Annotated in this window: 53 protein-coding genes (2 of these 53 running past the window's edge); 26 read left to right on the forward strand and 27 right to left on the reverse strand. The window is 58.2% G+C overall.

What is annotated here, in order from left to right; all coding sequences use genetic code 11:
- Positions 1–296, forward strand: the final stretch of a protein-coding gene (locus ACLH1U_RS18235) for an MFS transporter (protein WP_004205006.1). 985 nt of this gene lie to the left of the window's left edge; only the last 296 of its 1,281 coding nucleotides appear in the window; its start codon lies beyond the left edge, outside the window; its stop codon occupies positions 294–296.
- Positions 297–320: 24 nt separating this feature from the next.
- Entirely contained in the window at positions 321–1,292 is a 972-nt protein-coding gene (ghrB, locus tag ACLH1U_RS18240) for a glyoxylate/hydroxypyruvate reductase GhrB (RefSeq protein WP_023291320.1), read from the forward strand.
- A 108-nt stretch (positions 1,293–1,400) separates the two neighbouring features.
- Here the strand turns inward: ghrB and ACLH1U_RS18245 are convergent, their stop codons facing one another.
- Positions 1,401–2,111, reverse strand: a complete 711-nt coding sequence (locus tag ACLH1U_RS18245) for a DUF3053 domain-containing protein (RefSeq protein WP_002921929.1) — start codon at positions 2,109–2,111, stop codon at positions 1,401–1,403.
- 160 nt (positions 2,112–2,271) lie between these two features.
- Between ACLH1U_RS18245 and ACLH1U_RS18250 the strand changes: the two genes are divergently transcribed.
- From ACLH1U_RS18250 to cspA, 4 genes are all read left to right on the forward strand, one after another.
- A complete protein-coding gene (locus ACLH1U_RS18250; protein ID WP_064158052.1) occupies positions 2,272–2,559 on the forward strand; it encodes a hypothetical protein in 288 nt (95 codons plus the stop codon).
- Positions 2,552–3,907, forward strand: coding sequence for an MFS transporter (locus ACLH1U_RS18255; RefSeq protein WP_065805284.1), 1,356 nt, complete (start codon positions 2,552–2,554; stop codon positions 3,905–3,907). The genes ACLH1U_RS18250 and ACLH1U_RS18255 overlap by 8 nt, the downstream gene beginning before the upstream one ends.
- 244 nt (positions 3,908–4,151) lie before the next feature.
- Positions 4,152–4,442, forward strand: coding sequence for an HTH-type transcriptional regulator (locus ACLH1U_RS18260; RefSeq protein ID WP_004205010.1), 291 nt, complete (start codon positions 4,152–4,154; stop codon positions 4,440–4,442).
- 252 nt (positions 4,443–4,694) lie between these two features.
- A complete protein-coding gene (gene cspA / locus ACLH1U_RS18265) occupies positions 4,695–4,907 on the forward strand; it encodes an RNA chaperone/antiterminator CspA (protein WP_000014594.1) in 213 nt (70 codons plus the stop codon).
- A 98-nt stretch (positions 4,908–5,005) separates the two neighbouring features.
- On the opposite strand, the gene ACLH1U_RS18270 is transcribed toward cspA, so the two are convergent.
- The 5 genes from ACLH1U_RS18270 to ACLH1U_RS18290 form a co-directional block, all read right to left on the reverse strand.
- On the reverse strand, positions 5,006–6,625 hold the full coding sequence (locus ACLH1U_RS18270; protein ID WP_411299387.1) for an ATP-binding cassette domain-containing protein: 1,620 nt from the start codon (positions 6,623–6,625) through the stop codon (positions 5,006–5,008).
- A 301-nt stretch (positions 6,626–6,926) separates the two neighbouring features.
- Positions 6,927–7,079: a type I toxin-antitoxin system toxin HokA gene (gene hokA / locus ACLH1U_RS18275; protein ID WP_032454338.1), complete on the reverse strand. Its 153-nt coding sequence runs from the start codon at positions 7,077–7,079 to the stop codon at positions 6,927–6,929.
- Positions 7,080–7,404: 325 nt separating this feature from the next.
- Positions 7,405–9,474, reverse strand: coding sequence for a glycine--tRNA ligase subunit beta (gene glyS / locus ACLH1U_RS18280; RefSeq protein WP_023291325.1), 2,070 nt, complete (start codon positions 9,472–9,474; stop codon positions 7,405–7,407).
- Positions 9,475–9,483: 9 nt separating this feature from the next.
- Positions 9,484–10,395: a glycine--tRNA ligase subunit alpha gene (glyQ, locus tag ACLH1U_RS18285; RefSeq protein WP_023291326.1), complete on the reverse strand. Its 912-nt coding sequence runs from the start codon at positions 10,393–10,395 to the stop codon at positions 9,484–9,486.
- A 127-nt stretch (positions 10,396–10,522) separates the two neighbouring features.
- Complete coding sequence (locus ACLH1U_RS18290) at positions 10,523–10,822, reverse strand: YsaB family lipoprotein (RefSeq protein WP_072096573.1); 300 nt, start codon at positions 10,820–10,822, stop codon at positions 10,523–10,525.
- Positions 10,823–11,001: 179 nt separating this feature from the next.
- On the opposite strand from ACLH1U_RS18290, the gene ACLH1U_RS18295 reads away from it, so the two are divergent.
- Positions 11,002–11,997 (forward strand): acyltransferase, encoded by a 996-nt coding sequence (locus ACLH1U_RS18295; protein WP_048335541.1) that lies wholly within the window; start codon positions 11,002–11,004, stop codon positions 11,995–11,997.
- Positions 11,998–12,024: 27 nt separating this feature from the next.
- Here ACLH1U_RS18295 and yiaA read toward each other — a convergent pair whose 3' ends face one another.
- The 4 genes from yiaA to xylA form a co-directional block, all read right to left on the reverse strand.
- Positions 12,025–12,468 carry an inner membrane protein YiaA gene (gene yiaA, locus ACLH1U_RS18300; RefSeq protein ID WP_411299388.1) on the reverse strand — a complete coding sequence of 148 codons (444 nt, stop codon included), beginning with the start codon at positions 12,466–12,468 and terminating at the stop codon, positions 12,025–12,027.
- A gap of 33 nt (positions 12,469–12,501) precedes the next feature.
- Positions 12,502–12,873: an inner membrane protein YiaB gene (gene yiaB / locus ACLH1U_RS18305; protein ID WP_032454341.1), complete on the reverse strand. Its 372-nt coding sequence runs from the start codon at positions 12,871–12,873 to the stop codon at positions 12,502–12,504.
- A gap of 168 nt (positions 12,874–13,041) precedes the next feature.
- The gene (gene xylB, locus ACLH1U_RS18310) at positions 13,042–14,496 is read right to left on the reverse strand and encodes a xylulokinase (RefSeq protein WP_065805290.1); all 1,455 of its coding nucleotides are present in this window, start codon (positions 14,494–14,496) and stop codon (positions 13,042–13,044) included.
- Positions 14,497–14,588: 92 nt separating this feature from the next.
- Complete coding sequence (xylA, locus tag ACLH1U_RS18315; RefSeq protein ID WP_032454343.1) at positions 14,589–15,911, reverse strand: xylose isomerase; 1,323 nt, start codon at positions 15,909–15,911, stop codon at positions 14,589–14,591.
- Positions 15,912–16,406: 495 nt separating this feature from the next.
- Between xylA and xylF the strand changes: the two genes are divergently transcribed.
- The 4 genes from xylF (at position 16,407) to xylR (ending at position 21,579) form a co-directional block, all read left to right on the forward strand.
- Positions 16,407–17,402: a D-xylose ABC transporter substrate-binding protein gene (gene xylF / locus ACLH1U_RS18320; protein WP_023291333.1), complete on the forward strand. Its 996-nt coding sequence runs from the start codon at positions 16,407–16,409 to the stop codon at positions 17,400–17,402.
- Positions 17,403–17,466: 64 nt separating this feature from the next.
- Complete coding sequence (locus tag ACLH1U_RS18325) at positions 17,467–19,008, forward strand: xylose ABC transporter ATP-binding protein (protein WP_044525029.1); 1,542 nt, start codon at positions 17,467–17,469, stop codon at positions 19,006–19,008.
- Positions 18,986–20,167 (forward strand): xylose ABC transporter permease XylH, encoded by a 1,182-nt coding sequence (xylH, locus tag ACLH1U_RS18330; protein ID WP_017900029.1) that lies wholly within the window; start codon positions 18,986–18,988, stop codon positions 20,165–20,167. Before ACLH1U_RS18325 ends, xylH begins: the two co-directional genes overlap by 23 nt.
- Before the next feature lie 233 nt (positions 20,168–20,400).
- On the forward strand, positions 20,401–21,579 hold the full coding sequence (gene xylR / locus ACLH1U_RS18335) for a D-xylose utilization transcriptional activator XylR (protein ID WP_023291336.1): 1,179 nt from the start codon (positions 20,401–20,403) through the stop codon (positions 21,577–21,579).
- A gap of 61 nt (positions 21,580–21,640) precedes the next feature.
- Here xylR and ACLH1U_RS18340 read toward each other — a convergent pair whose 3' ends face one another.
- Complete coding sequence (locus tag ACLH1U_RS18340; protein ID WP_060589859.1) at positions 21,641–22,459, reverse strand: protein bax; 819 nt, start codon at positions 22,457–22,459, stop codon at positions 21,641–21,643.
- A gap of 313 nt (positions 22,460–22,772) precedes the next feature.
- Here ACLH1U_RS18340 and ACLH1U_RS18345 point away from each other — a divergent pair, with 313 nt between their 5' ends.
- On the forward strand, positions 22,773–24,806 hold the full coding sequence (locus tag ACLH1U_RS18345) for an alpha-amylase (RefSeq protein WP_044525030.1): 2,034 nt from the start codon (positions 22,773–22,775) through the stop codon (positions 24,804–24,806).
- A gap of 167 nt (positions 24,807–24,973) precedes the next feature.
- Positions 24,974–26,230: a valine--pyruvate transaminase gene (gene avtA / locus ACLH1U_RS18350; protein ID WP_072421055.1), complete on the forward strand. Its 1,257-nt coding sequence runs from the start codon at positions 24,974–24,976 to the stop codon at positions 26,228–26,230.
- 42 nt (positions 26,231–26,272) lie between these two features.
- Here avtA and ACLH1U_RS18355 read toward each other — a convergent pair whose 3' ends face one another.
- Positions 26,273–26,758, reverse strand: coding sequence for a 4Fe-4S dicluster domain-containing protein (locus ACLH1U_RS18355; protein WP_032454347.1), 486 nt, complete (start codon positions 26,756–26,758; stop codon positions 26,273–26,275).
- Positions 26,759–26,868: 110 nt separating this feature from the next.
- Entirely contained in the window at positions 26,869–27,684 is an 816-nt protein-coding gene (locus ACLH1U_RS18360) for a helix-turn-helix domain-containing protein (RefSeq protein ID WP_255894591.1), read from the reverse strand.
- Between the two features lie 251 nt (positions 27,685–27,935).
- Here ACLH1U_RS18360 and ACLH1U_RS18365 point away from each other — a divergent pair, with 251 nt between their 5' ends.
- Together ACLH1U_RS18365 and ACLH1U_RS18370 are read left to right on the forward strand one after the other, a co-directional pair.
- Positions 27,936–29,336: an MFS transporter gene (locus ACLH1U_RS18365; protein WP_064158060.1), complete on the forward strand. Its 1,401-nt coding sequence runs from the start codon at positions 27,936–27,938 to the stop codon at positions 29,334–29,336.
- 9 nt (positions 29,337–29,345) lie between these two features.
- Positions 29,346–31,295: a glycoside hydrolase family 127 protein gene (locus ACLH1U_RS18370; protein WP_368764076.1), complete on the forward strand. Its 1,950-nt coding sequence runs from the start codon at positions 29,346–29,348 to the stop codon at positions 31,293–31,295.
- 74 nt (positions 31,296–31,369) lie between these two features.
- On the opposite strand, the gene selB is transcribed toward ACLH1U_RS18370, so the two are convergent.
- The 5 genes from selB to ACLH1U_RS18395 form a co-directional block, all read right to left on the reverse strand.
- Positions 31,370–33,211 carry a selenocysteine-specific translation elongation factor gene (selB, locus tag ACLH1U_RS18375; protein ID WP_411299389.1) on the reverse strand — a complete coding sequence of 614 codons (1,842 nt, stop codon included), beginning with the start codon at positions 33,209–33,211 and terminating at the stop codon, positions 31,370–31,372.
- Entirely contained in the window at positions 33,208–34,596 is a 1,389-nt protein-coding gene (gene selA, locus ACLH1U_RS18380; protein WP_411299390.1) for an L-seryl-tRNA(Sec) selenium transferase, read from the reverse strand. Before selA ends, selB begins: the two co-directional genes overlap by 4 nt.
- A gap of 105 nt (positions 34,597–34,701) precedes the next feature.
- Positions 34,702–35,310, reverse strand: coding sequence for a glutathione S-transferase (locus ACLH1U_RS18385; protein ID WP_411299391.1), 609 nt, complete (start codon positions 35,308–35,310; stop codon positions 34,702–34,704).
- A 92-nt stretch (positions 35,311–35,402) separates the two neighbouring features.
- Positions 35,403–36,539, reverse strand: a complete 1,137-nt coding sequence (locus ACLH1U_RS18390) for an HlyD family secretion protein (RefSeq protein WP_023291343.1) — start codon at positions 36,537–36,539, stop codon at positions 35,403–35,405.
- 3 nt (positions 36,540–36,542) lie between these two features.
- The gene (locus tag ACLH1U_RS18395) at positions 36,543–36,911 is read right to left on the reverse strand and encodes a DUF3302 domain-containing protein (RefSeq protein ID WP_032454354.1); all 369 of its coding nucleotides are present in this window, start codon (positions 36,909–36,911) and stop codon (positions 36,543–36,545) included.
- 538 nt (positions 36,912–37,449) lie between these two features.
- On the opposite strand from ACLH1U_RS18395, the gene mtlA reads away from it, so the two are divergent.
- The 3 genes from mtlA (at position 37,450) to mtlR (ending at position 41,202) form a co-directional block, all read left to right on the forward strand.
- Positions 37,450–39,357: a PTS mannitol transporter subunit IICBA gene (gene mtlA / locus ACLH1U_RS18400; RefSeq protein ID WP_023291345.1), complete on the forward strand. Its 1,908-nt coding sequence runs from the start codon at positions 37,450–37,452 to the stop codon at positions 39,355–39,357.
- A gap of 100 nt (positions 39,358–39,457) precedes the next feature.
- Entirely contained in the window at positions 39,458–40,606 is a 1,149-nt protein-coding gene (gene mtlD, locus ACLH1U_RS18405; protein ID WP_085551491.1) for a mannitol-1-phosphate 5-dehydrogenase, read from the forward strand.
- The gene (gene mtlR, locus ACLH1U_RS18410) at positions 40,606–41,202 is read left to right on the forward strand and encodes a mannitol operon repressor MtlR (RefSeq protein ID WP_002922401.1); all 597 of its coding nucleotides are present in this window, start codon (positions 40,606–40,608) and stop codon (positions 41,200–41,202) included. The genes mtlD and mtlR overlap by 1 nt, the downstream gene beginning before the upstream one ends.
- Here mtlR and ACLH1U_RS18415 read toward each other — a convergent pair.
- Positions 41,191–41,415: a hypothetical protein gene (locus ACLH1U_RS18415; protein ID WP_002922402.1), complete on the reverse strand. Its 225-nt coding sequence runs from the start codon at positions 41,413–41,415 to the stop codon at positions 41,191–41,193. The two genes, mtlR and ACLH1U_RS18415, sit on opposite strands and share 12 nt — an antisense overlap.
- A 272-nt stretch (positions 41,416–41,687) precedes the next feature.
- On the opposite strand from ACLH1U_RS18415, the gene ACLH1U_RS18420 reads away from it, so the two are divergent.
- From ACLH1U_RS18420 to trmL, 5 genes are all read left to right on the forward strand, one after another.
- Entirely contained in the window at positions 41,688–42,050 is a 363-nt protein-coding gene (locus ACLH1U_RS18420; protein ID WP_002922410.1) for a YibL family ribosome-associated protein, read from the forward strand.
- 281 nt (positions 42,051–42,331) lie between these two features.
- Positions 42,332–43,987: an L-lactate permease gene (lldP, locus tag ACLH1U_RS18425; protein ID WP_023291347.1), complete on the forward strand. Its 1,656-nt coding sequence runs from the start codon at positions 42,332–42,334 to the stop codon at positions 43,985–43,987.
- A complete protein-coding gene (gene lldR / locus ACLH1U_RS18430; RefSeq protein ID WP_072421061.1) occupies positions 43,984–44,757 on the forward strand; it encodes a transcriptional regulator LldR in 774 nt (257 codons plus the stop codon). The genes lldP and lldR overlap by 4 nt, the downstream gene beginning before the upstream one ends.
- A complete protein-coding gene (lldD, locus tag ACLH1U_RS18435) occupies positions 44,757–45,941 on the forward strand; it encodes an FMN-dependent L-lactate dehydrogenase LldD (RefSeq protein ID WP_032454357.1) in 1,185 nt (394 codons plus the stop codon). The genes lldR and lldD overlap by 1 nt, the downstream gene beginning before the upstream one ends.
- Positions 45,942–46,044: 103 nt before the next feature.
- Positions 46,045–46,518 carry a tRNA (uridine(34)/cytosine(34)/5-carboxymethylaminomethyluridine(34)-2'-O)-methyltransferase TrmL gene (gene trmL, locus ACLH1U_RS18440; RefSeq protein WP_023291348.1) on the forward strand — a complete coding sequence of 158 codons (474 nt, stop codon included), beginning with the start codon at positions 46,045–46,047 and terminating at the stop codon, positions 46,516–46,518.
- 100 nt (positions 46,519–46,618) lie between these two features.
- Here trmL and cysE read toward each other — a convergent pair whose 3' ends face one another.
- The 5 genes from cysE to ACLH1U_RS18465 form a co-directional block, all read right to left on the reverse strand.
- A complete protein-coding gene (gene cysE / locus ACLH1U_RS18445; protein ID WP_002922426.1) occupies positions 46,619–47,440 on the reverse strand; it encodes a serine O-acetyltransferase in 822 nt (273 codons plus the stop codon).
- 73 nt (positions 47,441–47,513) lie between these two features.
- Entirely contained in the window at positions 47,514–48,533 is a 1,020-nt protein-coding gene (gene gpsA, locus ACLH1U_RS18450; RefSeq protein ID WP_004205045.1) for an NAD(P)H-dependent glycerol-3-phosphate dehydrogenase, read from the reverse strand.
- A complete protein-coding gene (secB, locus tag ACLH1U_RS18455) occupies positions 48,533–49,000 on the reverse strand; it encodes a protein-export chaperone SecB (RefSeq protein ID WP_002922428.1) in 468 nt (155 codons plus the stop codon). Before secB ends, gpsA begins: the two co-directional genes overlap by 1 nt.
- Before the next feature lie 60 nt (positions 49,001–49,060).
- The gene (gene grxC / locus ACLH1U_RS18460; protein ID WP_002922429.1) at positions 49,061–49,312 is read right to left on the reverse strand and encodes a glutaredoxin 3; all 252 of its coding nucleotides are present in this window, start codon (positions 49,310–49,312) and stop codon (positions 49,061–49,063) included.
- Positions 49,313–49,416: 104 nt separating this feature from the next.
- Entirely contained in the window at positions 49,417–49,848 is a 432-nt protein-coding gene (locus ACLH1U_RS18465) for a rhodanese-like domain-containing protein (RefSeq protein WP_023291350.1), read from the reverse strand.
- A 245-nt stretch (positions 49,849–50,093) separates the two neighbouring features.
- Here ACLH1U_RS18465 and gpmM point away from each other — a divergent pair, with 245 nt between their 5' ends.
- From gpmM to ACLH1U_RS18480, 3 genes are read left to right on the forward strand one after another with little or no spacing between them, the layout of a single operon-like run.
- Positions 50,094–51,638 carry a 2,3-bisphosphoglycerate-independent phosphoglycerate mutase gene (gene gpmM, locus ACLH1U_RS18470; RefSeq protein ID WP_411299392.1) on the forward strand — a complete coding sequence of 515 codons (1,545 nt, stop codon included), beginning with the start codon at positions 50,094–50,096 and terminating at the stop codon, positions 51,636–51,638.
- A gap of 9 nt (positions 51,639–51,647) precedes the next feature.
- Positions 51,648–52,919 (forward strand): murein hydrolase activator EnvC, encoded by a 1,272-nt coding sequence (gene envC / locus ACLH1U_RS18475; RefSeq protein WP_023291352.1) that lies wholly within the window; start codon positions 51,648–51,650, stop codon positions 52,917–52,919.
- A 3-nt stretch (positions 52,920–52,922) separates the two neighbouring features.
- Positions 52,923–53,879, forward strand: coding sequence for a divergent polysaccharide deacetylase family protein (locus ACLH1U_RS18480; protein ID WP_023291353.1), 957 nt, complete (start codon positions 52,923–52,925; stop codon positions 53,877–53,879).
- 5 nt (positions 53,880–53,884) lie between these two features.
- On the opposite strand, the gene ACLH1U_RS18485 is transcribed toward ACLH1U_RS18480, so the two are convergent.
- The 3 genes from ACLH1U_RS18485 to kbl form a co-directional block, all read right to left on the reverse strand.
- A complete protein-coding gene (locus ACLH1U_RS18485; RefSeq protein ID WP_023291354.1) occupies positions 53,885–54,673 on the reverse strand; it encodes a glycosyltransferase family 2 protein in 789 nt (262 codons plus the stop codon).
- 169 nt (positions 54,674–54,842) lie between these two features.
- A complete protein-coding gene (tdh, locus tag ACLH1U_RS18490; RefSeq protein WP_004205051.1) occupies positions 54,843–55,868 on the reverse strand; it encodes an L-threonine 3-dehydrogenase in 1,026 nt (341 codons plus the stop codon).
- Between the two features lie 12 nt (positions 55,869–55,880).
- A protein-coding gene (gene kbl / locus ACLH1U_RS18495; protein WP_017900044.1) for a glycine C-acetyltransferase crosses the window boundary here: on the reverse strand, positions 55,881–56,915 show its 3' portion. 159 nt of this gene lie beyond the right edge of the window; the window shows 1,035 of its 1,194 coding nt (coding positions 160–1,194); the start codon falls outside the window, past its right edge — the gene reads right to left on this strand; the stop codon is at positions 55,881–55,883.

Consider the following 56,915-nt stretch of genomic DNA (forward strand, 5'->3'; position numbering starts at 1 on the left):
CCCTGCTGGTGGTGGCTGGTGCGGCAATGTATGCGCCTTACGGCCCCTTCTTCGCCATTATTCCGGAAATGCTGCCACGCAACGTCGCCGGCGGCGCGATGGCGCTGATCAACAGCATGGGCGCCCTGGGCTCCTTCTGCGGCTCGTGGTTTGTCGGCTACCTGAACGGCGCCACCGGCAGCCCCGCAGCTTCCTATATTTTTATGGGGGTGGCGCTTTTCGCCTCAGTATGGCTGACTTTGATTGTTAAGCCTGCTAATAATCAAAACCTTCCACTTGGCGCTCATCACGCCTGAACGACTCACACTACGGAGATTCGCATGAAGCCGTCTGTCATTCTCTATAAAACGCTTCCCGACGACCTGCTACAGCGTCTGGAGGAGCACTTTTCCGTCACTCAGGTGAAAAACCTGCGGCCGGAGACCGTTTCGCAGCACGCTGAGGCCTTCGCCCAGGCTGAGGGCCTGCTGGGCTCCAGCGAAAAGGTTGACGCCGCGCTGCTGGAGAAGATGCCGAAGCTGCGTGCGACCTCCACCGTGTCCGTTGGCTATGACAACTTCGACGTCGAGGCGCTGAACGCCCGCCGGGTGCTGCTGATGCATACCCCGACCGTGCTGACCGAGACCGTCGCCGACACGATCATGGCGCTGGTGCTGAGCACCGCCCGCCGGGTGGTGGAAGTGGCGGAGCGCGTCAAAGCGGGCGAGTGGACGAAGAGCATTGGGCCAGACTGGTTCGGCACCGACGTACACCATAAAACCTTAGGTATCGTCGGCATGGGCCGCATCGGCATGGCGCTGGCGCAGCGCGCCCACTTCGGGTTCGGCATGCCGATCCTGTACAACGCGCGCCGCCAGCATCCACAGGCAGAAGAGCGCTTCAACGCCCGCTATTGCGATCTCGATACCCTGCTGCAGGAAGCCGATTTTGTCTGCCTGATCCTGCCCCTGAGCGAAGAGACCCACCATCTGTTCGGTCAGGCGCAGTTCGCCAAAATGAAGTCTTCCGCCATCTTTATTAACGCCGGGCGCGGCCCGGTGGTCGATGAGCAGGCGCTAATCGCCGCCCTGCAGGCGGGGGAGATTCACGCTGCCGGCCTTGATGTCTTCGAGCACGAGCCGCTGGCTAAAGATTCGCCGCTGCTGAGCCTGCCGAACGTCGTCGCGCTGCCGCATATCGGCTCCGCCACCCATGAGACGCGCTACAACATGGCGGCCTGCGCGGTGGATAACCTGATCGATGCCCTGAACGGCAAGGTCGAGAAAAACTGCGTCAATCCGCAGGTAAAATAAGCCATAAAAAAACCCGGGTAGCGGCGGCCATCGCCCTCCCCGGGTTCTTTTTGCATTCTGTCCGTCATCCAGCCCGTTCGCCGCAGCTCACGTCAGCCAGACGGGGCATTAGCGGGTGGCGTTCACCGCCGCCGTCCATGCCTGATTAAACGCCTGATGCTGCGCCGCCAGCGGCCCAATCAGCGCATTATACTGGCTGGCCTGCTGCGAGGTCGGGAACTGAATGCCGTTGGCCACAAAGCTCACCTGGGTCCCCTGCTGAGCGACAAAATCTCCCACCTGAACCAGCTGCTGGGTAAAGATCTGCGCGGCCGGGATCAGCGGCTGCAGCGCGTCGGCTGGCGCGGTGACGACCTTGGCGTATACCTGATCGAAGACCGGCTTGAGATCGTCAGCCTGCTTCAGAGCGCCATGCGCGGCATCAGCCTGCATTTTGGCATTCTGCAGCTGCTGGCTGAGCACGCCCAGCGCGCCGTTCGCCTGACGCAGCGGCTCGCGCTGGGTCATATAGTCCTGCGGAACGCGGATCGCATTGACGCTATCCACCACCGGGCGCAGACCAGCGTCCATCGCCTGGCTCACCTGCTGCGAGTAGCCGTAGATCACCGCGTAGTCAGAGACAAACGGCCCAAACTGTTTTTTCTGATCGGCGGTCAGCGTCGGCAGTCGTTCACCGCTACGCATCGCCGTATTCTGCAGGAAGTCGATAAACGCTTTGCGCTGATCGCCCTCTTTATCAAAACACCCACTCAGGCTAACCACCATTAATAAGGCCGCCATAGCCGCAAACCAGCGAGAGCAGGACTTTCCTGTCGCCATTTTTTTACTCCTTTCAGCCAAAAAAAGCGCACAAAGACACACACGTGCCAGACGCTGACAAGGATAGTCCAGCTCGGCCTCGCAGGATACCTTTTACTGCTAATCTTACGCAGGAAAAACGCCATTCCATACGCCGCTATCGCCGCCTGGCGCGTCTGTTATGCGCATCACAAATATGCGCTTTAAATCAGGCCGACGCATATCACGTAACTTATTGATATTCTTTAAACAAAAAATCCATCAACCGGCGCCTCGCCCGGAAGCGGACGATAATCGCACGCTTTGGCGCGCGCCCGGATTGCCTGGTCAGCGCTTCAATGATTTGATGAATGAGCGATTAACGGCGATGCGTTCGATTATCGCACAAATCAAACTCAATGACGCGAAGGCGACGATAATAACAAACCTCTGTCCCTCGCTCAGTCTGCCAGGAAAGCCGTATGACTAAGACAACCATCGACATTCAGGCCTTTATCAACGAGCACCCCTTCACCCGCTACCAGTGGATGATCCTCGCGCTCTGCTTCATCACCGTCGCGATGGACGGGTTCGACACCGCGATCATCGGATTCATCGCCTCCGACCTGGTCCAGGAGTGGGGCGTGGAAAAATCCGCCCTCGGCCCGGTGATGAGCGCTGCGCTGGTGGGCCTGGCCGTCGGCGCGTTAACCGCGGGACCGCTGGCTGATCGTATCGGCCGCAAGAAAGTGCTGATTATGTCGATCGTGGTGTTCGGCGGATTCAGCCTGCTCACCGCTTTTGCCTCCAGCCTTAACCAACTGACGCTGCTGCGCTTTCTGACCGGCCTGGGCCTTGGCGCAGCGATGCCCAATGCCGCCACGTTAATGAGCGAATATGCGCCGGAGCGCCGTCGGGCGCTGCTGGTGAACCTGATGTTCGTCGGCTTTCCGATGGGATCGTCGCTGGGCGGCTTTTTATCCGCCTGGATGATCCCGCACTATGGCTGGCAGAGCGTGCTGGTGCTGGGCGGCGTGATGCCTCTCCTGCTGGCGGTGGCTTTAATTTTCCTGCTGCCGGAGTCCGCCCGCTATCTGGTGGTGAAGCGTCAGCCGGCGCAGCGCATTGCCGCCATCCTGCGGCGTATCGCGCCGCTGCCGGAGGCGGTGGAATTTGAGCTGCGCGAAGCAGGCCAGGTGAAAGAGAAGTCGGCTATCGGCGTCATTTTCTCCCCGCGCTACGCAGTGGGTACCGTGATGCTGTGCCTGACCTACTTCATGGGTCTGCTGATCTTCTATCTCCTGACCAGCTGGCTGCCGCTGCTGATCCGTGAAACCGGCGCATCGATGAGTCAGGCCTCAATTATCACCGCTCTGTTCCCGCTCGGCGGCGGAATTGGCGTGCTGATCCTCGGCGCCCTGATGGACAAGATCAACCCCAATAAGGTAGTGGCCGTCGGCTGGCTGCTGACCGGCGTTTTCGTCTGTCTGGTCGGCTTCTCCACCAGCAGCCTGGCGCTGATGGGAGTGATGGTGTTTATCGCCGGCAGTATTATGAACGGCGCGCAGTCGTCGATGCCGGCGCTGGCGGCAGGCTTCTACCCGACGCAAGGGCGCGCCACCGGCGTCGCCTGGATGCTGGGTATCGGCCGCTTCGGCGGGATCCTCGGTGCGTTCAGCGGCGCCTTCCTGATGCAGGCCCAGCTCTCTTTTGAGACCATTTTCACCCTGCTGGCCATCCCGGCGTTCCTGTCAGCCATCGCGCTGCTGATTAAATACCGGGTCAGTAAATCAGCGCCCGTGGCGACAGAGGACGCGAGAGGTCTGCAGAAAGCCTGATCGATAAGCCGGCGGCCCGCGCCGGCTTTGCCGCTTTTTTCTTATCCGTTTACAAAAATTTTCGAAGCCACGCCATCGCGTTAGTAATCATTCTCTTAGGCCCCGTTGCCGTTTGGCTGACGGGGCCGATTCGATAACCTGCTGGCAAATAATCACGGACGTTACCATCCTTTACGCCTTTTTCTGACTATTCTTAAAGAGCTTTAGAAAAATCTCTTCCGCTGTGTGATAAAAGGAGTTCTCAATGGAATATAAAGATCCCGTGTTTGAACTGCTGAGCAGCCTGGAACACATCGTTTTTAAGGACGATAATCAGACACTTACCTCAAACCGTAAGTCCACTGTGTTTAGTGAATTTGAACAGCTGCGTAAAGGCACTGGACTTAAGATTGACGACTTCGCCAACGCCATGGGCGTGAGCGTCGCCATGGTAAGAGAGTGGGAGTCGAGACGGGTAAGACCGTCCCCCACAGAGCTGAAATTAATGCGCCTGATTCAGGCCAATCCTCAGCTTTCAAGACAGTTACTCGATTAATCCAGCGCGCAGCGGCAAGGGCCAGTAAGGGAGCTTTTGCCGCTGCGCCGTAAAAAAAAGTTTGCTATCAGGTGCTGAACGTGCGTTAATGCTCGCAGGTTTGATGTACAGACCACAGAGCAGTCGAATAGAGCAGTCCTTCTAAGGTTATCCAAAGATACCCCCGTAGTGAACTTTCCCTTTATCGCTTTAAATCTGTAGTCCAGACCGCTACGCCGCAAGGCTCACTTATTTTTTTAAAGGTAATTCACTATGTCCGGTAAAATGACTGGTATCGTAAAATGGTTCAACGCTGACAAAGGCTTCGGCTTCATCACTCCTGACGATGGCTCTAAAGACGTGTTCGTACACTTCTCTGCTATCCAGAACGATGGCTACAAATCCCTGGATGAAGGTCAGAAAGTCTCCTTCACCATCGAAAGCGGCGCTAAAGGCCCGGCAGCTGGCAACGTAACTTCTCTGTAAGTTCAAGCCGCTAAGAATCGAGAATCCCTGCCTGATGGCGGGGATTTTTTTTATCTGTCGCCAGCCGCCGCCAGCATACGATGGCGGCTGCCGGGCATTCAGAGTCGGGTATCGTGCCAGCCCGTTTCCCCCCACGTCAGGCTGTGGGTGAGTTTCAACCCCTGCAGAAACGCCTCGTCATGCGACACCACCACCAACGCGCCGGGAAACGTCGCCAGCGCACACTCAATGGCCTGTGTCGACGCTAAATCGAGATGGTTGGTCGGCTCATCGAGCAACAGCAGCTGGGCCGGATCGCGTCGCCAGAGCACGCAGGCCAGGGCCGCTTTCAGGCGTTCGCCGCCGCTGAGCGCCGCCAGCGGCAGGTTGACCTTATCGGCGCCCAGCTGCAGCTGCGCCAGACGGGTCCGCAGCAGCCCCTCATCCAGCGGAGTATCTTCCAGGCTCAGATGCGTTATCACCGATAACGACAGATCCAGCTGCGTCAGATGTTGATCCAGATAAGCGGCGCTCACCGACAGCCGGGCATCGCCTGAGGCGGCCTGCTCCAGCCCCAGCAGCGTTTTCAGCAAGGTAGTTTTGCCGCAGCCATTCGGCCCTCGCAGCGCGACGCGCATCGGACCATCCACGCGCCAGTCCAGCGGCGCAGCGGGGGAATGGGCGAGTTGCAATGCTTCCACGACCAGCACCTGCTTGCCCGCCGCCACTTCGCTGCCTGGCAGGGTGAACATCACCGGCGTATCCTCTTCCACCCGCTCTCGCGCCTGCTGCACAGCGCCATTCAGACTGCTGTTCTGTTCACGATGCTGACGGCGCAGCGTTCCCGGACGCTCTTTTGCCGCGCCTTTGTACTTCACGCGTTCGAAAGAGGCGATATTCAGGGTATCAACGGTACGCAGTGTCTGCGCCGAGCGCCGCTGGGCAGCATCATGCTCTTTTTGCATTCGCGCGCGGGTGCGTCGCCGCTCGGTCGTCGCATGGTCCAGCGCCGCGCGCGCCGCCTGCTGCTCCGCCTCGCGCTGCCGCTGATATTCGTCATAGTTGCCGCCGTAGCTGCGCAGCGCCGTCGGCGTCAGCTCGATGATCCTCGGCATCCGCGCCAGCAGTTGACGATCGTGGCTGGCGATCAAAGCTCCGCCGTGCCAGTTTTCCAGTTGCTGATAGAGCCACTCTCGCCCCTCACTGTCCAGATGGTTGGTGGGCTCATCCAGCAGCAGATAATCGGCGCCCGAAACAAAGGCGCCGCACAGCAGGGCCTTCATCCGCTCGCCGCCGCTGAGTGAAAAAGCGGGACGCTCGGCAGAGAACGGCGGGAGACCGGCATCACGGAAAGCTAAACTCAGGCGATCGGGGAGATCCCAGTGGCCATCCAATAGCTCGAAATCGTCGGCCAGTCCATGACCCTGTTCAAGGCGGTACAAGGCGTCAAAGACCGGCGCATAGCCCAGCAGCGTAGCGAGGGTGGTCTCCGGCGTAAGCGTCGGCTGCTGCGCCACCCAGGCAATGGAAGCCGCGCGCTCGATATGGCCACCGGCAGGAGAATCAAGGCCCGCCAGCAGGCGCAACAGACGCGACTTACCGACGCCGTTCCGGCCGACCAGACCGCAAAGGGACGGTTCCAGCGAGACGCTGAGAGGACCAAACAGGGTCTGCCCCGTCGCAAACTGACAGGTGACCTGATGTAAAACAAAAGCGGGGATGTGGGCGCAATGAGCCATAAGCACTCCTGAATGAAATCAATACTCCCCTACCCGCAACGTCTGCGAGGTAAGGCGTGAAGTTCATCAGTCGTGTTTGTTCATTTGTAGGGCGCGCTCCAGTGAGACGAGGGATTCGTCGGGGCATAGGATAGCCACACTCCGCTATGAATTTCAAGCCCGTTTAATTCAACAATCGTTTAAAAATAAAAAGGCCTCCTGATATCAGGAGGCAAATGATTTATTTGGTGAACAATGAAAGGGTGCATTGAGAATGCCTGACACTGCAAGCATAGTGGGGATAGATCCCCGCCAGATGCTCTTACTGTTTACTATCACAGGCTAAGAATGCCACCAGCTCACTATTTCCCTGCCTGAGCTGTAATTCACATAGCGAATCACGAACCATCCAGGTCAATAATAAAACAGTGAAGCAAATCACTATTAAGCCAAACAACAGATACTTTCGCGACACTCCTCGCCTCCCGTGTTGATTTTCAACAAGTAAGAGGCTACGCTTATGGTGTTTATGCATTAGGGGAGCCTCACTTTGATGACTATCAGGTGGGGCTTTTCTCTGTCTGTCTCCCGCTGAATACCTGAGACACACAGTCTCAAGCACCCGCCGCCATTCTAGCGTAAATAACTTGCGGAATTATGTTTATATATTCTTAAAATATTTTTTATTGATCAATGAAAATAATGAAAATATCAACACCTGAATTATTAGCGGTTCGACCACTTATATTTCAGGTATAAAAAAACCTGCCCTGAGGCAGGTTTTTTTATTACCGATACGCTTACTGCAGCAGAGAAATATCCGCCACCTGCAGGAACAGTTCACGCAGTTTGGACAGCAGCGTCAGACGGTTGATGCGGACATCTTTGTCTTCGGCGTTGACCATCACGTTTTCGAAGAACTCATCCACCGGCTCGCGCAGGGCGGCCAGCTCAATCAGCGCATCCTGATAGCGGCCTGCGGCGAAGTACGGCTGCAGCTTGTCGCGCAGCACCACCAGATTGCCCGCCAGCTTAATTTCCGCCGCTTCTTTCAGCACGGAAGCGTGAACGATGTCGTTCAGCGTCTCGTCGGATTTCGCGAGGATGTTGGAGACACGTTTGTTCGCCGCCGCCAGCGCAGAGGACTCTTCCAGGGTACGGAAGTGCGATACGGCTTTCATGCGCGCATCGAAATCCGCCGGGCGGGTTGGACGACGCGCCAGTACCGCCTGGATAGTGTCGACGCCGTAGCCTTCGTCCTGATACCAGGCGCGGAAGCGGCCCAGCATAAAGTCGATCACGTCATCAACCACGTTAGCGTTGGTCAGCTTCTCACCGTACAGACGCACCGCTTCTTCGGTCAGCGTTTGCAGATCGAGGTTCAGGTTCTTCTCGACGATGATACGCAGGACGCCCAGCGCGGCGCGGCGCAGCGCAAACGGGTCTTTATCGCCTTTCGGGTGCTGGCCGATACCGAAGATACCCGCGAGGGTGTCCATCTTATCGGCAATCGCCACCGCGCAGGCCACCGGGTTAGACGGCAGCGCGTCGCCGGCAAAGCGCGGCTGATACTGTTCGTTCAGCGCCACGGCCACATCTTCCGCTTCGCCATCGTGGCGCGCGTAGTGCATCCCCATCACGCCCTGGGTGTCGGTGAACTCGAAGACCATGTTGGTCATCAGGTCGCACTTGGACAGCAGGCCCGCGCGGGTCGCGTGGTTCACGTCAGCGCCAATCTGCTCGGCAATCCAGCCCGCCAGCGCCTGAATGCGATCGGTCTTGTCGCGCAGCGTACCCAGCTGCTGCTGGAACAGCACGGTTTCCAGACGCGGCAGGTTGTCTTCCAGACGTTTTTTACGGTCGGTGTTGAAGAAGAACTCGGCGTCGGCCAGACGCGGACGGACCACCTTCTCGTTACCGGAGATGATCTGCTGCGGATCTTTCGACTCGATGTTGGCGACGAAGATGAAGTTCGGCAGCAGCTTACCGGCGTTGTCGTAAACCGGGAAGTACTTCTGGTCGCCCTTCATGGTGTAAACCAGCGCTTCAGACGGCACCGCGAGGAATTTTTCTTCGAACTTCGCCGTCAGCACCACCGGCCATTCCACCAGCGAGGTGACTTCTTCCAGCAGGCTTTCGCTCAGATCGGCTTGACCGCCAATCTTACGCGCCGCCTCTTCCGCATCGGCTTTGATTTTGGCTTTACGCTGTTCGTAATCGGCGATGACTTTACCGCGCTCCAGCAGGATCTGCGGGTACTGGTCGGCATGGTCGATGGTGAATTCCGGCTCGCCCATAAAGCGATGGCCGCGGATCACGCGATCGGACGGGATACCGAGGATAGTAGCCGGGATCACCTTGTCGCCCAGCAGCAGCGTGACGGTGTGAACCGGGCGCACGAAGTGGACGTCAGACGCGCCCCAGCGCATCAGTTTCGGGATCGGCAGCTTCGCCAGCGAGCTGGCAATCATGTTCGGCAGCAGCGCTTCGGTGCTTTCGCCCTTCACATGGGCGCGATACAGCAGCCACTCGCCTTTGTCCGTAGTCAGACGTTCGGCCTGATCGACGGTAATACCGCAGCCGCGCGCCCAGCCTTCGGCCGCTTTGCTTGGCTTGCCTTCGGCATCGAACGCCTGGGCAACGGCCGGGCCGCGTTTTTCCACTTCGCGATCGGCTTGCGCCGCCGCCAGGTTGGCCACCTTCAGCGCCAGACGACGCGGGGCGGCAAACCATTCCACTTTACCGTGCGCGAGGCCGGCGTTATCCAGCTCCGCGGTCACGTTCGCAGCAAAAGATTCCGCCAGGCTGCGCAGCGCTTTTGGTGGCAGCTCTTCAGTGCCGATTTCCACCAGAAAAGTATTCTCAGACATGGCCGCCTCTTATTTATTCTTGTTGCACATCGGGAAGCCGAGCGCTTCACGGGAAGCGTAGTACGCTTCCGCCACGGCTTTCGTCAGGGTGCGAATGCGCAGGATATAGCGCTGACGCTCGGTGACGGAGATGGCTTTACGCGCATCCAGCAGGTTGAAGCTGTGAGCCGCTTTCAGAATGCGCTCGTAGGCCGGCAGCGGCAGCGGGGTCTCCAGCGCCAGCAGATGCTGGGCCTCTTTCTCATACTGCTCGAAGCAGGAGAAGAGGAAATCGACGTCGGCGTATTCGAAGTTATAGGTGGACTGCTCCACTTCGTTCTGGTGGAACACGTCGCCGTAAGTGGTTTTACCCAGCGGGCCATCGCTCCAGACCAGGTCGTAGACGCTGTCGACGCCCTGGATATACATCGCCAGACGCTCCAGGCCGTAGGTGATCTCGCCGGTCACCGGCTTACACTCCAGGCCGCCCACCTGCTGGAAGTAGGTGAACTGCGTCACTTCCATGCCGTTGAGCCACACTTCCCAACCCAGACCCCAGGCCCCCAGCGTCGGGTTTTCCCAGTTGTCTTCGACGAAGCGAATGTCGTGAATGGTCGGGTCCATACCCAGCTCTTTCAGCGACCCGAGGTACAGCTCCTGGATGTTGTCCGGAGAAGGCTTAATCACCACCTGGAACTGATAGTAATGCTGTAAACGGTTCGGGTTTTCGCCATAGCGGCCATCGGTTGGACGACGGGAAGGCTGTACGTAGGCGGTCGCCATCGGCTCCGGCCCTAACGCGCGCAAGCAGGTCATCGGGTGAGAGGTGCCGGCGCCGACTTCCATGTCCAGTGGTTGAACAATGGTGCAGCCCTGACGAGCCCAGTAATCCTGTAAGGTCAGGATCAGGCCCTGGAAGGTCCTGGTATCAAACTTTTGCATATGATTTCGTGCTGGATACGTGTGGATTTAAAGGAAGGAGTCAGTATACCCGCTGGCTGCGAGATATACAGTACGAAACGGCGTAGTTTCAGGAAAACGGACGAAATTTACGCCAGGCGGGGTCGATTCAGCGCATCGAAAGATGCATAAACTGGCCGTCGGGGTCAAAGGAACAGATGAAACGTTCATTCTTGCCGGTACGACCCGACAGCTCATAGCTCGCCTGGAATTGTTCAAGATGGTTCACGTCAACTAACTGCGTTTGCGTGTTATAGCGGATAGCGGCCTGATCCTTGCAAAGCTGCGCCATATTGAGCGTAGTTTGCGGTGTAATATGCGCGCGCTGCGCCTTTTGCGCCGGCGGGGAAACGGTCTCGCTGCAGCCCGCAAGGAGCAGCGCCAGCATTATGGAAACGACACCTTTCACCACGTTCTCCTCCACCGCCTTGTCAGCAAGTTGTTATCGCAAAGATCCAGTATTACAGGTATTTTGCGAATATCATGAAACAGCGACAAGTCTGTGATCAAAAACTCAGACTAATCTCGTGCGACACCGGGGCATAAGGCGGGTCAGACCTTATATCGCCAGTAGACTTTGAGGGACTGATGCAAGAAAAGATACACTGGATCACCAACCTGCGCGGCATTGCCTGCATGATGGTGGTGATGATCCACAGTACCAGCTGGTATATCACTCATCCGCATGCGATTACCCTGCTGCAATGGGATATCGCCAATCTGCTCAATTCCGCTTCCCGCGTCAGCGTACCGCTGTTTTTTATGATCTCGGGGTATCTGTTTTTTGGGGAACGCAGCGCCCAGCCGCGCCATTTCTGGCGGATTGGCCTGTGCATTGCTTTCTATAGCGCGCTGTCTCTGCTGTATATCGCGCTGTTTACCCATATCAACGTCGAGCTGTCGTTAAAGAATTTGCTGCAGAAGCCCGTCTTCTACCACCTGTGGTTTTTCTTTGCTATCGCCGTTATCTATCTGCTCTCGCCGCTTATTCAGGTTAAATCCGTCAACGGCAAAATGCTGCTGGCGCTGATGGCGATCCTCGGCATTCTGGCCAACCCCAACATGGTTGGCGTCAAAGCCGCCGGGATTGAGTGGCTGCCGGTCAACCTCTATATCAATGGCGACACCTTTTATTACGTGCTCTACGGCGTGCTGGGCAGGGCTATTGGCACCCTGGATACCGATAAAAAATGGCTGACCCCGCTCTGCGCCGCGCTGTTCCTCGCCGCCGTGTGGGTCATCTCCCGCGGCACGCTGCATGAGCTGCGCTGGCGCGGGGACTTCGGCGACACCTGGTATCTCTACTGCGGGCCGGCGGTGTTCGTTTGCGCGGTCGCCCTGCTGACGCTCGCCAAAAACTGGCTGAACGCGCGTCCCCTGCCCGGTATCGAATGTATTGCACGTCATTCTCTGGGAATTTACGGCTTCCATGCCCTGATTGTGCATGCGCTGCGCGCCAGCCATCTGGAACTGAGCCGCTGGCCGCTGCTGGATATTGTGTGGATTTTCAGCGCCGCCCTGCTCGGCAGCCTGCTGCTGTCCGGCCTGGTGCAGCGGGTTGATAGCCGGCGGCTGGTCAGTTAACGACCTGCCGCCGAGAGCGGGCCCGACTCACAGTTCAGGCCCCTCTTCCTGCACGCTGAGAGGCTCTCTTAAACGGGTCGGGTCCCAGGCATCACGCACGTTTTTCTGCACCGCAACGGCGCCAAACAGGCTCAAAAAGTACGCCAGTCCATAGAACCCTTTCTCGCTGAGCAGCAGACTGGCGTTCCACAACCCGATAACCAGCAGGCCAACGGCGATGACGAAGGCCACCAGACAGGTGGTGTAGTACAGCGCGGTGGTCGGAATGGCTTCATATTTATCGCGCACCGTCTTCTGATAAGACGCTGCGGCAAACAACCCCAGCACCAGGACAGCAAAATAATAGCCTTTTTCATTCAACTGCATATCCGCATTCCACAGGCCGACCAGATAGGTGGCGATGCCGCCGATCAGGGCAATCCAGGAGATTAAATGAAAGGCCGGAGAATACGTCGCGTGCTTGTTTTCCATTACTTTTACCTCTTACGCGCCCACGGATGGCGCTTATTCCGTTTTTTGCATCGCGCAGGCGACGCGGATCCGTTCGGGGGTTGCCGATGCGCCATATAAGCAGACAAACCATGCCGCGATATAGACGGCTTTTTCATGCCAGCCTGCCGGCACATACCAGGCGCCCACCAGCAGCAGGCCGACCGATAGCAGCAGCACCAACCGGCATAAGGCAATAAAACCGTCGTCCTGTTCCTGCCACCGTCTGGCGCGCTGATGGGCGAGGACGGCAAACATCCCCATCACCAGTACGCCGAGAAAATAACCTTTACCGCTAAACAACGGGCAGGTTCGCCAGATACCGAGCAGATAAACCAGCGATCCTGCTGCCATCATCACCCTGGCAATATTGCGTTTTGTGTTCATCTCACCTCCCTGGTCGACAGGGGCTGATTATGACCGACTCCCCCGGCGATGCCTCAGGTTACGCACGGCCAAACGGAGATTTCGGAATAAACAAATACGCTTTTTTGGATGGATGTAGCCGGGACATTCAGGGAAGTAATCCGCCCGGCGTTGCCGGACGGACTGAGGCTATGACATCAGCGGTTTCAGCTGCTGATAAATCTGGCGGAAGGTTTCCCGCTGTGGCGCATAGTGGGCCACTCGGCGATCGTCCGGGCGATGCGCTTGCTCAAGCGGCAGCGGCGTCAACAGCCCGGCGCGGTTGGCTTCGCCGTGCACCGCCAGCTGCGCCAGCCTGGCCGCCCCCAGCGCCGGGCCGACGTCGCCCCCGGTACGATAATCGAGCTGCTGGCCGCTGATATCCGCCAGCATTTGTCGCCAGTAAGCGCTACGCGCCCCGCCGCCGATAAGGGTGATGCTCTGCGGCTTGATGCCGCAGGCGTGAACCACGTCCATGCCGTCCGCCAGCGCATAGCCCACCCCCTCCAGCACCGCCCGCGCCAGCTCTGCCGGCCCATGCTGATGCGTCAGGCCGAAGAAGACGCCCTTGGCCTGCGGGTTGTTGTGCGGCGTGCGTTCGCCCGACAGATAGGGCAGGAACCACACCGGACCAGCGCTCTCGTCGGCTGACTGCGCCGCCGCAATCAGCGCCGGCACGCTGGCGAGACCGGTTAATTTCGCCGCCCAGTCCAGACAGGAAGCCGCGCTGAGCATCACCGACATCAGATGCCAGCGGCCCGGCAGCGCATGGCAAAAGCTATGCACTGCGCTTTCAGGCTTGCTGAGGAACCCTTCGCTGACCGCGAAATACACACCTGAAGTGCCCAGCGACAGCATCGCCTGACCGGCATCGGCCATGCCGACCCCGACCGCGCCGGCGGCGTTGTCGCCGCCGCCCCCTACCACCAGCGCCTGTGGCATATTCCACGCCTGCGCCACCTCCGGACGCAGCTGCCCGGTGACGTCGCTGCCTTCAAACAGCGCCGGCATCGCGTCCCGGCTGAGATCGCAGGCGGCGAGCATCTCATCGCTCCAGTCGCGTCGGGCGACGTCCATCCACAGGGTACCGGCGGCGTCAGACATATCGCTGGCAAGCTCGCCGGTCATCCGCAGACGCAGATAATCCTTCGGCAACAGCACTTTATCGACCTGGCTGAACACCGCCGCCTCGTGGCGCTGCACCCACAAGAGCTTCGGCGCCGTAAAGCCCGGCATCATCAGGTTGCCTGTGATTTGCCGGGAAGCGCTGACTTTTTCCTCCAGCAGCTGGCACTCTTCGCCGCAGCGGCCGTCATTCCATAAAATGGCAGGACGCAGCACCTGTAGCGATTTATCCAGCAGGGTGGCGCCGTGCATCTGCCCGGCGATCCCCAGCGCCTTCACGTCGCGCAGACTATGCTGCGCGCCCAGGGCTTTCATCGCCGTGTCCGTAGCCTGCCACCACTGCTCGGGATCTTGTTCCGACCACAGCGGATGCGGACGCGAGACGGTGAGTTTTTCGGTATGCGATGCCACCACATCACCCTGCTCATTGAGCAGAATGGCTTTGACGCCCGATGTCCCCAGATCGATGCCGATATACATACTACCTCTCCTTAAACGCGCGCCACGGCTGAGCGTGGCGCGAACAGAGCATCCTGGTGGCGGTCCCGGTCACGCCGGGCGCCGCCGCATGATTACTTGTCAAACAGATAATGGTTGACCAGGTTTTCCAGTTGTTCCTGCTGGCCGCTGCGATGCTGCGGCGCCAGCTGATGCTGAGCGGCGTACTGGGCAATGTCGCTGAGGGCCATCTGCCCGTTAAGGATCTGCTGCCCCAGCTCGCCGTTCCAGCCGGCGTAGCGTTTGGCCACGCGTTTATCCAGCTCACCGTCTTCGATCATCCGCGCCGCGACCTTCAGCGACAGCGCCATGGTATCCATCGCGCCGATATGGCCGTAGAACAGATCGTATTTGTCGGTGCTCTGACGGCGCACTTTCGCATCAAAATTGAGGCCGCCGGTGGTGAAGCCGCCCGCTTTGAGAATTTCATACATCACCAGCGCGTTCTCTTCGACGCTGTTCGGGAACTGGTCGGTATCCCAGCCCAGCTGCGGATCGCCGCGGTTGGCGTCGACGGAACCGAACAGCCCCAGCGCGATGGCCGTCGCGATCTCATGATGGAACGAGTGGCCGGCAAGGGTCGCATGGTTGGCTTCAATGTTCAGTTTAATCTCTTTTTCCAGACCAAACTGCTTGAGGAAGCCGTACACGGTAGAGGCGTCATAATCATACTGATGCTTGGTAGGCTCCTGTGGTTTGGGCTCGATCAGCAGCGTGCCTTTAAAGCCGATTTTATGCTTATGCTCCACCACCAGCTGCATAAAGCGGCCTATCTGTTCACGCTCCTGGCGCAGGTCGGTATTCAGCAGGGTTTCATAGCCCTCGCGACCGCCCCACAGGACATAGTTTTCGCCGCCCAGCTGATGGGTGGCATTCATGGCGGTAACCACCTGGGTGGCCGCCCAGCTAAACACTTCCGGGTCCGGGTTGGTGGCCGCGCCGGCGCCGTAGCGCGGGTTGGTGAAGCAGTTTGCGGTCCCCCACAGGAGCTTGACGCCGCTCTGCTGCTGCTTCTCCGCCAGCACCTCGACCATCCGGGCGAAGTTATTGCTGTACTCCTTGAGCGAACTCCCTTCCGGCGAGACGTCAACGTCGTGGAAGCAGTAGTAAGGCACGTTGAGTTTATGGAAAAATTCGAACGCCACATCGGCTTTGCGTTTGGCCATCTCCAGGGCGTCGCCAGGCTGCTGCCATGGGCGGTCGAAGGAGCCCACGCCAAACATATCGGCGCCATTCCAGCAGAAGGTGTGCCAGTAACAGGCCGCAAAACGCAGATGATCTTCCATCCGTTTGCCCAGCACCAGTTCATCCGGGTTGTAATGACGGAAAGCCAGCGGGTTAGCGGATTTCGGGCCTTCGTAACGAACGCGATCGAGTTGATCGAAATAGGTCTGCATAGAGAACTCCATATTCAGAGATGCGGCGAATAACCAATCAGATACCCTAAATAATTCGAGTTGCAGGAAGGCGGCAGGAGCGCGAGTCCCCGATAACCAGGGGGCGAAGCAACGAATGTCACCAACACACCTACAACTTGAAGTATGACGGGTTTAAGCCAATATAGAATTTCGCTTTCATTTTCCTCAATTACGTTATTTCACACCGCCATTGAGAGAATCCACAAACGTGCGCCAGCTCGCAAAAATAATATCGGCGCGTTCTTCTGCCGTCCTGTCAGAGAGGTCCAGTGCAATAATAAGAGTGTGCATGAATAAAATACGATCGCCGTCATAATTTGCGCATTAAACGAAATTTCATAACTGCAAAATAAGAACCGGTAATTGCCAGCCCTGCTTTCCGCGTTAAGAATCTGTAACGTATCCGCAACCTCATGTATCAAACATTATTTTTCCGTTCGTCTTACCTACCCTTACAAAAAAGGTATCGTTATTATGAAGATAAAGAACCTTTGCCTTACGCTTTGCGCCAGCTCCCTCCTGCTCGCCAGCATGGCGGGGATGGCGAAAGAAGTGAAGATTGGCATGGCCATCGACGATCTGCGTCTGGAACGCTGGCAGAAAGACCGCGATATTTTCGTCAATAAAGCGGAATCCTTAGGCGCCAAAGTTTTTGTCCAGTCCGCCAATGGCAATGAAGAAACGCAGATGTCGCAAATTGAAAACATGATCAACCGCGGCGTCGATGTCTTAGTCATTATTCCTTATAACGGTCAGGTGCTCAGTAACGTTATTAAAGAGGCTAAGCAGGAAGGTATTAAAGTGCTGGCCTATGATCGCATGATTAATAATGCCGATATTGATTTCTATATTTCTTTCGACAATGAAAAAGTCGGCGAAATGCAGGCGCAAAGCCTGGTCGACAAAGTGCCGCAGGGTAATTATTTTCTGATGGGCGGCTCGCCGGTGGATAATAACGCCAAGCTGTTCCGCGCCGGCCAGATGAAGATCCTCAAGCCGTATGTCGATGAGGGCAAAATTAAGATTGTCGGCGATCAGTGGGTTGACGGCTGGCTGCCGGAAAACGCGCTGAAAATAATGGAAAACGCGCTGACGGCGAATAATAACAAAATCGATGCCGTGGTGGCCTCCAATGACGCAACCGCCGGCGGCGCCATCCAGGCCTTAACCGCCCAGGGGCTGGCAGGCAAAGTGGCGATCTCCGGTCAGGATGCTGACCTGGCGGGCGTGAAGCGCATTATTTCCGGTACCCAGACGATGACCGTCTATAAACCGATTACCACCCTGGCCACCAACGCCGCCGAAATCGCCGTTGAGCTGGGCAACGATAAGCAGCCGAAGTCTGACACCACGCTGAATAACGGCTTAAAAGATGTCCCTTCGCGCCTGTTAACGCCAATTGAAGTGAATAAAGAGAATATCGACGCCACGGTGATAAAAGACGGTTTCCATAAAAAGAGTGAACTGTAATGGCTGACGCCCCGCTACGGGGCGTCATTTTCATCCCGCCGGATATCACTTTTGCGGAGTCTTTATGGCCTGGCTACTCGAAATGAAGAACATCACCAAAACCTTCGGCGCCGTTAAGGCCGTGGATAATGTCAGCCTGCGCCTGAACGCTGGCGAGGTGGTCTCGTTATGCGGTGAAAATGGTTCGGGAAAATCGACGCTGATGAAGGTGCTGTGCGGTATCTATCCGCACGGAAGCTATGAGGGCGAGATTATTTTTGCCGGCGAAACGCTGCAGGCAAACCATATTCGCGATACTGAACGCAAAGGCATCGCCATTATTCATCAGGAGCTGGCGCTGGTGAAACATCTCACCGTGCTGGAGAACATTTTCCTCGGCGCCGAAATATCCCGCCACGGCCTGCTGGATTATGAAACCATGACGCTGCGCTGCCAGAAGCTGCTGGCGCAGGTCAATCTGCCCATTTCGCCCGACACCCGCGTCGGCGACCTCGGCCTCGGTCAGCAGCAGCTGGTGGAGATCGCCAAGGCGCTGAATAAACAGGTGCGCCTGCTGATCCTCGACGAACCAACCGCCTCCTTAACCGAACAAGAGACCGCGACGCTGCTGGCGATCGTTCGCGATCTGCAAAACCACGATATCGCCTGCATCTATATTTCGCACAAGCTCAATGAGGTCAAAGCGATCTCCGATACGATCTGCGTGATCCGCGACGGCCAGCATATCGGCACCCGCGACGCCAGCGGCATGAGCGAAGACGACATCATCACCATGATGGTTGGCCGGGAGCTCACCGCGCTCTATCCCAGCGAACCGCACGCCCACGGCGAGGAGATCCTGCGGGTCGAACATTTAACCGCCTGGCACCCGGTAAACCGTCATATTAAACGGGTCAACGACGTCTCGTTTTCCCTGCATCGCGGGGAGATCCTCGGCATCGCCGGGCTGGTCGGCGCCGGACGGACCGAGGCGGTGCAGTGCCTGTTCGGCGTCTGGCCGGGGCGCTGGCAGGGGGAGATCTTCATTGATGGCCAGCCGGTCAGCATCACTAACTGTCAGCAGGCCATTGGCCACGGCATCGCCATGGTGCCGGAAGACCGCAAAAAAGACGGCATCGTGCCGGTGATGGCGGTGGGTAAGAACATTACCCTGGCGGCGCTCAGCCAGTTCACCGGCGCGATGAGCAGCCTGGACGACGCCGCCGAGCAGCACTGTATTGAGCAGTCCATTCAGCGATTGAAAATTAAAACCTCCTCGCCGGAGCTGGCGATTGGCCGCCTGAGCGGCGGCAACCAGCAAAAGGCGATTCTGGCCCGCTGTCTGCTGCTGAATCCGCGCATTCTGATCCTCGACGAACCCACCCGCGGCATCGATATCGGGGCGAAGTATGAAATTTATAAACTGATTAACCAGCTGGTGCAGCAGGGCATCGCGGTCATTGTCATTTCATCCGAACTGCCCGAGGTGCTTGGTCTTAGCGATCGGGTGCTGGTCATGCACGAAGGCAGGCTAAAAGCCAATTTGGTTAATCAACATCTGACCCAGGAACAGGTGATGGAAGCCGCGCTGAGGAGCGAACGCCATGTCGAAGAACACGTCGTCTGAAATCAAACTTACCCCAACCGCCCCCACCGCCCTGCCGGCGCTGAAGGGGCTGAACCTCCAGGTCTTCGTGATGATCGCCGCGATCGTCGTCATTATGCTGTTTTTCACCTGGGTTACCGATGGCGCCTACCTGAGCGCGCGCAATATTTCCAACCTGCTGCGCCAGACGGCCATCACCGGCATCCTCGCCGTCGGCATGGTGTTTGTGATTATTTCGGCAGAAATCGACCTGTCCGTCGGCTCGATGATGGGGCTGTTGGGCGGCGCCGCGGCGATCTTTGACGTCTGGCTCGGCTGGCCGCTGCCGCTCACCATTCTGGTGACGCTGGTGATGGGGCTACTGCTCGGCGCATGGAACGGATGGTGGGTGGCCTATCGCAAGGTCCCCTCGTTTATCGTCACCCTCGCCGGGATGCTGGCGTTTCGCGGCATTCTGATCGGCATCACCAACGGGACCACCGTCTCGCCCACCAGCCCGGCGATGGCGCAGATCGGCCAAAGCTACCTGCCAGATGGCATTGGCTTTGGCATCGGCGTTGTCGGCATGGCGGCGTTCATTATCTGGCAGTGGCGCGGACGGATGCGTCGGCAGGCGTTAGGTCTGGCGACCGCATCCTCCACCGCGGCCGTTGGCCGCCAGGCCATTACCGCGGTGATTGTGCTGGGCGCAATCTGGCTGCTCAATGACTATCGCGGCGTGCCGACGCCGGTACTGATCCTCGCCGCCCTGCTGCTGGCAGGCCTGTTCATGGCCACTCGCACCGCCTTTGGCCGCCGCATCTACGCCATCGGCGGCAACCTGGAGGCGGCACGTCTGTCCGGGATTAACGTCGAGCGTACCAAGCTGGCGGTGTTTGCCATTAACGGCCTGATGGTCGCCATTGCCGGACTGATCCTCAGCTCGCGCCTTGGCGCGGGCTCCCCCTCGGCGGGCAACATCGCCGAACTGGACGCCATCGCCGCCTGCGTCATCGGCGGTACCAGCCTGGCGGGCGGTATCGGCAGTGTCGCCGGGGCGGTAATGGGGGCGTTTATTATGTCGGCCCTGGATAACGGCATGAGCATGATGGACGTCGCCACCTTCTGGCAATATATCGTCAAAGGCGCCATTTTGCTGCTGGCGGTGTGGATGGACTCCGCCACCAAGCGGCGCGCGTAAGGAAGCGCTCTCTGAAGAATGTCTGAATTCTTTGCGCTACCACCAAACTTCGCCATAAGGCGCTTGAAATATCTCGGGCATTAGCCGGTAGTGTATACCCAACAGCATTCGGGTTGCCGACGGCGCATCCCAGCCGCGTATCGCGTACGTGGCTGGGGTGAATGAGAAAGCCAGGCCATCGGCAACATCATGAATGAAGGGGTATGACCGGGGTTAGAGCAGGAACATCATCTATGTTTGAAAAGCGTCACCGTATTACGCTGTTATTTAACGCCAACAAAGCTTATGACCGCCAGGTGGTTGAGGGTGTCGGCGAGTATCTGCAGGCCTCTCAGCTGGAGTGGGATATCTTTATTGAAGAGGATTTTCGGGCACGAATCGAAAACATCAAAGAGTGGCTAGGCGATGGCGTTATCGCCGACTATGACGATCCCGAAATCGAAAAGCTACTGGCCGATGTCAACGTCCCCATCGTCGGCGTCGGCGGCTCTTATCATCAGCCAGAGCAGTACCCGCCGGTCCACTATATCGCCACGGACAACACCGCGCTGGTGGAAAGCGCCTTTCTTCATCTGAAGGAAAAAGGGGTACACCGCTTCGCGTTTTACGGACTGCCCACCTCCAGCGGTAAACGCTGGGCGGTAGAGCGTGAGTATGCCTTCTGCCAGTTGGTGGCGAAGGAGAAGTACCGCGGCGTGGTCTACCAGGGGCTGGAGACGGCGCCGGAAAACTGGCAGCACGCGCAAAACCGGCTCGCCGACTGGCTGCAAACGCTGCCACCGCAAACCGGCATTATCGCCGTCACCGACGCGCGCGCCCGCCACGTCCTGCAGGCCTGCGAGCTGCTGCATATCCCGGTGCCCGAGAAACTGTGCGTTATTGGCATCGATAATGAGGAGCTGACCCGCTACCTCTCGCGCGTCGCCCTCTCCTCCGTCGCCCAGGGCACCCGCCAGATGGGTTATCAGGCGGCAAAATTGCTCCACCGGCTGCTGAATAACGAGGCGCTCCCGCTGCAGCGCCAGCTGATCCCGCCGATGCGCGTCGTTGAACGACGTTCCACCGACTACCGGTCGTTAAACGATCCCTCCGTGATTCAGGCGATGCATTACATTCGCAACAATGCCTGTAAAGGCATCAAGGTGGAGCAGGTGCTCGACGCCGTCGGCATTTCACGTTCCAACCTGGAGAAACGCTTTAAAGAGGAGGTCGGGGAGACCATCCACACGGTGATCCACAGCGAGAAACTGGAAAAGGCGCGCAGCCTGCTGGTATCCACCAGCCTGTCGATCAATGAAATTTCACAAATGTGCGGCTACCCGTCGCTGCAATATTTCTATTCGGTGTTTAAGAAAGAGTACGACGTGACGCCGAAGGAGTACCGTGACCGGCACAGTGAAGTCATGATGTAGAGAGCAAAGAAAAATGCCCGGGCTTGCGCGCCGGGCATGAATAATCACGTAGATAAGCACATTACATGTGCGCGGCAATTAACCGCTGGTTATCCTGATACATCGCGAAGAGATAGTTGTTGTAGCTCGACCCTCTGGTCGAATAGCCCTTCAGCTTATGAATCATGGTACTAGCCGTTACTTCCTGATCCGCCTTGCGCAGCTGCAGGCGCGATTTGCGGAAAGAGGAATAGGCCGGGTGAGTGTTCAGGTTTGTGACGTAAGCCTGCACCGACTGCTCCACCGACTCAAACTGCGAGTAGCCTTTCATCGCGCCGCGGCAGCGACCAGCGCCGCACTTCATGCCGAACAGATTGTTGTTCTCACGCGCCAGCTTGGAAGTACCCCAGCCACTTTCCGCCGCCGCCATGGTCGCGACCATGCTGTTCGGAATAATGTCGACACGCTCAAGTAGCGTGTTCCAGGGCACATGACGCGTATTGCCTGACCACTTCACCTTATAACGTGTCGCGATGTCTTTCAGGCGCGCCTTTTCGCTCGGCGACCAGCGAGCATCGTACTGCTTGGATACAAGCCAGTTACGATCCGCAGTAATCGCCTGATTCTGCTTGGTAATATAAGGCATGACCGTCCGGAGAAACGCTTTTTTCCTTGGTGTTCCGGAAGGGTATTTTCGCAAGTCAGGAAGTGAACTGCTCTTTACACTATTGCGAGAATACTCTTGTTTACTGCTTACCTTAGTACTACTTATCTTCTTAACCGTTGGGGCTTTATGACTCTTTGTTGCTGTGTGCGTTGTTGCCAACACACTACCTGAAAAGACGCAGGTTAGTAACATAAGTATGGCGGCCCCATATCGTCGTATGGGATTCGATATCATCAGGTCTCCTGGTCGGATATATGCATTCCAACACCTTGTTTTTCACAAAAAAACGATAGCTGAATCGCTAATAGTATCAAAAATACGCACTGAGAGCATCAACAGAAATAGTCCAATTCCGAATTGCTGTCATCTGAAATCGGTTTCTGCGCCGCATCGCTAGCGCGAAAATGCTAGCTTCGTCTCATTTTTAGCCTATTTTTTGAGCGGTGTCACTCACCCCTTTTCATCCTCCTGGTAAAACGTCCGTCGGGAGGAGTTCACTCGCGCGGCAACAAGGCACACTAGCTAAAAACCGCTCAAGGATCCCGCAATGAAACTCGCTGCGCTTGCCACGTTATTCGTGCCTGGGATGGCCTTTGCCGCCTGGACTACCGCCGACTTCCCTGCTTTTACCGAAGAAGGGACGGGTCGCTTCATCAGCCAGAAAGTGGTTGAGAAGGGTACACGTCCCCTGCAGCTAAATTTTGACCAACAGTGCTGGCAGCCTTCCGGCGGCATTAAGCTCAACCAGATGCTCTCCATGGAACCCTGTCGCGGCACGCCGCCGCAATGGCGCATCTTCCGCCAGGGTCTGTATACCCTGGAAGTGGATACCCGCTCCGGCACGCCGACGATGATGATTTCGCTGGAAGAAAAAGAGGCCAGCGCCGCGGCGCCGCAGATCCGCCAGTGTCCGAAGTGGGATGGAAAACCTCTCACCCTCGACGTCAGTAAAACCTTCCCCGAGGGCAGCAAAGTTCGCGATTTCTACAGCGGCAATGTCGCGACCGTCAGCGGCGGCAAAATCACGCTGCAGCCCGCCTTCGGCAGCAATGGTCTGCTGCTGCTCGAGCGCGCCGAGACGGCCGCGCCGGCGCCGTTCGACTGGCACAACGCCACCGTCTACTTCGTCCTGACCGACCGCTTCGTGAACGGTAATCCGGCCAACGACAATAGCTATGGCCGACATAAAGACGGCATGCAGGAGATCGGCACCTTCCACGGCGGCGACCTGCAGGGATTAACCAGCAAGCTGGATTATCTGCAGCAGATGGGGGTCAATGCCCTGTGGATCAGCTCCCCGCTCGAGCAGATCCACGGCTGGGTCGGCGGCGGGACGAAAGGCGATTTTCCACACTACGCCTACCACGGCTATTACACCCAGGACTGGTCGAAACTGGACGCCAATATGGGGACCGAAGCCGATCTCCGTCGGCTGGTGGATGAAGCGCATAAGCGCGGAATACGTATTCTGTTCGACGTGGTGATGAACCATACCGGTTACGCCACCCTGGCCGACATGCAGGAGTTCCAGTTCGGCTCTCTGTATCTGCAAGGGGATGAGCTGAAAAAAACCCTCGGCGAGCGCTGGACGGACTGGAAGCCCGGCGCGGGCCAGACCTGGCACAGCTTTAACGACTATATCAACTTCAGCGATAAAGCCGGGTGGGAGAAATGGTGGGGCAAGAAGTGGATCCGCACCGATATCGGCGATTACGACAACCCGGGCTATGACGATCTCACCATGTCACTGGCCTTCCTGCCGGATCTGAAAACCGAATCGAAGGAGGCGTCGGGCCTGCCGAACTTCTACAGCCATAAACCGGACACTGCGGCGAAAGCGATCCCGGGCTATACGCCGCGCGACTACCTGACGCACTGGCTGAGCCAGTGGGTGCGCGACTACGGCATCGACGGCTTCCGCGTCGATACCGCTAAACATGTGGAGATGGACGCCTGGCAGCAGTTAAAAACCCAGGCCACCGCCGCGCTGGCGGAGTGGAAGAAAGCCAATCCGGATAAAGCGCTGGATGCGGCGCCGTTCTGGATGACCGGCGAAGCCTGGGGACACGGGGTGATGGAGAGCGATTACTATCGCCACGGTTTTGATGCGATGATCAATTTCGACTACCAGGACCAGGCGGCGAAAGCGGCTAACTGCATGGCCAACATTGACCTCACCTGGCAGCAAATGGCGGACAAGCTGCAGAGCTTTAACGTCCTGAGCTACCTCTCCTCGCACGATACGCGCCTGTTCCGCGAAGGCGGCACCACGGCGGCAGAGCTGTTGCTGCTGGCCCCTGGCGCCGTGCAGATCTTCTATGGTGACGAGTCGTCGCGCCCGTTCGGCCCCACCGGCTCGGACCCGCTGCAGGGCACCCGTTCAGAGATGAACTGGCAGGATGTCAACGGTAAAGCGGCCCGCAGCGTTACCCACTGGCAGAAGATCGGCCAGTTCCGCGCGCGCCATCCGGCGATCGGTATGGGCAAACAGACAACGCTGTCGATGCCGCGGGGTTACGGATTCGTGCGCGAGAGCGGTGAAGACAAAGTGATGGTCATCTGGGCCGGACAACAGCAGTAAAGCAGGAGTGGCTCCCTGCCCGGCGGGGAGCCAGTCAGAACAATACGCTGATAAAATATCGATTCACAGGATAAAAACAAAAACACTCCCCTTCCCTTCGATTTGCACCTCGCTGGCGCTGGCGTTATGGTTAGCCACTTTCCAGAACCACCGACAGACGATTCGCGATGACATTTTCCCTTTTCGGCGACAAATTCACCCGTCATTCAGGCATTACCCGCCTGATGGAAGACCTTAATGACGGTCTGCGCACGCCGGGCGCTATTATGCTGGGCGGCGGCAACCCCGCTCAGATCCCGGAGATGAATGACTACTTCCAGCGGCTGCTCTCCGACATGCTGGATAATGGTAAAGCCCTTGATGCGCTTTGTAATTATGATGGTCCGCAGGGCAAAAGCGAGCTGCTGAGCCTGCTGGCGAAGATGCTGCGCGACGAGCTGGGCTGGGAGATCGAACCACAGAATATTGCGCTAACAAATGGCAGTCAGAGCGCATTTTTCTACTTGTTTAATCTGTTCGCAGGCCGTCGGGCAGATGGCACCACCCGTAAGGTGCTGTTCCCCCTGACGCCGGAATATATCGGCTATGCCGATGCCGGCCTGGAAGAGGATCTGTTCGTTGCCACCCGGCCGAATATCGAACTGCTGCCGGAAGGCCAGTTCAAGTACCACGTTGATTTTGAGCATCTGCAGGTGACGGAAGAGACCGGGATGATCTGCGTCTCGCGCCCCACCAACCCGACCGGCAACGTCATCACTGATGAAGAGCTGATCAAACTGGATGCGCTGGCGAATCAGCATGGGGTCCCGCTGGTGATTGATAACGCCTACGGCGTGCCGTTCCCGGGCATTATTTTCAGCGACGCCCGACCGCTGTGGAATCCGAACATCGTGCTGTGTATGAGCCTGTCCAAGCTGGGCCTGCCGGGCAGCCGCTGCGGGATTATCATCGCCAACGAGAAAATCATCACCGCCATCAGCAACATGAACGGCATTATCAGCCTCGCGCCCGGCGGTATCGGGCCGGCAATGATGTGTGAAATGATTAAACGTCAGGATCTGCTGCGCCTGTCAGAGACAGTGATCAAACCCTTCTATTACCAGCGGGTGCAGGAGACCATCGCCATTATTCGCCGCTATCTGCCGGAGGAGCGCTGCCTTATTCACAAACCGGAGGGGGCGATCTTCCTCTGGCTGTGGTTTAAGGATCTGCCGATCTCCACCGAACTGCTGTATCAGCGGCTGAAAAAGCGCGGCGTGCTGATGGTGCCGGGGGATTTCTTCTTCCCGGGACTCGATAAACCGTGGCCGCATACCCACCAGTGCATGCGCATGAACTATGTGCCGGACCCGCAAAAAATCGAGGCCGGGGTGAAAATTCTCGCCGAAGAGGTTGAATTCGCCTGGCGCGAACAGGAAGCCTAATCCCTGACGCCGCTGACGGGAAACGCCCGTTAGCGGACCCGCTCACGCCAGCGCCAGCCGCTGGCGTTTTTGCGCGCATAGCGCCTCCAGCTCCGCGGGAGCCATCACCCGCAGCGCCTGCGTCGGGCAGGCGGCTACGCAGGCCGGCCCCTCGGCGCGGTGGTGACATAAATCGCATTTCAGCGCCTGCGCCTGCTGGTTCACCACCGTGACGGTCATTGCGCCGTACGGGCAGGCCACCATGCAGCTTTTACAGCCGATGCAGCGGCGCTGATCGACCCACCAGACGTCCTCCTCCCGACGAATCGCCCCCTGCGGGCAGACGCTGGCGCAAGGCGCATCCTCGCACTGCCGACAGGCCGTCGCCGTTGATATCTCGCCGCTTTTCACCACCCGGATACGCGGCGTGAAATGGCCTGTCGACAGCATGGAGACATCCTGCGCCTGCTGGTGCGCCACCGCGCAGGCCACTTCACAGGTACGACAGCCAATACACTGCTGGGCATTGGCAATAAGAAACCGGTTCATCCTCTGCTCCCTGGGGATAAAACCGCAGGGTGCCAGAATAATCCCTGCCCGCGCTTTGATCCTGAATGGAATCAGCGCTGTTTTTAGTCACTAGCACAAGTGATTTTTCATTACGCTGAATTAATGTGCTCCTTACAGTAGCGGCGCTTCCAGGCTGCAGGCGTGAGGCTGGTGTGCTTGCGAAAGATCTTGCGAAAATAACCGACGTCATTAAAGCCGCACTGGCTCGCGACTTCGGTCAACGACAGTGAATCACTGATCAATAGCTTTTCCGCCGCTCTGACCCGCTGACGATGCAGCGCTTCGGTCAACGTCACGCGAAAAACGTGACGATAGACGCGTCCTAAATAGTCCGCATTACAGTGCAGCTCTTTCGCCAACGTCGATGCTGAAACAGGCAAGTGGTAACGGGTATGGATGATCTGCTGCGCTTTCCAGGCCAGCGCAGCGCCGGGACTGTCGTCCGGTTTTTCGCTTGCCGCCGCGGCAATCTGCTGCAGTATCAGCAATAACAGGAGCTCCAGCGCCATGCTGCGGTGAATATTCTCCTGTTCACGAAGAAACTGGCGAAACAGCGAAATAATGTATTGTGGATCGCTGACGCGGGTATGTTGCGGAACGTTAAGCAGCGCAGGCGGCAGAGACCGGACACTCTCCGTCAGTACTTCAAAATGCAGCCAATAAAATTTCAGGTCGGCGGGAAATTCCCCCACCCCAACATGAGAACGTTCTGGCCACAGCAGTAAACTCTCCCCTGCATTAACGTTAAATATTTCACCCTCCTCGCAAATCGTTAACGTCCCCTTTTCGACAAAAATAATTTCCCAGGACTGCAGTTTACGTGCCGGATGACTGCCGACGCCACGGGAAATAAATAAGCCGCCATTTTGTACGCGAATCGGGAGAGGCATGGATAATTCAAGCATATATATTTAATTTTCCGCTAACGAAACGATAAAAAATCTCTTTCCAACTGATTATTAATCATAAATTAACGCCTTTCCGGATCGGAATCACACTTTTATGACGAAGTCGGAATCGTCCTCTTTTTATACTTTTCCCTTCCCTTGTTGCCTCGTTTATTCGGTGCAAAATAATTAATGTATTTGCAAAAGACAAAAAATGTCCGCCGGTCAGACAGCGGAATAATTCTGAACATCATCTTCGGGAGTTATTTATGACTACGGCTCCGATTACGACAAGCGACCTCACGAAGCACGTGCAGGACGCCAAATTATCTCTCCGTGAAAAAATAGGCTATGGTCTGGGCGACGCCGGTGGAACGGTCATCACCTGCCTGATCATGAACTTTCTCACTTTTTTCTATACTGACGTCTTTGGGCTCACCCCGGCGCTGGTCGGTACTCTGTTCCTTGCGCTGCGCGTGTTTGATGCTATTTCCGATCCGATCATGGGCGTCCTCGCCGATCGGACCCAAAGCCGATGGGGACGTTTTCGCCCCTGGCAGCTATGGATTGCGGTTCCTATTGCAGCGATCGGGGTGCTGACCTTTACCGTGCCGGATGCCGGCATGGGGGTAAAAATCGCCTGGGCCTTCGGCACTTACCTGCTGCTTTCAGTCAGCTATACCGCGATTAACGTCCCCTACTGCGCGCTCATTAATACGATGACCACTCGCCATAGCGAGGTGATATCCTGCCAGGCATGGCGCTTTGTACTGTGCGGCGTGGCAGGATTCCTGGTCTCCGTGGGCCTGCCGTGGTTGGTTAAAGCGCTCGGTCAGGGGAATACCGCCCAGGGTTATCAGTATGGTGTCGGCGTACTCTGCGCCATCGCGGCGGTGATGTTTTTGTGCTGCTTTTTCTGGGTACGTGAGCGTGTTTCCCTGGAGATGCTCGGCAAATTCACCCTGCGCGAACATATCGCCGGTCTGCGTAAAAACGATCAGTTGTTACTCATGCTGGCGATGTCATTCCTGTTGATCAACGTGTTTAACATTCGCGGTGGCGGCTACATGTACTTTATTACCTATGTACTGGGCGGCTCTACTGGCTATACATCGCTGTTTTTCACCATGGTCACCTTTTCCTCGATTCTGGGCGCCGCGATCGTCAATTGGCTGTCGCGCCACGTTGATACCGTCAAGCTCTATTACTACACCAATCTGGTATTGGCCTTACTGGCGGTGGGGATGTGGTTCCTGCCAACCGGTCCGTCCTGGCAAACGCTATGGCTGGTGGTCATTCTCGGCAATGGCATCATCCTGGGCTTTACCCTACCGCTGCATTTTTCGTTGATGGCCTTCTCTGATGATTATGGTGAATGGAAGACGGGTGTCCGTTCGTCAGGGATGAACTTTGCTTTCAACCTGTTCTTTATCAAGCTGGCATGGGCCTCCAGTGCGGGCATTATCAGCCTGGTATTTATCTACGTTGCTTATCAACCCGGCGCCAGCAACCAGACTCCATCCTCACTATCGGGGATCACGGCGATGGAAACCCTGCTGCCCGCGCTGTTCCATCTGTTGCTGGCCTTCGCTATCCGCGCCTGTAAGCTCAACAATCCCATGATGTCGCGCATTGCAACCGATCTGCGCGCACGTCACATTCAGTCTTAAGGAGAAATCATGGAAGTCGATCTGCACAAACTGAAAGTTAACGATCCGTTTCTGGGTCAGTATCAGCAACTGGTGCGTGATGTCGTCATTCCCTATCAGTGGGATGCCCTCAATGACCGGATCGCCGAGGCTGAACCCAGCCATGCGATAGAAAACTTCCGTATCGCCGCAGGTCAGCAGGCAGGGGAATTCTACGGAATGGTGTTCCAGGACAGCGATGTGGCGAAATGGCTGGAGGCAGTCGCCTGGTCATTGTGTCAGAAGCCAGATGCGGAACTGGAAAAAACCGCCGACGAGGTGATTGAGCTGATTGCCGCCGCGCAATGTGAAGATGGTTATCTGAACACCTATTTTACGGTGAAAGCGCCCGGGGAACGCTGGACCAATCTCGCCGAATGCCATGAATTGTACTGTGCCGGTCACTTGATTGAGGCTGGGGTGGCATTCTTCCAGGCAACCAGTAAACGCCGCCTGCTGGAGGTGGTATGTCGCCTCGCCGATCATATCGACAGCGTCTTTGGTCCGGACGGCAATCAGCTGCACGGCTACCCGGGACACCCTGAAATAGAGCTGGCGTTAATGCGTTTGTACGATGTGACTCAGGAACCACGCTATATGGCGCTGGCTAATTACTTCGTTGAACAGCGTGGGACACAGCCGCATTTCTATGACATCGAATATGAAAAACGCGGCAAAACCTCCTTCTGGAATACCTATGGGCCGGCGTGGATGGTGATGGATAAACCCTACAGCCAGGCGCATTTGCCGCTTGCCGAACAGACCACCGCTGTGGGTCACGCGGTTCGCTTTGTTTATTTAATGGCCGGCGTAGCGCACCTTGCACGCCTGAGCAAGAACGAAGGCAAACGCCAGGACTGCCTGCGGTTATGGAAAAACATGGTCCAGCGTCAGTTGTATATTACGGGCGGCATTGGCTCACAGAGCAGCGGGGAAGCCTTCAGCAGCGATTACGATCTGCCGAATGATACCGTTTATGCGGAAAGCTGCGCCTCTATCGGGCTGATGATGTTCGCGCGCCGCATGCTGGAACTGGAAGCCGACAGCCAATATGCTGATGTGATGGAGCGCGCGCTTTACAATACCGTTCTGGGCGGTATGGCGATGGACGGTAAACATTTCTTCTACGTCAACCCACTGGAAGTGCAGCCCAAGGCTTTAAAATTCAATCATATTTATGACCATGTTAAGCCTGTTCGTCAGCGCTGGTTCGGCTGTGCCTGTTGCCCACCGAATATCGCTCGTCTCCTGACCTCGCTGGGACATTATATCTATACGCCACGCGAAGAGGCGTTGTATATCAATCTCTACGTCGGTAATCAGGCTGAGATCCCGGTAGGAGAAAAGACGTTACGTCTGCGTATCAGCGGTGACTATCCCTGGCAGGAACAGGTCAAAATTGTCATCGAGTCTCCGTCAGCATTGAACCATACGCTGGCGCTGCGTCTCCCGGACTGGTGCGAGGGGGCACAGCTCACCCTGAACGGCGCGCCGGTCACGCAGGATATACGCCAGGGCTATCTGCATATCCAACATCTCTGGCAGGAAGGCGACACCCTGATGCTAACGTTGCCGATGCCGGTTCGCCGGGTATATGGTAATCCGCTGGTTCGCCACCAGGCAGGCCAGGTGGCGCTGCAACGCGGTCCACTGGTTTATTGTCTTGAACAAGCTGATAACGGTGAGGCGCTGCATAACCTACTGCTGCCACGCGATGCCAGGTTCACGGTGTTTGAAGGAAAGGGGCTGTTTGCTCACAAAATGTTGATTCAGGCCCCAGGCTATAGAAAACATGCAGAAAACGCCGATGCGCAGAAGCTGTGGAGCTACGATCACCCTCTGGCCACCCCCCATTCACAGACGTTGACCTTTATTCCCTGGTTTAGCTGGGCAAACCGCGGAGAAGGCGAAATGCGTATCTGGGTTCGGGAAGCCGAATAAGGCCAGGCACAACGCGACCCCCTCTTCCCCGGCAACACACCGTTCGCTGTCCGCCGGGGAGCAGGCGTTAACGATTAAAGAAACAATGCTTTATCGCGCAGGATATGATCGTTGCCGCGACGACGGGTGTAGCCAATCCGATCGAAATACTCGAGGATCTGGATCGCCAGCTTCCGCCCTACGTTTAAGGTATCGCGAAAATCCGCCGCGCAGGTTGAGCCGCGCAGCTGATCCAGCTCGCGCACCCGCTGGGCGAACTGCACAATGCGATCGTTGCGGTAGTAACGATCTTTGACGATCGCGGTAATCATCCCCTGCTGCGCCGCCTGGCGCAGCACCGCTCGCATCAGGGACTCTTCAACATGGACTTCGCGCGCGAGATCGCGCACCCACCAGGGATCATCGCCGAACAGGGTCTCCACCTTCCGCCAGACCGCCTGCTGCTCGTCGGTAAACCCGGCTTTATGCTCGGGCAGATGCAGCCAGCCGTGATGGCTGTGGACTAAACCGCTCTCGCGCATCTGCTCAATCAGCAGCAGCACCAGCGCTTCCTCTTCCATCGGCAGCGCAATGCGGCGCAGGCGCTCCCGGCCAGGGCCCGGCTCGTCGCGATGCTGCTCATGGTAGCGCGCCAGGGCATCCAGCAATTTTCGCTGCCAGCGGGCGGCAAGCGGCGCACTAAGCAGGCGCTGTCCGGCCTGCAGATAGTCCGGTCGCTGGATCAAGGCCGCCATTCCGGCTTCACTCAGCTGCCGCGCCCAGGCGAAGCGCTCAAGCCGGACGGCGCCCCGCTGCAGATGCAGCTCCAGGGCCTGCGCATCGTCAGCGCCGACCGCCGCCAGGGCGTGCAGCCACTGCAGATACTCCGGTTTACGCTTGCCGCGGCGCGGGGGATCCAGCGTCACCACCCGTGCGCCGGCCAGCGTCAAGCGAGCGGAGATATCGCGGAGCACCAGCCGGTCGTTATCCGCCAGCCACAGCGGAGTATCCAGCACCAGCTCCGCCAGGCCGCCCTCCAGGAGCGACACCCGGCCGGTGATGTGGCTGGCAGCGTGGTGAATATGCAGCGGCTGCCACTGGCTGAGCGGCGTATGGCACTGCAGTTCGACAATCACCCGCTCTGCAGGCTCCGGCGGCGGTGAGGAGAGCAGCCAGTCGCCGCGGTGCAATGCACCTTTCTGCGCATCACCGACAATATTCAGCGCAATGCGCTGCCCGGCGTGCGCCTGCTCAACCGCTTGATTCTGGGCATGCAGGCCGCGGACGCGCATCGGCGTGTTGACGCCGGTGAGCCACAAAGTATCCCCGACCCGAACTTCGCCGGAGAGCGCCGTCCCGGTGACCACCAGCCCCGCCCCTTTGACGGTAAAGGCGCGATCCAGCGCCAGGCGAAAACGCCGCTGCTGTGGATGGGGGCGCTCCGCAAGCTGCAGCAGATGGCTGCGCAGTTCGGCAATACCGATGTTATCCACCGCCGCGGTGGGGAAGAAAGCGGCGGCGTCAAAGCCCAGTTCGCGCAGGGTCTGCTCGACCTCCGCCTGAACCTCCGCCACCCTGGCGGCCGCCACGCGGTCCGTCTTGGTGAGCGCTACCGTCAGCGTCGGCTTTCCGGTCAGCTGCAGGATCGCCAGGTGTTCGCGGGTTTGCGCCATCACGCCGTCATCGCAGGCCACCACCAGCAGCGCATGGTCGATCCCTCCCACCCCCGCCAGCATGTTGGACAAAAACTTTTCGTGCCCGGGCACGTCAATAAATCCCAGCACCCGCCCGTCCGGCTGCGGCCAGTAGGCATAGCCGAGATCGATCGTCATTCCCCGCGCTTTCTCTTCCGGCAGACGATCGGCATTCACGCCGGTTATCGCCTGCAGCAGCGTCGTTTTGCCGTGGTCAACATGTCCAGCGGTGGCAATAATCATCGTAACAACATCTCCATAAACCGGGTTTCATCTTCCAGACAGCGCAGGTCCAGCCAGAGCCGACCGTCATAAATGCGGCCAATCACCGGGCACGGCAGCGCGCGCCAGCGGGCCGCCAGCGCCTCCAGCCGGCTGCCGCGGCCGTCATGCGGGGTAAAGGTCAACGCCGCGCCAGGCAGACGGTCGACAGGTAACGAGCCGCTGCCAATCTGCGACTGGCAGGCTGCCACGTTGACGGCAAAATCAGCATAGTATGCCGCCAGGGCAGGCTGCAGACGTTCGGCCTGCCGGCGGATTTCGTCCGCCGGGCGGGTAAGCAGGCGCAGCGTCGGTAAGGTGTCCCGCAGCGCTTCCGGATGCTGATAGAGGCGCAGCGTGGCTTCCAGCGCCGCGAGGGTCATTTTATCCGCGCGCAGGGCCCGCTTCAGCGGATGGCTTTGCAGGCGGGCAATCAGCGCGCGTTTGCCGACGATAATTCCGGCCTGCGGGCCGCCAAGCAGTTTGTCGCCGGAGAAACTGACCAGGCTCACCCCGGCGGCGATCATCTCCTGCGGCATCGGCTCCTTGGGCAGGCCATACTGACTGAGATCCACCAGCGACCCGCTCCCCAGGTCGGCCACCACCGGGACGTCCAGCTCGCGGCCGATGACCGCCAGCTCCGCTTCGTCGACGGCTTTGGTAAAGCCTTCAATGCTGTAGTTGCTGGTGTGGACCTTCATCAGCAGGGCGGTATTGTCATTCACCGCCTGGCGATAGTCTTTGGCATGGGTGCGGTTGGTGGTGCCCACTTCGTGCAGCTGACAACCCGCCTGGCGCATCACGTCGGGGATGCGGAACGCCCCGCCGATCTCCACCAGCTCGCCGCGGGAGACCACCACCTCCCTGCCGCTGGCGGTAGCCGCCAGCATCAGCAGAACGGCCGCCGCGTTGTTGTTCACGATACAGGCATCTTCCGCGCCGGTGATCTGGCACAGCAGATCGGCAATGGCGCGATCGCGATGGCCACGCCCGGCGTCGTCGAGATCATATTCGAGCGTCACCGGCGCGCGCATCGCGCTGGCGACCGCCTCCACCGCCGCCTCAGCCTGGATGGAGCGCCCGAGATTGGTGTGCAGCACCGTACCGGTGAGATTAAACACCGGACGCAGGGCGCTCTGCCTTCTGGCGGTCAGCCGCTGCGCGCAGGCGCTCAGCCAGTCATGGCTCCAGTCAGGCAGTGTCTGACACTGGCGGATCTGTTCCCGCGCCTCGTCCAGCATCTGGCGCAGCTGCGTCACCACCTGCGAATGGCCGTGCTGCGTCAGCAGGGAGGAAAAAGCGGGGTCGCGGAGTAAGCGGTCAATGGCCGGAAGCCGGGTATAAAGCGCACGAATTTCGGTAGTCATCAATGGGCCTGGCGGTTAGTTATTTTCCCCCCTCCCGACGGGAGAGGGAGTCAACAATCAGCGGCGATTGTAACGCCTCCTTGCGCAAACTGTTACCTGTCTGGGTCAAGTCCGCGGCGGTTCGGTGCGCGCAAAGCTGGCGCGCTGGAACAGCGCATCCACCAGCTTCACCAGCTGCGGCCGGGTGGCGCACCAGCCCGGCGCCACCCGGCGAAAGTTCAGGTAGGCGATGGCGCAGGCCGTGGAGATGGTCGCCAGATTGACCTCGTCGCCGCGCAGCGTCCCGTCCGCCGCGCAGGCTTCCAGCCTGTCGAGGCCGCGCGCCACTTTCTCCCGCTGGCGGAGCAGCTCTTGCTCTGACTGTTGGGTCGCGGGGCGAGCCTTTTCGCGCACCAGCGCCTGGGCGGCCTCCATCACCCCATCCGCCAGCGCCTCTAGCTGGCGCATCCTGAGAGCGGCTCTGGGATCGGCGGGGATCATCGGCGGCGCCACGCCCAGCAGCTCGAGATACTGGGCGATAACCGGGGAGTCAAACCAGCATTCGCCGTCATCCGTCACCAGCGCCGGCACTTTGCCCAGCGGGTTATAGCGCGCCACGCCGTTGCTTTCGCTGTAGGGGGATTCGTTGACAAACTCAAAAGGGATGCGCTTTTCCAGCAGGATCACCGATATTTTGCGCACAAAGGGACTGGTGTAGCTGCCGATCAGTTTCATAGCCTGCTCCTTATCGCCAACAAAGATATGAGTATGGCTCAGGGCGAGGTAAAAGGCAGGTGAGCCTCCCGCTCAACCTGCCGCCGATCGCATTAATGGTCGAGATAGAGGTAGTGCATCCAGCTGGTCATGCGCAGCAGCACTTTACGCATCACCGAAACGTGGGCGAAATGGTCGGAGTAGACCGCCACCTGAGCGTAGATGCCATCGGGTAGCGCATCAATTTCAGCATTCGGATCGAGCTCGATGGTCGCCAGCACGCCATCGCTGCCCGGCGTCACGGTCAGCGACTGCAACGCCCCCTGCGCCTGATAGGTCCCCCCGGGCACCACCGGTAAAATGCTCACCAGTTTACCGTGGAACACCTGTCCGGGCAGGGCATTAAACACCGCTTCCGCGTCGTCGCCCTTCTCCAGCCTTAACAGCGAATTTTGCCTGAACTGGGCGACGATCAGCCGTTTTTGCTCGGGGATAAACACCATCACCGGCCGTAGCGGCAGCGAGGCGGCGTAGGTCCCCGGACGGATCAACACCTGAGTGATATACCCATCGCTGGGCGCCCGCACGGTGGTCTGATCGAGATTATATTTCGCCTCCGCCAGCTGGGCGCGCAGGCTGGCCACTTGCGACTGTTCGCCGTTGATCATGCTATCCAGCTGGCTCTGGATCTGCGCCTGCTCCGCCACCGACGCCTTGACCAGCGCGTCCTGGGCCAGATAATTCTGCCTGGCGTTATCGATGTCGCTTTCCGAGAACGGATTCACCCGCGCCTGGCTGCCTTTCAGGTAGCGCTGATAGTCCTTGTATAAGCGATCGCGTTCCGCCGACACGCGGGTGGTGTTGGCCTGGGCTTCAGAGAGCTGCGCCTTGAGGGTGTTAATACTGTGCAGCGCTGTCACCAGGTCGGCCTGCAGGCGATCGACCCGCGCCTGATAGCGCGCCGGGTCAATGGTAAATAACACCTCGCCCTTTTCGACGCGCTGATTCGCTTTGTCGGTGACGCTGCTGACAACCCCGGTCACCTGCGGCGTAATAGGAATAGATATTACCGCCTTTTGCGCCAGAAAGGTGTAAGGGTGGTTATAGTTCATTAATAAAATAAGCGCGCTAACAATAAATACGCCCCCCAGCGCCGCGGTGGGAACCGTCCATTTATTAACCGGTATTTTGAAGATTTTAAATATCGACCAAGCGATGGCCACGTAGGTCAAAATGATCAACAGATCCATAGTTTATTTCTCCGCCGCAGCGGTGGACTGTGGCCGCTGGATGGCCGCCACCTGATGTTCAAGGTCGCTCAGTCGTTGGCGAAGCTGTTGTATATCCGTCTCTTTTTCAGGTTCGTCGGGGTCCGTATTCGCCTTATGCTGCATGCCCCAACCGCGCTCAGGCTGGTACAGCGTGGCCCATATCCATAAAAACGGCCAGATGACGTGGAGAGTAAAAAGACTGACCCATCCGGCGACATGAATAGCATCGGAATGGGGGTGGTTGCGTTTTTTGGCAATCAAATAAGGAATATCGTGAATAATGATAATTCCATAAAAAATGACCAGAAAAACGAAGATCAGAACGCCCAGCGCAAAATAATTGAGAAACATAATTCCCTCGGCTTTACGCTAATAATTTATATGAATTTTAATCACGGCCCACTGATATCCGGACCGCTGATTTGAGCATAATTCACCCCTTTCATTTTTGCCATCCGGCGGAAAAAAGTTATTTAACAAACATGGTTGCTTAGTTACAGCGCCGCCTCGCCCTGGCCGCAAAACCGGGCCGAGATCACAGCGGCAAAAATCCACCGTGAAATTCTTTGTGATCAAAATCACAAACAAACAACAAAAACACGAAACAAAATTGTGACAAATATCACACAAAAACGCAGATTAGCGGCAAAAACGGCGGTCTGTTGTTTTTTTACACAGCTATTATGTGATCGCAATCACTACAAAACCCGCTCCGCCCCCTATATTCATGTGATCTAACTCACACTTAAGGGCGCTGGCTGGACAGCTAAACGATTCAGTGCCAGATTTCGCACTATCAATCAGGGCCCGGCTACCTCTGCCGCCACATTAACAACAAACCTCGGGCTTTTAGCCTGCGCGATACGCAAAACAGAAGAAGGGGTGTTTTATGTCATCCGATATCAAGATCAAAGTGCAAAGCTTTGGTCGTTTTCTCAGCAATATGGTGATGCCGAATATCGGCGCGTTTATCGCGTGGGGTATCATCACCGCGCTTTTCATTCCGACAGGGTGGTTGCCAAACGAAACGCTGGCGAAGCTGGTCGGTCCGATGATCACCTACCTGCTGCCGCTGCTGATCGGTTACACCGGCGGTAAATTAGTCGGCGGCGAACGTGGCGGCGTGGTCGGGGCGATCACCACCATGGGCGTTATCGTCGGCGCGGATATGCCGATGTTCCTCGGCTCCATGATCGCCGGCCCGCTGGGCGGCTACTGCATCAAGAAATTCGATAACTGGGTAGACGGTAAGATCAAATCCGGTTTTGAAATGCTGGTGAATAACTTCTCCGCCGGCATCATCGGGATGATCCTCGCCATTCTCGCCTTCCTCGGCATCGGCCCGGCGGTAGAAGTTCTGTCGAAAATTCTGGCGGCTGGCGTTAACTTCATGGTGGCGCACGACATGCTGCCGCTGGCGTCTATCTTCGTGGAACCGGCAAAAATCCTGTTCCTCAATAACGCCATCAACCACGGTATCTTCTCGCCGCTGGGTATTCAGCAGTCCCACGAGCTGGGTAAATCCATCTTCTTCCTGATTGAAGCTAACCCGGGTCCGGGGATGGGCGTTCTGCTGGCGTACATGTTCTTTGGCCGCGGCAGCGCTAAACAGTCTGCAGGCGGGGCGGCTATCATCCACTTCCTGGGGGGTATCCATGAAATCTACTTCCCGTACGTGCTGATGAACCCACGTCTGATCCTGGCCGTTATCCTCGGCGGGATGACCGGTGTCTTCACCCTGACCATCCTCAACGGCGGTCTGGTCTCTCCGGCTTCCCCGGGCTCTATCCTGGCGGTGCTGGCGATGACGCCGAAAGGGGCCTACTTCGCGAACATCGCAGCCATTATCGCCGCGATGGCGGTCTCCTTCGTCGTCTCTGCGGTTCTGCTCAAGACCAGCAAAGTCAAAGAAGAAGACGATATCGAAGCCGCAACCCGTCGTATGCATGACATGAAAGCGGAATCCAAAGGCGCCAACCCGCTGGCGGCTGGCAATGTCACCAACGACCTGAGCCATGTGCGTAAAATCATCGTCGCCTGCGACGCCGGGATGGGCTCCAGCGCCATGGGCGCCGGGGTACTGCGCAAGAAAGTGCAGGATGCCGGCCTGAGCAACATCTCGGTCACCAACAGCGCCATTAATAATCTGCCGCCGGATGTTGACCTGGTGATCACCCACCGCGACCTGACCGAGCGCGCCATGCGCCAGGTACCGCAGGCGCAGCATATTTCGCTGACCAACTTCCTCGACAGCGGTCTGTACACCAGCCTGACCGAGCGTCTGGTGGCGGCCCAGCGCCACATCGACAACGAAGTTAAAGTCACCGATAGCCTGAAAGACAGCTTTGATGATACGGACAAAAACCTGTTCAAGCTGGGTGCGGATAACATCTTCCTCGGTCGCAAAGCGGCCACCAAAGAAGAAGCCATTCGCTTCGCCGGCGAGCAGCTGGTGAAAGGCGGCTACGTCGAACCGGAATATGTGCAGGCGATGCTGGACCGCGAAAAACTGACCTCGACCTATCTCGGCGAGTCCATCGCGGTGCCGCACGGCACCATCGAAGCGAAAGACCGCGTGCTGAAAACCGGCGTCGTCTTCTGCCAGTACCCGGAAGGAGTGCGCTTTGGGGAAGATGAAGACGATGTTGCCCGCCTGGTGATCGGCATCGCCGCCCGCAACAACGAGCACATTCAGGTGATTACCAGCCTGACCAATGCGCTGGATGACGAAACGGTGATTGAGCGCCTGGCGAAAACCACCAGCGTCGACGACGTACTGGCGCTGCTGAATAAATAATCAGCGCTATCCAACCCTCTCCTTTGGGAGAGGGTTGGGGTGAGGGAAAAAGCCTCACCCCAGCCCTCTCAGGTAAAAACATTAATTGAAGGTTAATACTATGAAAGCATTACATTTTGGCGCAGGTAATATCGGACGTGGCTTTATCGGTAAACTGCTGGCCGACGCGGGCATCGACCTGACGTTTGCCGATGTCAATCAGACCGTACTTGATGCCCTGAATGCCCGTCATAGCTACCAGGTTCACGTCGTTGGCGAAAATGAGCAGGTGGATACCGTCTCCGGCGTGAATGCCGTCAGCAGCATTGGCGACGAGGTAGTGGAGTTGATCGCCAGCGTCGACCTGGTGACCACCGCCGTCGGTCCCGTCGTTCTTGAGCGCATCGCCCCGGCCATCGCCAGAGGGCTGGCGAAGCGCAAGGCGCAGGGCACCGAACGCCCGCTGAACATTATCGCCTGCGAAAACATGGTGCGCGGCACCACGCAGTTAAAAGGCCACGTATTTAACGCCCTGGCGGAGGAAGATAAGGCCTGGGTGGAAACCCATATCGGCTTCGTCGACTCCGCCGTTGACCGTATTGTGCCGCCATCGGCGTCCGCTACCCATGACCCGCTGGAAGTCACCGTGGAAACCTTCAGCGAATGGATCGTCGATAAAACCCAGTTCAAGGGCGAACTGCCGACCATCCCGGGAATGGAATTAACTGATAACCTGATGGCATTTGTCGAACGCAAGCTCTTCACCTTGAACACCGGGCATGCTATAACCGCCTACCTCGGAAAACTGGCGGGCCACCAGACGATTCGCGACGCGATACTCGACGAGAAAATTCGGGCCGTCGTGCAGGGCGCGATGGAGGAGAGCGGCGCGGTGCTGATCAAACGCTACGCCTTTGACCCGCAGAAGCACGCGGCTTATATCCAGAAAATTCTTGGCCGTTTCGAGAACCCGTACCTGAAAGACGATGTCGAGCGCGTTGGCCGTCAGCCGCTGCGCAAACTGAGCGCCGGCGACCGTTTAATTAAGCCGCTGCTGGGTACGCTGGAATACGGCCTGCCGCACCGCAATCTGGTGAAAGGGATTGCGGCGGCGATGCATTTCCGTAGCGAAGACGATCCGCAGGCGCAGGAGCTGGCGACACTGATCGCCGACAAAGGGCCGCAGGCCGCGCTGGCGCAGATTTCCGGCCTTGACGCGGCAAGCGATGTCGTCGCGGAGGCCGTTAACGACTACAACGCGGTAAAATGATGCACAACCTGGCGCGGCCGACGTCGCGCCCATTACGACTCCTGTCAGATATGCAGGCAATGATGGAAGAAACACAAGCATTTGAAAACCGTGTGCTTGAGCGTCTGAATGCTGGCAAAACCGTACGAAGCTTCCTGATCGCCACCGTCGAGCTGTTAACGGAAGCGGTCAATATTCTGGTGCTTCAGGTGTTCCGTAAAGACGACTACGCGGTGAAATACGCCGTCGAGCCCTTGCTGGAGGGCAGCGGGCCGCTCGGCGATCTCTCAGTACGCCTGAAGCTGATTTATGGCCTTGGGGTGATAAGTCGTGCCGAATATGAAGACGCCGAGCTGCTGATGGCCCTGCGCGAAGAGCTTAATCACGACGGCAATGAGTACAGCTTTACCGACGACGAAATTATCGGTCCGTTCGGCGAACTGCACTGCGTCGCCGCCCTGCCGCCAACGCCGCAGTTTGATGACAGCGACGCCGAACTGCTGGCAATGCAGAAACTGCGTTACCAGCAGATGGTGCGTTCAACGATGGTGTTGTCCTTGACTGAGCTGATTTCACGAATCAGCTTAAAAAAAGCCTTCCAGAAATCAACGCTCTGATTCCGGCTCCGTCTGGTCGCAGGTCGGCCGGTAAAGCTGACGATAATATTCCAGACGCTGCAGAAACAACGCTTCCTTATCCTGAGGGATATCTCGCGGTACATGCTGCAGCCGCGGAGACTTTTTCAAATACTCCATAAACGCCTGACTGGAAGCCATAAAATCAACCGCTTTGTCGATTAAACGTGGTACGCCGTCGCCGATCTTTGCCATCACGTCCTCCTTTTGGGAATAATCTGATTAAGCATTAGCCAATTCACCGGCGTGGGTTAAGGAAAACGTGCTTATCTGCCGACAGGCTTCACAGAAATGAAATTAGCGCGGGTATCGGAAGGAATAATTATAAAATTCAAATTATTAGCAGATTAAGGTATCGTATTCTGACGGCGATAAACGGCGAATTTTTGATAAATAGCTATCAACAATAGCGGTCACGGCACATACTATAGGCGAATGAAGCCCCTTTATTAACAGATCAAATCACCATGAAAGAAGTCGAAAAGAATGAAATCAAACGTCTGAGCGATCGTCTCGACGCCATCCGCCACCAGCAGGCCGAGCTGTCGCTGGTGGAAGCTGCCGATAAATACGCGGAGCTGGAGAAAGAAAAAGCCACTCTGGAAACGGAGATTGAACGTCTGCGTTCCGTCCAGAGCCAGAAGCTGAGCAAAGAGGCGCAGAAGCTGATGAGCCTGCCGTTCCGCCGCGCGATTACCAAAAAAGAGCAGGCCGATATGGGCAAGCTGAAGAAAAGCGTCCGCGGCCTGGTGGTCGTCCATCCGATGACCGCCCTGGGCCGGGAAATGGGCCTGAAAGAGATGACCGGTTTCGCCCGCAGCGAATTCTGATCCCCAGCCCTCTCCGTTCGGAGAGGGTTATTCTATCCTACCCCCCCTTTTTCGTTCCCTGCCCGGCCGATTGGTCCAACCAATAATTTTATCTACCCCCCGGCAGTTCACAAATCCATCAAAATACATCACAAACCCGTTGCCTAAGAGTAACATCTGGTTAACCATTCGTTGTCATCAACCCTGCTATCCCTAATTGGCCGGGCCAATTTTACCTACGACGGGTCGGCAAAGAGCGCAGACTCAGCCCACCCGTCCTGGCGGCCCGATGGAGACCCTGCATGAATCTCTGGCAACAAAACTACGATCCCGCCGGTAATATCTGGTTATCCAGTCTTATCGCATCGCTACCGATTCTGTTTTTCTTTTTTGCGCTGATAAAGCTCAAACTGAAAGGCTATCTCGCCGCTACCTGGACCGTTGCGATCGCCCTGGCCGTCGCATTGCTGTTCTATAAAATGCCGGTGGACCGCGCCCTGGCCTCGGTGGTGTATGGCTTCTTCTACGGACTGTGGCCCATCGCCTGGATTATTATTGCCGCAGTCTTCGTCTATAAAATCTCGGTGAAGACCGGACAGTTCGACATCATCCGCTCGTCGATCCTGTCGATTACGCCTGACCAGCGCCTGCAGATGCTGATCGTCGGCTTCTCGTTCGGCGCCTTTCTCGAAGGGGCGGCGGGATTTGGCGCGCCGGTGGCGATTACCGCGGCGCTGCTGGTCGGCCTCGGGTTTAACCCGCTGTATGCCGCAGGCCTGTGCCTGATCGTCAACACCGCGCCGGTGGCCTTCGGCGCGATGGGCATCCCGATCCTGGTGGCCGGTCAGGTGACCGGTATCGACAGCTTCGCCATCGGCCAGATGGTGGGTCGCCAGCTGCCGTTCCTGACCATTATCGTGCTGTTCTGGATCATGGCGATTATGGACGGCTGGCGGGGCATCAAAGAGACCTGGCCGGCGGTGATGGTCGCAGGCGGCTCGTTCGCTATCGCCCAGTACCTCAGCTCTAACTTCCTTGGCCCGGAGCTGCCGGACATCATCTCATCGCTGGTCTCCCTGGTCTGCCTGACCCTGTTCCTCAAACGCTGGCAGCCGGCGCGCATCTTTCGCTTTGGCGATATCGGCGCCTCGCAGGTGGATATGACGCTGGCCCGCACGCGCTACACCGCGGGACAAGTGATCCGCGCCTGGTCGCCGTTCCTGTTCCTGACCGCCACCGTGACCCTGTGGAGCGTGCCGCCGTTCAAAGCGCTGTTCGCACCGGGCGGCGCGATGTATGACTTCGTCATCAATATTTCGGTGCCGTTCCTCGACAAAATGGTCGCCCGCATGCCGCCGGTGGTCAGCGCCGCGACGCCTTACGCCGCCATCTATAAGTTTGACTGGCTGTCGGCAACCGGCACCGCCATTCTGTTCGCCGCCCTGCTGTCCATCGTCTGGCTGCGCATGAAGCCGAAAGACGCGCTGACCACCTTCGCCGGAACGCTGAAGGACCTGGCGCTGCCGATCTACTCTATCGGCATGGTGCTGGCGTTCGCCTTTATCTCCAACTACTCCGGGCTGTCGTCGACCCTGGCCCTGGCGCTGGCCCATACCGGCCACGCGTTTACCTTCTTCTCGCCATTCCTGGGCTGGCTGGGGGTATTCCTGACCGGTTCGGACACCTCGTCTAACGCCCTGTTCGCCGCGCTGCAGGCAACGGCGGCGCAGCAGATTGGCGTCTCCGATATCCTGCTGGTCGCAGCCAATACCACCGGCGGCGTCACTGGCAAGATGATTTCCCCGCAGTCGATCGCCATCGCCTGCGCCGCGGTAGGCCTGGTGGGTAAAGAGTCGGATCTGTTCCGCTTTACCGTCAAACACAGCCTGATCTTCACCTGCATGGTGGGTCTGATCACTACGCTGCAGGCCTACGTTTTAACCTGGATGATACCGTGATAGTGATGCCTAAACGCCTGGCCGACGACGTGGCGCGTCGCGTCCGGGCGCTGATTGAAGAACAACAGCTGGAGGCGGGCATGCGACTGCCCGCCGAGCGCCAGCTCGCCGCTCAGCTCGGCGTCTCGCGCAATTCCCTGCGCGAAGCGCTGGCGATGCTGGTCAATGAAGGGGTGCTGCTGAGCCGTCGCGGCGGCGGCACTTTCGTCCGCTTTCAGCATGAGCCGTGGTCGGAGCAAAACATCGTCCAGCCGCTGAAGACGCTGCTGGCCGATGACCCTGACTACAGCTTCGACATCCTCGAGGCCCGCCACGCCATCGAAGCCAGCACCGCGTGGCACGCGGCGATGCGGGCCACCGACGCCGATAAAGAAAAAATTCGCCTGTGCTTTGAAGCGACCCAGAGCGAAGACCCGGATATCGCCTCGCAGGCGGACGTCCGCTTTCATCTGGCCATCGCCGAAGCCTCGCATAACGTGGTGCTCCTGCAAACCATGCGCGGCTTTTTCGACCTGCTGCACTCCTCCGTCAAGCAGAGCCGTCAGCGGATGTATCTGGTGCCGCCGGTGTTTGCCCGCCTGACCGAACAGCACCAGGCCGTCATGGAGGCGATTGTCTCCGGCGACGCCGAGGCGGCGCGCCAGGCGATGATGGCCCACTTAGGTTTTGTCCACGCCACCATTAAACGTTTTGATGAAGACCAGGCCCGCCAGGCGCGAATTACCCGCCTGCCCGGCGATGCTATTGATAATTCCAGGGAGAATTCGTGATGATTATTTCCGCCGCCAGCGACTATCGCGCCGCCGCCCAGCGTATCCTGCCGCCGTTCCTGTTCCACTATATCGACGGCGGGGCTTACGCCGAGCATACCCTGCGCCGCAACGTCGAGGACCTTTCCGACGTGGCGCTGCGCCAGCGTATTCTGCGCAATATGTCGGACCTGAGCCTCGAGACCACCCTCTTCAACGAGAAGCTGGCGATGCCGACGGCGCTGGCGCCGGTGGGGCTGTGCGGAATGTACGCCCGCCGCGGCGAAGTGCAGGCCGCCGGCGCAGCGGATGACAAAGGCATTCCGTTTACCCTCTCCACCGTTTCCGTCTGTCCGATCGAAGAGGTCGCCCCGACCATCAAGCGGCCGATGTGGTTCCAGCTGTATGTTCTGCGCGACCGCGGCTTTATGCGTAATGCGCTGGAGCGCGCGAAGGCGGCGGGTTGTTCAACGCTGGTCTTTACCGTCGATATGCCGACTCCCGGCGCCCGCTACCGCGACGCCCATTCCGGCATGAGCGGCCCGAACGCCGCCCTGCGCCGCTACTGGCAGGCGGTCACCCATCCGCAGTGGGCATGGGACGTTGGCCTCAACGGCCGTCCGCACGATCTGGGGAATATCTCCGCCTATCTCGGCCAGCCGACCGGCCTGGAGGATTACATCGGCTGGCTGGCGAATAACTTCGATCCGTCGATTTCATGGAAAGACCTCGAGTGGATCCGTGATTTCTGGGACGGACCGATGGTGATCAAAGGGATCCTCGACCCGGAGGACGCCCGCGATGCGGTGCGCTTCGGCGCCGACGGCATTGTGGTCTCCAACCACGGCGGCCGCCAGCTTGACGGCGTGCTCTCCTCCGCCCGCGCCCTGCCGGCGATTGCCGACGCGGTGAAGGGCGACATTACCATTCTCGCCGACAGCGGCATCCGCAACGGTCTCGACGTCGTGCGCATGATCGCCCTGGGCGCCGACAGCGTACTGCTGGGCCGCGCTTACCTGTACGCCCTGGCGACCCATGGCAAGCAGGGGGTGGCGAATCTGCTGAATCTGATCGAGAAAGAGATGAAGGTGGCGATGACCCTGACCGGCGCAAAAACCATCGCGGACATTAGCCGTGATTCGCTGGTGCAGAACACGGAGGCGCTGCAGACCTTCGATGCGCTGAAGCAGCATAACGCGGCATAAGCTGCGCCGTTTTGCTCTCCCCGGCCCTCACCCTCAGGGAGAGGGCCGGGGTGAGGGTTGACCAAATATCTGCTATTCTGCCCCCCGCAATTAAGGGGGCAGTATGCTGAACATCGTGTTATTCGAACCAGAGATCCCGCCGAACACCGGGAATATTATCCGCCTGTGCGCCAACACGGGCTTCAGTCTGCATATCATTGAGCCCATGGGCTTCACCTGGGACGATAAGCGCCTGAGACGCGCCGGACTGGACTATCACGAGTTCACCGCCGTGCAGCGCCACGCCGATTACGCGGCGTTTATCGCCAGCGCGCAGCCGCAGCGTCTGTTCGCCCTGACCACCAAAGGTACGCCGGCGCACAGCGCGGTGAGCTATCAGGATGGCGATTTCTTGATGTTTGGTCCGGAAACCCGCGGTCTGCCGGCCAGCATCCTTGATGCCCTGCCGCCGGAGCAGAAAATTCGGATTCCGATGATGCCGGACAGCCGCAGCATGAACCTGTCAAACGCGGTGTCGGTGGTGGTGTACGAGGCCTGGCGGCAGCTGGGGTATCCAGGCGCCGTGCTGCGCAGCTAACTGACCCTTCCCGGATGGCGGCGCACCGCGCCTTATCCGGGCGACATGCTGGCGGGCAGAGATCGTAGGCCCGGTAAGCGCAGCGCCACCGGGCAAGACGTTAAATCCCGTCGCCGTACTCGAAAGTGTGGTGGATGCCGTTGAAATGCTGATCCATATCCATCGCCGGCTTGTCGCTCTCCGGCTTGCCGACGATACGCGCCGGCACGCCTGCGGCGGTGGTGTGCGGCGGAACCGGCTGCAATACCACCGAACCGGCGCCAATCTTCGCCCCACGCCCGACTTCGATATTGCCGAGGATTTTCGCCCCGGCGCCAATCATCACGCCTTCGCGAATTTTCGGGTGACGGTCGCCGCTGGTTTTACCGGTACCGCCGAGGGTGACCGACTGCAGAATAGAGACGTCATCCTCAATCACCGCCGTTTCGCCAACCACAATACCGGTGGCGTGGTCGAGCATAATCCCGCGGCCGATTTTCGCCGCCGGGTGGATATCCACCTGGAAAGAGACGGACACCTGGTTTTGCAGGAAAATCGCCAGCGCACGCCGGCCCTGAGTCCACAGCCAGTGGCCGATACGATAGGCCTGCAGGGCATGGAAACCCTTCAGATAGAGCAACGGCGTCGAGTATTTATCCACCGCCGGGTCACGCGTGCGCACCGCCTGAATATCGCAGGCCGCCGAGGCGATCATTTCCGGGTCGGCGGCGTAGGCTTCTTCCACCACTTCGCGAATGGCGATAGCCGGCATAATCGGGGAAGCCAGCTTGTTGGCCAGCATATAGCTCAGCGCGCTGCCCAGATTTTCATGCTTGAGTAGCGTTGCGTGGTAAAAACTGGCGAGCATTGGCTCACAGTCCGCCAGAGCCCGGGCTTCGGCTTTAATATTATTCCAGACGATATCCAGTTCTTCACACGGCATTGCATACTCCAGGCGATATGGTAATGACCTGCCAGTTCTGCGCTGGCAGGGTCATTCAGGTGACAAAGGAAAGCTAATTGCTGCTGCGCTCGTCCTTGCGGGCGCGACCCAATAAGGTCAATGCTGCCTCGCGCGCAATTTTTCCGCAATACAATACCTGATAAATTTCCTCGGTTATTGGCATTTCGACACCTAAACGCTGTGCCAGAACGCGAACTTCCTTGGTATTGCGGTAGCCTTCAACCACCTGGCCAATCTTTTCCTGGGCGCTTTGCACGTCCATCCCCTGGCCGAGCATCATGCCGAAGCGACGGTTACGGGACTGGTTGTCGGTGCAGGTGAGCACCAGGTCACCGAGACCGGCCATGCCCATAAAGGTTTCCGGGTCGGCGCCCAGCGCCGCGCCAAGGCGAGACATTTCCACCAGGCCACGGGTAATCAGCGCCGTCCGCGCATTGGCGCCGAAGCCGATGCCGTCCGACATCCCCGCCCCGATGGCGATGACGTTTTTCACCGCGCCGCCGAGCTGGACGCCGATAAAGTCCGGATTGATGTAGACGCGGAAGCTCTTGCCGCAGTGCAGCAGGTGCTGCAGATCCTCGGCAAACTGCGGATCCGTCGCCGCCAGCGAAATCGCCGTCGGCAGGCCGGCGGCCAGCTCTTTGGCGAAGGTTGGCCCGGAGATCACCGCCAGCGGGATATCATCGCCCAGCGCTTCACGCGCCACGTCCTGCAGCAGACGACCGGTTTCGGCCTCGAGACCTTTGGTCGCCCATACCAGACGCGCGTCAGGACGCATCAGCGGTTTAATCTGGCGTAACACCTGACCAAACACATGGCTTGGCACCACCACCAGAATATCGCGGCTGGCGGCCAGGGCGGTGGCCAGGTCGCTTTCAAGATGCAGCGTATCCGGGAAAGGCACATCGGGAAGGAACGCGGCGTTGCAGCGATCGTGTTGCAGCGTCGCGATATGTTTCGGGTCATGGCCCCAGAGCACAACGTGGTGGCCATTTCTTGCCAGGGTGATGGCAAGAGCGGTGCCGTAAGAGCCGGCACCGATCACAGTCATTGCAGCATTAAGTGCGTTCATCAGGCATCCTGATGTTGTTCTGCACCTTCGCCAGCCTGCTGCTGCAGATAGTTCATAAACAGCGCATCGAAGTTCACTGGCGCAAGGTTAAGTTGCGGGAAGGTACCGCGGGAAACCAGGCTGGTGATGCACTCGCGCGCGTACGGGAACAGAATGTTCGGGCAGTAAGCGCCAAGGCAGTGCGCCATCTGGGTGCCTTCGATGCCGTCGATGGAGAAAATACCGCCCTGCTGTACTTCGCAGAGGAACGCGGTCTCTTCGCCCAGCGCGGCGGTCACGGTTACACGCAGCACCACTTCATAAACGCCTTCAGCCAGCTGGGTGGAGGCGGTATCCAGATCAAGTTTAACTTCCGGCTGCCAGTCTTTCTGGAAAACTTGCGGCGCGTTCGGCGCTTCAAAAGAGATATCTTTGGTATAGATACGCTGGATCTGGAAGGTCATTTCGGTGCTGTTTTGTTCTGACATAGTAAAACCCTTTCGTGTTGTCCTTAAATACGCGCTTCCGGCAGGGAAAGCGCGCAAAAATTAGCGCAAGAGGGGATCAAGTCCACCACGTGAATCAAGCGCATACAAGTCGTCACAGCCGCCAATGTGCTGCGCATCAATAAAAATCTGCGGAACCGTCGTCCGTCCGCTGCGCTGGATCATCTCCTCACGCTTCGCGGCATCGCCATCGATCGGCAACTCATGGAACGTTACGCCTTTGCTGTTCAGCAGCGCTTTCGCGCGGATGCAGAACGGGCAGGTCGCTTTGGTGTAGATCTCAATATTGGCCATGACTTCACTCCTGTTATTACCCTGAGGGTTTTACGCCGCAGCCTGTGTTCCCCTCACGTCAGGCGCGAAGGGGAAAACGCGGCGGCATCACCACGCGAGGTAAGTTATTTGCCGCGTACCAGAGGGAGGTTTTCGCCGCTCCAGCCAGCAATGCCCTCTTTCAGTACAAAGACTTTTTCAAACCCGGCTTTGTTCAGCGCGCTGGCTGGCTCTTGCGCCTGCATGCCGGAACCGTCTACCACAATAATGGGTTGCGATTTGTGTTTTTCCAACTCGCCGACGTTATTCGCTTTGATATCGCTGGGCAGCAGGTTGATGGCGCCGGCAATATGGCCTTTACGGAAATCGTCACGCTGACGCAGGTCGACCACCACCGCGTCTTCTTTATTGATAAGACGCGTCGCTTCACCACGGGTGATGACTTTAACTTTCGACATCAGGCCCTTGAAGGTGGTGAACAGCACCGCCCCCAGCAGCGCGATCCACGCGATGCTCAGAACAGGGTGACGGCCGATGAATTGCATAATTTCTTGCATGGGGGGTTACAACTCCCGACTAAGTGAGAAAAAAACCAGGAAAGGAGTATACCTGTGCCTTGCGGCAATTACAGCCAGTGAGCGCGATGTAATGTATTTTCTGCGGGCGGCGGCGAAAAAAAGCCGTTCTCGCTGACGCGCCGCGGCCCGGCCGCTCCCTTTCTTTGATCTTTCACGGGGATTTAAACGATTCAGCTGTAGTAAAATTACGCAAAATTTCTGTCTTTGAGCATGAGGTTGTCGCAATGTCGGTTACTAAAAAACCTATGGTACTGGTGATTCTGGATGGCTACGGCTATCGCGAAGACCAACAGGATAACGCCATTTACAGCGCTAAAACGCCGGTAATGGACGCCCTGTGGGCCAAACGTCCGCATACCCTGATCGATGCATCCGGCCTGGAAGTTGGCCTGCCGGACCGTCAGATGGGGAACTCCGAAGTGGGCCACGTCAACCTGGGCGCCGGTCGTATCGTCTATCAGGACCTGACCCGTCTCGATGTGGAAATTAAAGAACGCACCTTCTTCGCCAACCCGGTACTGACCGCCGCGGTCGATAAAGCGGTTGCCGCGGGTAAAGCGGTACATATCATGGGTCTGATGTCGCCGGGCGGCGTTCACAGCCATGAGGATCACATCATGGCGATGGTGGAGCTAGCGGCAGAGCGCGGCGCTGAGAAGATCTACCTGCACGCTTTCCTCGACGGTCGTGACACCCCGCCGCGCAGCGCGGAAAAAACGCTGGCAAAATTCGAAGCCAAATTTGCCGCGCTGGGCAAGGGCCGCATCGCGTCGCTCATTGGCCGCTACTACGCCATGGACCGCGACAACCGCTGGGATCGCGTTGAGCAGGCTTACGATCTGATGACGCTGGCGAAAGGCGAATTCCAGGCCGATACCGCCGTCGCCGGCCTGCAGGCTGCCTACGCCCGTGACGAAAACGACGAGTTCGTGAAAGCGACCGTGATCCGCGCCGCCGGCCAGGCCGATGCCGCGATGGAAGATGGCGATGCGCTGATCTTCATGAACTTCCGTGCTGACCGCGCACGCGAAATCACCCGCGCCTTCGTCAACGCCGACTTCGACGGCTTTGCGCGTAAGAAAGTGGTTAACCTCGACTTCGTGATGCTCACCGAATATGCCGCCGACATCAAAGTGGCCTGCGCCTACCCGCCCGCCTCGCTGGCCAATACCTTCGGCGAGTGGATGGCGAAGCACGATAAAACCCAGCTGCGCATCTCCGAAACTGAGAAATACGCCCACGTCACCTTCTTCTTCAACGGCGGCGTAGAAGAGCCGTTCAAAGGCGAAGAGCGGATTCTGATTAACTCGCCGAAAGTGGCGACCTACGATCTGCAGCCGGAAATGAGCTCCGCCGAGCTGACCGAAAAACTGGTCGCGGCCATCAAAGGCGGCCAGTACGACACCATCATCTGTAACTACCCGAACGGCGATATGGTTGGCCATACCGGCGTGATGGAAGCGGCAGTGAAAGCCGTTGAAGCGCTGGATCACTGTATCGCTCAGGTGGCGCAGGCGGTGGAATCCGTTGGCGGCCAGCTGCTGATCACCGCCGACCACGGTAACGCCGAACAGATGCGCGATCCGGCCACCGGTCAGGCGCACACCGCCCACACCAACCTGCCGGTTCCGCTGATTTACGTCGGTAACAAAGCGGTTAAAGCGGTCAATGGCGGCAAACTTTCCGACATCGCCCCGACCATGCTGTCGCTGATGGGAATGGAAATCCCGCAAGAGATGACTGGCAAGCCGCTGTTCATCGTGGAATAATCCTTCCCCATGAGGGGAAAGGCGACGTATTCAACTACATGGATCGCAACGGCAGTTCGATCCGTCCTTTACGCCAGCGCGCTCAGCGCTGGCGTATTACTGTGCGCGTCATCTGCGCACGCCGACGATCGCGATCAGCTAAAGTCCATCCAGGCCGACATCGCCGCCAGACAGCGGGCGATTAAGCAACAGCAGCAGCAGCGCGCAAGCCTGCTCGCCCAACTCAAAGCGCAGGAAGAGGCGATCGCCGCCGCGGCCCGCAAACTGCGCGAAACCCAGGACAGCCTGAACCAGCTCAATAAGCAGATTGACGAGATGAACGCTTCTCTCGCGAAGCTGGAGCGCCAGCGCGCGTCTCAGGAGCGTAACCTCGCCGCGCAGCTTGACGCGGCGTTCCGCCAGGGGCCGCATACCGGCATCCAGATGGTGCTGAGCGGTGAAGAGGGTCAGCGCAATCAGCGGATGCAGGTCTATTTCAGCTATTTCAACCAGGCCCGCCAGGAAACCATCGCGGAACTGAAGAAAACGCGCGAAGAGATGGCGGTGCAAAAGTCGATGCTCGAAGAGAAGCAGAGCCAGCAGCAGACGCTGGTCTACGAGCAAAAAGCCCAGCAGGCGAAGCTGGAGCAGGCGCGTAACGAACGGAAAAAGACCCTTTCCGGCCTGGAGTCCTCCATTCAGCGGGGTCAGCAACAGTTAAGTGAATTGCGGGCTAACGAATCGCGCCTACGCGGTCGTATCGCCCAGGCGGAGGCTGCCGCCAAAGCCCGTGCCGATCGGGAAGCTCGCGATGCGCAGGCGGTGCGCGACCGCCAGCAGGAAGCATCGCGCAAAGGCACCACCTATAAACCAACGGAAAGCGAGCGTTCGCTGATGTCACGCACCGGTGGGCTGGGCTCGCCGCGCGGTCAGGCGTTCTGGCCAGTTCGCGGTCCGCTCCTTCATCGATATGGCGAACAGCTGCAAGGTGAACTACGTTGGAAAGGGATGGTTATCGCCGCGTCTGAAGGCACCGAAGTCAGAGCGATTGCCGATGGTCGGGTCATTCTGGCCGACTGGCTGCAGGGCTATGGTCTGGTGGTGGTGGTCGAGCATGGTAAAGGCGACATGAGCCTGTATGGCTATAACCAAAGCGCGCTGGTCAGCGTCGGTACGCAGGTGCGTGCCGGTCAGCCTATCGCGCTCGTAGGCAGCAGCGGCGGTCAGGGCCGTCCGTCGCTCTATTTCGAAATTCGCCGCCAGGGTCAGGCGGTCAATCCACAGCCGTGGTTGGGAAGATAAGTTTTGCTTCAATTTCGCGCAATTGCTCTTGCCGTAGCCGGTTCGCTGGCTCTGGCGGCGCCAGCGTTCGCTGGCAAACTCTCCATCGTTATTGACGATTTTGGCTACCGCCCGCAGACCGAAAATCAGGTGCTGGCGCTGCCGTCCACTATCTCCGTCGCCGTGCTGCCGAACGCGCCGCACGCCCGGGAAATGGCCACGAAAGCGCATAATCTGGGCCATGAAGTGCTCATCCACCTGCCGATGGCGCCGCTCAGCAAACAGCCGCTGGAAAAAGACACCCTGCGTCCCGAAATGAGCAGCGAGGAGATCGAGCGCATCATCCGCGAGGCCTATGGCAAAGTCCCCTACGCCGTCGGGCTGAATAACCATATGGGCAGCGCGATGACCTCCAACCTGTTTGGCATGCAGAAGGTGATGCAGGCCCTGGAGCGCTACAATCTCTATTTTCTCGACAGCGTGACCATCGGCAATACCCAGGCCATGCGTGCCGCGCAGGGCACCGGGGTGAAGGTGATTAAGCGTAAGGTGTTTCTGGACGATACGCAGAATGAAGCCGATATCCGCACTCAGTTCAACCGCGCCATCGCCCTGGCGCGGCGTAACGGTTCGGCGATAGCCATTGGCCATCCGCATCCGACGACGGTGCGGGTGCTGCAGCAGATGGTCTATAACCTGCCGCCGGATATCACGCTGGTGCGCCCGAGCAGCCTGCTCAACGAGCCACAGGTCGACAACTCGACGCCAAACTACGCTCAGCCGCCTGCGCAACAAACGCCGCCGCAGCAGCAGAAGCCGCGTAATCCGTTCCACGGCGTGAAGTATTGCAAGCCGAAGCGCCCGCTGGAGCCCGTGAACGCCAGCCGCTTCTTCACTATCCTCAGCGACAGCATCAGCCAGAGCGCGCTGGTCCAGTACTATCGCCTCAAATGGCAGGGCTGGGACAATCCCGGCAGCTAGACCACTCAGGGGTCCGTTCGCTTTTGCGCGACGGGCGCCTGGTTATCTTCGTGGGCGTACCACGCCTTAAAATATTTGAGAAAGCTGTAAAACGTGGCGTACAGGCCGGTGACCACGCCGACTTTGCCATAGCGCCACGCCCCGCTGAACAGATACCACTTAAAGAAAGCGCCAATGGCGCTGACGATCCCCCGCGTCAGCGAAGGTGTGATCTGCTGGTGCTTCACCAGCCGGGTGGTATAGCTGTTCAGCTTATTAAACACTTCATGCAGCGAATAAAAGGTGTCATGGCGTACAAAGCCCGGCAGCCTGACGGAGCGCGCGTGTCCGACCACCTGGTCATCCACCGGCCGGTCGTTAAACCGCGCCTGCTGGCGGTTAAAGAGGCGCACCGGGTAATCCGGCGAGGAAATGGGGTAGATCGTCCGCACCTGCGTGCCGAGGACAAACCAGTAGCGCGGCAAACGCCAGGCGCAGGCTGGGTCAGGCTCCTCCCCCGCTTTTAACGCCTGAATGGCCGCCACGACGTCGTTATCAAGAATTTCATCGCTGTCCATGCACAGCACCCAGTCATGGCTGGCCAGCCCGATGGCATAGTTCATCTGCGCGCCGTGGGCTTTATAGGCATGGTGATGGACGGTGAGACCAAACTGCTGACAAATAGAGACCGTTTCGTCGGTGCTACCGGAGTCGACGACAATACACTCATCAGCCACCTTCAGCAGCGGGGGCAGCACCTCCATGAGCAGACGTGCAGAGTTACAGGTCAGTAAGCATACGGAGAGTTTAAGCATGATCGTTTCAAAGTTAAACCGCGACTAAACACACTGTATAAGCGAATAACCGTAAAATCGATGTAGAAATTGTGCGCTTGATATTAAGCAGGCTAAAAATGTTATCCAAATCTAAATTAAGGCGCCCGCAGGCGCCTTTTTTGCTGATGTTTACAACAGACCGGAGGCGTTATTCCCAGCTCAGAACCACTTTACCGGACTGACCGGAGCGCATGGCGTCAAAGCCCTTCTGGAAGTCGTCAATGCCGAAGCGGTGGGTGATGATCGGCGAAAGATCCAGGCCAGACTGGATCAGCGCCGCCATCTTGTACCAGGTTTCGAACATTTCGCGACCATAGATCCCTTTGATAAACAGCCCCTTGAAGATGACCTTGGTCCAGTCGATGGACATATCCGACGGCGGGATACCCAGCATCGCGATACGGCCGCCGTGGTTCATGGTATCCAGCATGCTGCGGAACGCCGGCGGCGCGCCGGACATCTCAAGACCCACGTCGAAACCTTCGGTCATCCCCAGCTCGGCCATCACGTCGTTGAGGTTCTCTTTCGCCACGTTCACCGCGCGGGTGACGCCCATTTTGCGCGCCAGCTCGAGACGGTACTCGTTAACGTCAGTGATCACCACGTTACGCGCGCCGACGTGTTTCGCCACCGCCGCCGCCATCACGCCGATCGGACCGGCGCCGGAGACCAGCACGTCTTCCCCCACCAGATCGAAGGAGAGCGCGGTGTGCACGGCGTTGCCGAATGGGTCGAAGATGGACGCCAGGTCATCAGAGATATTGTCGGGAATTTTAAAGGCGTTAAAGGCCGGGATCACCAGATACTCGGCAAAGCAGCCCGGGCGGTTGACGCCCACGCCGATGGTGTTGCGGCACAGGTGGGTACGGCCTGCGCGGCAGTTACGGCAGTGGCCGCAGGTGATATGCCCTTCGCCGGAGACGCGGTCGCCAATCTTAAAGCCGCGCACTTCCTGGCCAATCCCCACCACTTCGCCGACATATTCGTGCCCGACCACCATCGGTACCGGAATAGTCTTCTGCGACCACTCATCCCAGTTGTAGATGTGCACGTCGGTCCCGCAAATGGCGGTCTTGCGGATTTTAATCAGCAGATCGTTATGGCCGACTTCCGGTTCCGGTACGTCGGTCATCCAGATGCCTTCTTCCGCTTTCAGTTTGGATAACGCTTTCATCTCACACCCTTATTAGGCGATGACGCCCAGTTGTTTGCCGATGCGGGTAAAGGCTTCCACCGCACGCTCAATTTGTTCAGGGGTATGCGCCGCCGACATCTGGGTGCGAATACGCGCCTGGCCTTTCGGTACCACCGGATAGAAGAAGCCGGTGACATAGATCCCTTCTTTCTGCAGTTCGCGGGCAAAGTTCTGCGCCACCACCGCTTCACCCAGCATCACCGGAATGATGGCGTGGTCGGCGCCCGCCAGGGTGAAGCCTGCCGCAGTCATTTTTTCACGGAACAGACGCGCGTTGGCCCACAGGCGATCGCGCAGGTCTGCGCCCTCTTCGACCATCTCCAGCACTTTGATGGAGGCGGCCACGATGGCCGGCGCCAGAGAGTTGGAGAACAGATACGGACGGGAACGCTGGCGCAGCCACTCGACCACCTCTTTGCGTGCGGCGGTGTAGCCGCCGGAGGCGCCGCCCAGCGCTTTACCCAGCGTGCCGGTGATGATGTCGACGCGCCCCATCACATCGCAGTATTCGTGGGAGCCGCGACCGTTTTCGCCGACGAAGCCGACGGCGTGGGAGTCATCGACCATCACCAGCGCATCGTATTTATCCGCCAGGTCGCAAACGCCTTTCAGGTTGGCGATCACGCCGTCCATCGAGAAGACGCCGTCGGTGGCGATCAGCACGTGACGCGCGCCAGCGTCGCGGGCTTCTTTCAGACGCGCTTCCAGTTCCTGCATATCGTTGTTGGCATAGCGGAAGCGCTTCGCTTTACACAGGCGCACGCCGTCGATGATCGAGGCATGGTTCAGGGCGTCGGAGATAATGGCGTCTTCCGGGCCGAGCAGCGTTTCAAACAGGCCGCCGTTGGCGTCGAAGCAGGAGGAGTAGAGGATCGCGTCTTCCATACCGAGGAAATCCGCCAGCTTCTTCTCCAGCTGCTTGTGCGTATCCTGGGTGCCGCAGATGAAGCGTACCGAGGCCATCCCGAAGCCGTGGCTGTCCATACCGGATTTCGCCGCGTCGATCAGCGCCGGGTGGTTGGCCAG

Origin of the sequence: Klebsiella sp. 1SOBk5mer (assembly GCF_046603115.1) — a bacterium.
Lineage (GTDB): Bacteria > Pseudomonadota > Gammaproteobacteria > Enterobacterales > Enterobacteriaceae > Klebsiella > Klebsiella quasipneumoniae.

Excerpts from the sequence above, each read along its gene's own strand:
- gpmM (WP_411299392.1), top strand. The coding sequence starts at position 50,094 with ATGTCGGTTACTAAAAAACCTATGGTACTGGTGATTCTGGATGGCTAC.
- ACLH1U_RS18395 (WP_032454354.1), bottom strand. The coding sequence starts at position 36,911 with ATGTTTCTCAATTATTTTGCGCTGGGCGTTCTGATCTTCGTTTTTCTG.
- selA (WP_411299390.1), bottom strand. The coding sequence starts at position 34,596 with ATGACTACCGAAATTCGTGCGCTTTATACCCGGCTTCCGGCCATTGAC.
- lldD (WP_032454357.1), top strand. The coding sequence starts at position 44,757 with ATGATTATTTCCGCCGCCAGCGACTATCGCGCCGCCGCCCAGCGTATC.
- ACLH1U_RS18420 (WP_002922410.1), top strand. The coding sequence starts at position 41,688 with ATGAAAGAAGTCGAAAAGAATGAAATCAAACGTCTGAGCGATCGTCTC.
- ACLH1U_RS18365 (WP_064158060.1), top strand. The coding sequence starts at position 27,936 with ATGACTACGGCTCCGATTACGACAAGCGACCTCACGAAGCACGTGCAG.
- glyQ (WP_023291326.1), bottom strand. The coding sequence starts at position 10,395 with ATGCAAAAGTTTGATACCAGGACCTTCCAGGGCCTGATCCTGACCTTA.
- xylF (WP_023291333.1), top strand. The coding sequence starts at position 16,407 with ATGAAGATAAAGAACCTTTGCCTTACGCTTTGCGCCAGCTCCCTCCTG.
- avtA (WP_072421055.1), top strand. The coding sequence starts at position 24,974 with ATGACATTTTCCCTTTTCGGCGACAAATTCACCCGTCATTCAGGCATT.
- ACLH1U_RS18250 (WP_064158052.1), top strand. The coding sequence starts at position 2,272 with ATGCGCATCACAAATATGCGCTTTAAATCAGGCCGACGCATATCACGT.
- xylH (WP_017900029.1), top strand. The coding sequence starts at position 18,986 with ATGTCGAAGAACACGTCGTCTGAAATCAAACTTACCCCAACCGCCCCC.
- ACLH1U_RS18295 (WP_048335541.1), top strand. The coding sequence starts at position 11,002 with ATGCAAGAAAAGATACACTGGATCACCAACCTGCGCGGCATTGCCTGC.
- ACLH1U_RS18390 (WP_023291343.1), bottom strand. The coding sequence starts at position 36,539 with ATGGATCTGTTGATCATTTTGACCTACGTGGCCATCGCTTGGTCGATA.
- mtlA (WP_023291345.1), top strand. The coding sequence starts at position 37,450 with ATGTCATCCGATATCAAGATCAAAGTGCAAAGCTTTGGTCGTTTTCTC.
- ACLH1U_RS18465 (WP_023291350.1), bottom strand. The coding sequence starts at position 49,848 with ATGCAAGAAATTATGCAATTCATCGGCCGTCACCCTGTTCTGAGCATC.
- ACLH1U_RS18385 (WP_411299391.1), bottom strand. The coding sequence starts at position 35,310 with ATGAAACTGATCGGCAGCTACACCAGTCCCTTTGTGCGCAAAATATCG.
- ACLH1U_RS18270 (WP_411299387.1), bottom strand. The coding sequence starts at position 6,625 with ATGGCTCATTGCGCCCACATCCCCGCTTTTGTTTTACATCAGGTCACC.
- cysE (WP_002922426.1), bottom strand. The coding sequence starts at position 47,440 with ATGCCGTGTGAAGAACTGGATATCGTCTGGAATAATATTAAAGCCGAA.
- ACLH1U_RS18360 (WP_255894591.1), bottom strand. The coding sequence starts at position 27,684 with ATGCTTGAATTATCCATGCCTCTCCCGATTCGCGTACAAAATGGCGGC.
- ACLH1U_RS18485 (WP_023291354.1), bottom strand. The coding sequence starts at position 54,673 with ATGCTTAAACTCTCCGTATGCTTACTGACCTGTAACTCTGCACGTCTG.
- ACLH1U_RS18415 (WP_002922402.1), bottom strand. The coding sequence starts at position 41,415 with ATGGCAAAGATCGGCGACGGCGTACCACGTTTAATCGACAAAGCGGTT.
- gpsA (WP_004205045.1), bottom strand. The coding sequence starts at position 48,533 with ATGAACGCACTTAATGCTGCAATGACTGTGATCGGTGCCGGCTCTTAC.
- mtlR (WP_002922401.1), top strand. The coding sequence starts at position 40,606 with ATGCACAACCTGGCGCGGCCGACGTCGCGCCCATTACGACTCCTGTCA.
- xylR (WP_023291336.1), top strand. The coding sequence starts at position 20,401 with ATGTTTGAAAAGCGTCACCGTATTACGCTGTTATTTAACGCCAACAAA.
- ACLH1U_RS18260 (WP_004205010.1), top strand. The coding sequence starts at position 4,152 with ATGGAATATAAAGATCCCGTGTTTGAACTGCTGAGCAGCCTGGAACAC.
- ACLH1U_RS18325 (WP_044525029.1), top strand. The coding sequence starts at position 17,467 with ATGGCCTGGCTACTCGAAATGAAGAACATCACCAAAACCTTCGGCGCC.
- ACLH1U_RS18245 (WP_002921929.1), bottom strand. The coding sequence starts at position 2,111 with ATGGCGACAGGAAAGTCCTGCTCTCGCTGGTTTGCGGCTATGGCGGCC.
- ACLH1U_RS18355 (WP_032454347.1), bottom strand. The coding sequence starts at position 26,758 with ATGAACCGGTTTCTTATTGCCAATGCCCAGCAGTGTATTGGCTGTCGT.
- yiaB (WP_032454341.1), bottom strand. The coding sequence starts at position 12,873 with ATGAACACAAAACGCAATATTGCCAGGGTGATGATGGCAGCAGGATCG.
- envC (WP_023291352.1), top strand. The coding sequence starts at position 51,648 with ATGAGGGGAAAGGCGACGTATTCAACTACATGGATCGCAACGGCAGTT.
- cspA (WP_000014594.1), top strand. The coding sequence starts at position 4,695 with ATGTCCGGTAAAATGACTGGTATCGTAAAATGGTTCAACGCTGACAAA.
- xylB (WP_065805290.1), bottom strand. The coding sequence starts at position 14,496 with ATGTATATCGGCATCGATCTGGGGACATCGGGCGTCAAAGCCATTCTG.
- ACLH1U_RS18370 (WP_368764076.1), top strand. The coding sequence starts at position 29,346 with ATGGAAGTCGATCTGCACAAACTGAAAGTTAACGATCCGTTTCTGGGT.
- tdh (WP_004205051.1), bottom strand. The coding sequence starts at position 55,868 with ATGAAAGCGTTATCCAAACTGAAAGCGGAAGAAGGCATCTGGATGACC.
- ACLH1U_RS18255 (WP_065805284.1), top strand. The coding sequence starts at position 2,552 with ATGACTAAGACAACCATCGACATTCAGGCCTTTATCAACGAGCACCCC.
- lldP (WP_023291347.1), top strand. The coding sequence starts at position 42,332 with ATGAATCTCTGGCAACAAAACTACGATCCCGCCGGTAATATCTGGTTA.
- secB (WP_002922428.1), bottom strand. The coding sequence starts at position 49,000 with ATGTCAGAACAAAACAGCACCGAAATGACCTTCCAGATCCAGCGTATC.
- xylA (WP_032454343.1), bottom strand. The coding sequence starts at position 15,911 with ATGCAGACCTATTTCGATCAACTCGATCGCGTTCGTTACGAAGGCCCG.
- ACLH1U_RS18345 (WP_044525030.1), top strand. The coding sequence starts at position 22,773 with ATGAAACTCGCTGCGCTTGCCACGTTATTCGTGCCTGGGATGGCCTTT.
- ghrB (WP_023291320.1), top strand. The coding sequence starts at position 321 with ATGAAGCCGTCTGTCATTCTCTATAAAACGCTTCCCGACGACCTGCTA.
- mtlD (WP_085551491.1), top strand. The coding sequence starts at position 39,458 with ATGAAAGCATTACATTTTGGCGCAGGTAATATCGGACGTGGCTTTATC.
- ACLH1U_RS18340 (WP_060589859.1), bottom strand. The coding sequence starts at position 22,459 with ATGATATCGAATCCCATACGACGATATGGGGCCGCCATACTTATGTTA.
- trmL (WP_023291348.1), top strand. The coding sequence starts at position 46,045 with ATGCTGAACATCGTGTTATTCGAACCAGAGATCCCGCCGAACACCGGG.
- glyS (WP_023291325.1), bottom strand. The coding sequence starts at position 9,474 with ATGTCTGAGAATACTTTTCTGGTGGAAATCGGCACTGAAGAGCTGCCA.
- yiaA (WP_411299388.1), bottom strand. The coding sequence starts at position 12,468 with ATGGAAAACAAGCACGCGACGTATTCTCCGGCCTTTCATTTAATCTCC.
- selB (WP_411299389.1), bottom strand. The coding sequence starts at position 33,211 with ATGATTATTGCCACCGCTGGACATGTTGACCACGGCAAAACGACGCTG.
- grxC (WP_002922429.1), bottom strand. The coding sequence starts at position 49,312 with ATGGCCAATATTGAGATCTACACCAAAGCGACCTGCCCGTTCTGCATC.